Origin of the sequence: Paenibacillus sp. EKM212P (genome assembly GCF_011066115.1) — a bacterium.
Taxonomy (GTDB): Bacteria; Bacillota; Bacilli; order Paenibacillales; family Paenibacillaceae; genus Paenibacillus; species Paenibacillus polymyxa_B.
Genome location: NZ_JAAMNR010000004.1, coordinates 403701 through 461371 on the forward strand (window position 1 = coordinate 403701; position 57671 = coordinate 461371).

58 protein-coding genes and 1 pseudogene (1 of these 59 only partly in view) are annotated in these 57671 nt (G+C 44.6%); 21 read left to right on the forward strand and 38 right to left on the reverse strand.

Annotated elements, in window-relative coordinates; all coding sequences use genetic code 11:
• The 8 genes from narH to G9G54_RS14485 form a co-directional block, all read right to left on the reverse strand.
• Window positions 1-815 carry the 5' portion of a nitrate reductase subunit beta gene (narH, locus tag G9G54_RS14450; protein ID WP_028542275.1) on the reverse strand. It extends 763 nt beyond the left edge of the window, so only the first 815 of its 1578 coding nucleotides appear in the window; it begins with the start codon at window positions 813-815; the stop codon falls past the left edge of the window.
• Window positions 805-4479: a nitrate reductase subunit alpha gene (locus G9G54_RS14455; RefSeq protein WP_165178589.1), complete on the reverse strand. Its 3675-nt coding sequence runs from the start codon at window positions 4477-4479 to the stop codon at window positions 805-807. Before G9G54_RS14455 ends, narH begins: the two co-directional genes overlap by 11 nt.
• A gap of 198 nt (window positions 4480-4677) precedes the next feature.
• Entirely contained in the window at window positions 4678-5355 is a 678-nt protein-coding gene (gene modB, locus G9G54_RS14460) for a molybdate ABC transporter permease subunit (RefSeq protein WP_165178590.1), read from the reverse strand.
• Window positions 5352-6203 carry a molybdate ABC transporter substrate-binding protein gene (gene modA / locus G9G54_RS14465; protein ID WP_165178591.1) on the reverse strand — a complete coding sequence of 284 codons (852 nt, stop codon included), beginning with the start codon at window positions 6201-6203 and terminating at the stop codon, window positions 5352-5354. The genes modB and modA overlap by 4 nt, the downstream gene beginning before the upstream one ends.
• 29 nt (window positions 6204-6232) lie before the next feature.
• On the reverse strand, window positions 6233-6952 hold the full coding sequence (gene ric / locus G9G54_RS14470) for an iron-sulfur cluster repair di-iron protein (RefSeq protein ID WP_165178592.1): 720 nt from the start codon (window positions 6950-6952) through the stop codon (window positions 6233-6235).
• Window positions 6953-7061: 109 nt separating this feature from the next.
• A complete protein-coding gene (hemG, locus tag G9G54_RS14475; RefSeq protein WP_165178593.1) occupies window positions 7062-8483 on the reverse strand; it encodes a protoporphyrinogen oxidase in 1422 nt (473 codons plus the stop codon).
• Complete coding sequence (locus G9G54_RS14480; RefSeq protein WP_165178594.1) at window positions 8467-9582, reverse strand: TIGR04053 family radical SAM/SPASM domain-containing protein; 1116 nt, start codon at window positions 9580-9582, stop codon at window positions 8467-8469. Before G9G54_RS14480 ends, hemG begins: the two co-directional genes overlap by 17 nt.
• Window positions 9583-9596: 14 nt before the next feature.
• Window positions 9597-10385, reverse strand: a complete 789-nt coding sequence (locus G9G54_RS14485; RefSeq protein WP_165178595.1) for a YwiC-like family protein — start codon at window positions 10383-10385, stop codon at window positions 9597-9599.
• Between the two features lie 169 nt (window positions 10386-10554).
• Here G9G54_RS14485 and G9G54_RS14490 point away from each other — a divergent pair, with 169 nt between their 5' ends.
• Complete coding sequence (locus tag G9G54_RS14490) at window positions 10555-10977, forward strand: hemerythrin domain-containing protein (RefSeq protein ID WP_025718091.1); 423 nt, start codon at window positions 10555-10557, stop codon at window positions 10975-10977.
• Between the two features lie 29 nt (window positions 10978-11006).
• Here G9G54_RS14490 and G9G54_RS14495 read toward each other — a convergent pair whose 3' ends face one another.
• The 4 genes from G9G54_RS14495 to G9G54_RS14510 all read right to left on the reverse strand — a co-directional run bounded on the left by G9G54_RS14495 (window position 11007) and on the right by G9G54_RS14510 (window position 14176).
• A complete protein-coding gene (locus G9G54_RS14495; protein ID WP_165178596.1) occupies window positions 11007-11804 on the reverse strand; it encodes a hypothetical protein in 798 nt (265 codons plus the stop codon).
• Between the two features lie 78 nt (window positions 11805-11882).
• Entirely contained in the window at window positions 11883-12350 is a 468-nt protein-coding gene (locus tag G9G54_RS14500) for a hypothetical protein (protein WP_165178597.1), read from the reverse strand.
• 177 nt (window positions 12351-12527) lie between these two features.
• The gene (locus G9G54_RS14505; protein ID WP_165178598.1) at window positions 12528-13229 is read right to left on the reverse strand and encodes a DUF1963 domain-containing protein; all 702 of its coding nucleotides are present in this window, start codon (window positions 13227-13229) and stop codon (window positions 12528-12530) included.
• A 20-nt stretch (window positions 13230-13249) separates the two neighbouring features.
• The gene (locus G9G54_RS14510; protein WP_165178599.1) at window positions 13250-14176 is read right to left on the reverse strand and encodes a cell division protein ZipA C-terminal FtsZ-binding domain-containing protein; all 927 of its coding nucleotides are present in this window, start codon (window positions 14174-14176) and stop codon (window positions 13250-13252) included.
• Between the two features lie 160 nt (window positions 14177-14336).
• On the opposite strand from G9G54_RS14510, the gene G9G54_RS14515 reads away from it, so the two are divergent.
• The 4 genes from G9G54_RS14515 (at window position 14337) to G9G54_RS14530 (ending at window position 17787) form a co-directional block, all read left to right on the forward strand.
• Entirely contained in the window at window positions 14337-15083 is a 747-nt protein-coding gene (locus G9G54_RS14515) for a hypothetical protein (RefSeq protein WP_185156305.1), read from the forward strand.
• Window positions 15084-15353: 270 nt separating this feature from the next.
• Complete coding sequence (locus G9G54_RS14520) at window positions 15354-16439, forward strand: WXG100 family type VII secretion target (RefSeq protein ID WP_165178601.1); 1086 nt, start codon at window positions 15354-15356, stop codon at window positions 16437-16439.
• Between the two features lie 33 nt (window positions 16440-16472).
• A complete protein-coding gene (locus G9G54_RS14525) occupies window positions 16473-17309 on the forward strand; it encodes a hypothetical protein (RefSeq protein WP_165178602.1) in 837 nt (278 codons plus the stop codon).
• The gene (locus tag G9G54_RS14530) at window positions 17302-17787 is read left to right on the forward strand and encodes a DUF5381 family protein (protein ID WP_165178603.1); all 486 of its coding nucleotides are present in this window, start codon (window positions 17302-17304) and stop codon (window positions 17785-17787) included. The genes G9G54_RS14525 and G9G54_RS14530 overlap by 8 nt, the downstream gene beginning before the upstream one ends.
• 18 nt (window positions 17788-17805) lie before the next feature.
• Here the strand turns inward: G9G54_RS14530 and G9G54_RS14535 are convergent, their stop codons facing one another.
• The 3 genes from G9G54_RS14535 to G9G54_RS14545 all read right to left on the reverse strand — a co-directional run bounded on the left by G9G54_RS14535 (window position 17806) and on the right by G9G54_RS14545 (window position 20643).
• Entirely contained in the window at window positions 17806-18516 is a 711-nt protein-coding gene (locus tag G9G54_RS14535; RefSeq protein WP_165178604.1) for a 5'-methylthioadenosine/S-adenosylhomocysteine nucleosidase, read from the reverse strand.
• A gap of 42 nt (window positions 18517-18558) precedes the next feature.
• Entirely contained in the window at window positions 18559-19734 is a 1176-nt protein-coding gene (locus G9G54_RS14540; protein WP_165178605.1) for an aminotransferase class I/II-fold pyridoxal phosphate-dependent enzyme, read from the reverse strand.
• A 69-nt stretch (window positions 19735-19803) separates the two neighbouring features.
• The gene (locus tag G9G54_RS14545; protein ID WP_165178606.1) at window positions 19804-20643 is read right to left on the reverse strand and encodes a MetQ/NlpA family ABC transporter substrate-binding protein; all 840 of its coding nucleotides are present in this window, start codon (window positions 20641-20643) and stop codon (window positions 19804-19806) included.
• 290 nt (window positions 20644-20933) lie between these two features.
• Here G9G54_RS14545 and G9G54_RS14550 point away from each other — a divergent pair, with 290 nt between their 5' ends.
• Window positions 20934-21491 (forward strand): YdhK family protein, encoded by a 558-nt coding sequence (locus tag G9G54_RS14550; protein WP_165178607.1) that lies wholly within the window; start codon window positions 20934-20936, stop codon window positions 21489-21491.
• Window positions 21492-21577: 86 nt separating this feature from the next.
• On the opposite strand, the gene G9G54_RS14555 is transcribed toward G9G54_RS14550, so the two are convergent.
• The 4 genes from G9G54_RS14555 to G9G54_RS14570 are packed head-to-tail and all read right to left on the reverse strand — an operon-like array spanning window position 21578 to window position 23763.
• The gene (locus tag G9G54_RS14555; protein WP_165178608.1) at window positions 21578-21853 is read right to left on the reverse strand and encodes a hypothetical protein; all 276 of its coding nucleotides are present in this window, start codon (window positions 21851-21853) and stop codon (window positions 21578-21580) included.
• A gap of 13 nt (window positions 21854-21866) precedes the next feature.
• Window positions 21867-22352 carry a methylated-DNA--[protein]-cysteine S-methyltransferase gene (locus G9G54_RS14560; protein ID WP_165178609.1) on the reverse strand — a complete coding sequence of 162 codons (486 nt, stop codon included), beginning with the start codon at window positions 22350-22352 and terminating at the stop codon, window positions 21867-21869.
• A 25-nt stretch (window positions 22353-22377) separates the two neighbouring features.
• Window positions 22378-22938: a bifunctional transcriptional activator/DNA repair enzyme AdaA gene (locus G9G54_RS14565; RefSeq protein WP_023989728.1), complete on the reverse strand. Its 561-nt coding sequence runs from the start codon at window positions 22936-22938 to the stop codon at window positions 22378-22380.
• A 42-nt stretch (window positions 22939-22980) separates the two neighbouring features.
• Window positions 22981-23763, reverse strand: coding sequence for an isocitrate lyase/PEP mutase family protein (locus G9G54_RS14570; protein ID WP_165178610.1), 783 nt, complete (start codon window positions 23761-23763; stop codon window positions 22981-22983).
• 266 nt (window positions 23764-24029) lie between these two features.
• On the opposite strand from G9G54_RS14570, the gene G9G54_RS14575 reads away from it, so the two are divergent.
• Window positions 24030-25034 carry a chitosanase gene (locus tag G9G54_RS14575; protein ID WP_238808081.1) on the forward strand — a complete coding sequence of 335 codons (1005 nt, stop codon included), beginning with the start codon at window positions 24030-24032 and terminating at the stop codon, window positions 25032-25034.
• Window positions 25035-25263: 229 nt separating this feature from the next.
• Here G9G54_RS14575 and G9G54_RS14580 read toward each other — a convergent pair whose 3' ends face one another.
• Entirely contained in the window at window positions 25264-25635 is a 372-nt protein-coding gene (locus tag G9G54_RS14580; protein ID WP_061828782.1) for a hypothetical protein, read from the reverse strand.
• Window positions 25636-26080: 445 nt separating this feature from the next.
• Between G9G54_RS14580 and G9G54_RS25690 the strand changes: the two genes are divergently transcribed.
• The gene (locus G9G54_RS25690) at window positions 26081-26347 is read left to right on the forward strand and encodes a hypothetical protein (RefSeq protein ID WP_238808083.1); all 267 of its coding nucleotides are present in this window, start codon (window positions 26081-26083) and stop codon (window positions 26345-26347) included.
• A gap of 1 nt (window position 26348) precedes the next feature.
• Window positions 26349-26522, forward strand: coding sequence for a GNAT family N-acetyltransferase (locus G9G54_RS25695; RefSeq protein WP_238808085.1), 174 nt, complete (start codon window positions 26349-26351; stop codon window positions 26520-26522).
• Between the two features lie 100 nt (window positions 26523-26622).
• Here the strand turns inward: G9G54_RS25695 and G9G54_RS14595 are convergent, their stop codons facing one another.
• The 4 genes from G9G54_RS14595 to G9G54_RS14610 all read right to left on the reverse strand — a co-directional run bounded on the left by G9G54_RS14595 (window position 26623) and on the right by G9G54_RS14610 (window position 29428).
• Window positions 26623-27795, reverse strand: coding sequence for an MFS transporter (locus G9G54_RS14595; RefSeq protein ID WP_069081162.1), 1173 nt, complete (start codon window positions 27793-27795; stop codon window positions 26623-26625).
• Between the two features lie 79 nt (window positions 27796-27874).
• Window positions 27875-28153 carry an ArsR/SmtB family transcription factor gene (locus G9G54_RS14600; RefSeq protein WP_013311367.1) on the reverse strand — a complete coding sequence of 93 codons (279 nt, stop codon included), beginning with the start codon at window positions 28151-28153 and terminating at the stop codon, window positions 27875-27877.
• A 219-nt stretch (window positions 28154-28372) separates the two neighbouring features.
• Entirely contained in the window at window positions 28373-29110 is a 738-nt protein-coding gene (locus G9G54_RS14605; RefSeq protein WP_165178611.1) for an SDR family oxidoreductase, read from the reverse strand.
• A 39-nt stretch (window positions 29111-29149) separates the two neighbouring features.
• Window positions 29150-29428, reverse strand: coding sequence for an Atu4866 domain-containing protein (locus G9G54_RS14610; RefSeq protein WP_013311369.1), 279 nt, complete (start codon window positions 29426-29428; stop codon window positions 29150-29152).
• A gap of 199 nt (window positions 29429-29627) precedes the next feature.
• On the opposite strand from G9G54_RS14610, the gene G9G54_RS14615 reads away from it, so the two are divergent.
• A complete protein-coding gene (locus G9G54_RS14615; protein ID WP_069081184.1) occupies window positions 29628-30557 on the forward strand; it encodes an AraC family transcriptional regulator in 930 nt (309 codons plus the stop codon).
• A 160-nt stretch (window positions 30558-30717) separates the two neighbouring features.
• On the opposite strand, the gene G9G54_RS14620 is transcribed toward G9G54_RS14615, so the two are convergent.
• Together G9G54_RS14620 and G9G54_RS14625 are read right to left on the reverse strand one after the other, a co-directional pair.
• Window positions 30718-31368 carry a hypothetical protein gene (locus G9G54_RS14620; RefSeq protein WP_165178612.1) on the reverse strand — a complete coding sequence of 217 codons (651 nt, stop codon included), beginning with the start codon at window positions 31366-31368 and terminating at the stop codon, window positions 30718-30720.
• A gap of 18 nt (window positions 31369-31386) precedes the next feature.
• Window positions 31387-32424 carry a LacI family DNA-binding transcriptional regulator gene (locus tag G9G54_RS14625; protein ID WP_023989739.1) on the reverse strand — a complete coding sequence of 346 codons (1038 nt, stop codon included), beginning with the start codon at window positions 32422-32424 and terminating at the stop codon, window positions 31387-31389.
• Between the two features lie 340 nt (window positions 32425-32764).
• Between G9G54_RS14625 and G9G54_RS14630 the strand changes: the two genes are divergently transcribed.
• Window positions 32765-33817, forward strand: a complete 1053-nt coding sequence (locus G9G54_RS14630) for a 2,3-butanediol dehydrogenase (RefSeq protein ID WP_028542246.1) — start codon at window positions 32765-32767, stop codon at window positions 33815-33817.
• Between the two features lie 115 nt (window positions 33818-33932).
• Here G9G54_RS14630 and G9G54_RS14635 read toward each other — a convergent pair whose 3' ends face one another.
• Complete coding sequence (locus G9G54_RS14635) at window positions 33933-35927, reverse strand: AraC family transcriptional regulator (RefSeq protein WP_185156301.1); 1995 nt, start codon at window positions 35925-35927, stop codon at window positions 33933-33935.
• A 180-nt stretch (window positions 35928-36107) separates the two neighbouring features.
• On the opposite strand from G9G54_RS14635, the gene G9G54_RS14640 reads away from it, so the two are divergent.
• Window positions 36108-37373 (forward strand): VWA domain-containing protein, encoded by a 1266-nt coding sequence (locus tag G9G54_RS14640; protein WP_165178613.1) that lies wholly within the window; start codon window positions 36108-36110, stop codon window positions 37371-37373.
• Window positions 37374-37408: 35 nt separating this feature from the next.
• On the opposite strand, the gene G9G54_RS25700 is transcribed toward G9G54_RS14640, so the two are convergent.
• Window positions 37409-37546, reverse strand: coding sequence for a hypothetical protein (locus G9G54_RS25700; protein WP_238808087.1), 138 nt, complete (start codon window positions 37544-37546; stop codon window positions 37409-37411).
• Between the two features lie 96 nt (window positions 37547-37642).
• Here G9G54_RS25700 and G9G54_RS14645 point away from each other — a divergent pair, with 96 nt between their 5' ends.
• Together G9G54_RS14645 and G9G54_RS14650 are read left to right on the forward strand one after the other, a co-directional pair.
• Window positions 37643-38986: an amino acid permease gene (locus G9G54_RS14645; RefSeq protein ID WP_028542243.1), complete on the forward strand. Its 1344-nt coding sequence runs from the start codon at window positions 37643-37645 to the stop codon at window positions 38984-38986.
• Between the two features lie 7 nt (window positions 38987-38993).
• On the forward strand, window positions 38994-40139 hold the full coding sequence (locus G9G54_RS14650; RefSeq protein ID WP_165178614.1) for a VanZ family protein: 1146 nt from the start codon (window positions 38994-38996) through the stop codon (window positions 40137-40139).
• 135 nt (window positions 40140-40274) lie between these two features.
• On the opposite strand, the gene G9G54_RS14655 is transcribed toward G9G54_RS14650, so the two are convergent.
• From G9G54_RS14655 to G9G54_RS14690, 8 genes are all read right to left on the reverse strand, one after another.
• Window positions 40275-40928, reverse strand: coding sequence for a nitroreductase family protein (locus G9G54_RS14655; protein ID WP_013311378.1), 654 nt, complete (start codon window positions 40926-40928; stop codon window positions 40275-40277).
• A 51-nt stretch (window positions 40929-40979) separates the two neighbouring features.
• Complete coding sequence (locus G9G54_RS14660; RefSeq protein WP_013311380.1) at window positions 40980-41372, reverse strand: MarR family winged helix-turn-helix transcriptional regulator; 393 nt, start codon at window positions 41370-41372, stop codon at window positions 40980-40982.
• A gap of 287 nt (window positions 41373-41659) precedes the next feature.
• The gene (gene gdhA / locus G9G54_RS14665) at window positions 41660-43036 is read right to left on the reverse strand and encodes an NADP-specific glutamate dehydrogenase (RefSeq protein ID WP_165178615.1); all 1377 of its coding nucleotides are present in this window, start codon (window positions 43034-43036) and stop codon (window positions 41660-41662) included.
• 382 nt (window positions 43037-43418) lie between these two features.
• Complete coding sequence (thrC, locus tag G9G54_RS14670; RefSeq protein WP_165178616.1) at window positions 43419-44810, reverse strand: threonine synthase; 1392 nt, start codon at window positions 44808-44810, stop codon at window positions 43419-43421.
• Window positions 44811-45024: 214 nt separating this feature from the next.
• Window positions 45025-46368, reverse strand: a complete 1344-nt coding sequence (locus tag G9G54_RS14675) for a TldD/PmbA family protein (protein ID WP_165178617.1) — start codon at window positions 46366-46368, stop codon at window positions 45025-45027.
• 3 nt (window positions 46369-46371) lie between these two features.
• A complete protein-coding gene (locus G9G54_RS14680; RefSeq protein ID WP_165178618.1) occupies window positions 46372-47766 on the reverse strand; it encodes a TldD/PmbA family protein in 1395 nt (464 codons plus the stop codon).
• A gap of 402 nt (window positions 47767-48168) precedes the next feature.
• Window positions 48169-48474 (reverse strand): hypothetical protein, encoded by a 306-nt coding sequence (locus G9G54_RS14685; protein WP_238808089.1) that lies wholly within the window; start codon window positions 48472-48474, stop codon window positions 48169-48171.
• A gap of 432 nt (window positions 48475-48906) precedes the next feature.
• On the reverse strand, window positions 48907-49785 hold the full coding sequence (locus G9G54_RS14690) for an AraC family transcriptional regulator (RefSeq protein WP_165178619.1): 879 nt from the start codon (window positions 49783-49785) through the stop codon (window positions 48907-48909).
• A gap of 469 nt (window positions 49786-50254) precedes the next feature.
• Between G9G54_RS14690 and G9G54_RS26235 the strand changes: the two are divergent.
• The 3 genes and pseudogenes from G9G54_RS26235 to G9G54_RS14700 all read left to right on the forward strand — a co-directional run.
• Window positions 50255-52239 (forward strand): annotated as a pseudogene (locus G9G54_RS26235) (contractile injection system protein, VgrG/Pvc8 family); the annotation flags it as partial.
• A 211-nt stretch (window positions 52240-52450) separates the two neighbouring features.
• The gene (locus G9G54_RS26240; RefSeq protein ID WP_446723020.1) at window positions 52451-53344 is read left to right on the forward strand and encodes a restriction endonuclease fold toxin; all 894 of its coding nucleotides are present in this window, start codon (window positions 52451-52453) and stop codon (window positions 53342-53344) included.
• A gap of 14 nt (window positions 53345-53358) precedes the next feature.
• Window positions 53359-53763 carry an Imm7 family immunity protein gene (locus G9G54_RS14700; RefSeq protein ID WP_165178620.1) on the forward strand — a complete coding sequence of 135 codons (405 nt, stop codon included), beginning with the start codon at window positions 53359-53361 and terminating at the stop codon, window positions 53761-53763.
• Between the two features lie 320 nt (window positions 53764-54083).
• On the opposite strand, the gene G9G54_RS25705 is transcribed toward G9G54_RS14700, so the two are convergent.
• Entirely contained in the window at window positions 54084-54341 is a 258-nt protein-coding gene (locus G9G54_RS25705; protein ID WP_238808091.1) for a copper amine oxidase N-terminal domain-containing protein, read from the reverse strand.
• A gap of 248 nt (window positions 54342-54589) precedes the next feature.
• Here G9G54_RS25705 and G9G54_RS14710 point away from each other — a divergent pair, with 248 nt between their 5' ends.
• The 4 genes from G9G54_RS14710 to G9G54_RS14725 all read left to right on the forward strand — a co-directional run bounded on the left by G9G54_RS14710 (window position 54590) and on the right by G9G54_RS14725 (window position 56880).
• Window positions 54590-55111 carry a hypothetical protein gene (locus G9G54_RS14710; protein ID WP_165178354.1) on the forward strand — a complete coding sequence of 174 codons (522 nt, stop codon included), beginning with the start codon at window positions 54590-54592 and terminating at the stop codon, window positions 55109-55111.
• A gap of 355 nt (window positions 55112-55466) precedes the next feature.
• Window positions 55467-55712 (forward strand): hypothetical protein, encoded by a 246-nt coding sequence (locus G9G54_RS14715; protein WP_238808093.1) that lies wholly within the window; start codon window positions 55467-55469, stop codon window positions 55710-55712.
• An 11-nt stretch (window positions 55713-55723) separates the two neighbouring features.
• The gene (locus G9G54_RS14720; RefSeq protein ID WP_238808114.1) at window positions 55724-56242 is read left to right on the forward strand and encodes a hypothetical protein; all 519 of its coding nucleotides are present in this window, start codon (window positions 55724-55726) and stop codon (window positions 56240-56242) included.
• A 278-nt stretch (window positions 56243-56520) separates the two neighbouring features.
• Window positions 56521-56880, forward strand: a complete 360-nt coding sequence (locus tag G9G54_RS14725; RefSeq protein WP_029515604.1) for a putative zinc-binding protein — start codon at window positions 56521-56523, stop codon at window positions 56878-56880.
• Between the two features lie 232 nt (window positions 56881-57112).
• Here the strand turns inward: G9G54_RS14725 and G9G54_RS14730 are convergent, their stop codons facing one another.
• Window positions 57113-57637 carry a VOC family protein gene (locus tag G9G54_RS14730; protein ID WP_165178621.1) on the reverse strand — a complete coding sequence of 175 codons (525 nt, stop codon included), beginning with the start codon at window positions 57635-57637 and terminating at the stop codon, window positions 57113-57115.
• Between the last annotated feature and the right edge of the window lie 34 nt (window positions 57638-57671).

Genomic DNA, 57671 nt, shown 5'->3' on the forward strand with positions numbered 1-57671 from the left:
ATAACGCCGAGGTAGCGAATTCGTCCTGTACATGTCTCGGAGCAGACTGTCGGCAGGCCAGCTTCCACACGTGGGAAACAGAAGGTACATTTTTCCGCTTTGTTCGTCTGCCAGTTAAAGTACACTTTTTTGTATGGGCAGCCCGTCATGCAATACCGCCATCCACGGCAGGCTTCCTGATCCACGAGCACGATTCCGTCCTCGTCCCGTTTGTACATGGCGCCCGAAGGACATGACGCGACACAGCTTGGATTTAGGCAATGTTCGCAAAGCCGTGGGAGATAAACCATGAAAGACTTCTCAAAGTTAAATTTAATCTCTTCTTCGATTTTCTGAATATTTGGATCAAGCGGACCCGTTACATGCGCACCCGCCAGATCATCTTCCCAGTTTGGACCCCATTCCAAATCCATTTTTTCACCCGTTACCGCAGAATGCGCGCGTGCCACAGGTGAATGCTTCTGTTCACCAGCGTTGGTCAGTTGCTCGTAATTGTAAGTCCAGGGCTCATAATAATCTTTCATTTCCGGCATGTCTGGATTGTAAAAAATCTTACCCAGTGCTATCTTGGACAGCTTGTTGCCTGACTTCAGTTCCAGTTTCCCTTTGCGGAGCTGCCAGCCCCCTTTATATAATTCCTGATCTTCCCAGCGCTTCGGATAACCGATACCCGGTTTGGTTTCCACATTGTTAAACCACATATATTCCGCACCTTTGCGGTTCGTCCAGGTTGTTTTACATGTCACGCTGCACGTATGACAGCCAATACACTTATCCAGGTTCATGACCATGGCAATTTGAGCTTTAATCTTCAAGCCAGTTAACCTCCTTCATTTTACGTACCGCAACGTACACATCACGCTGGTTGCCGATCGGACCATAATAGTTGAATCCATAACTAAGCTGAGCATATCCACCGACCATCTGGGTTGGTTTGAGATGAATTCTTGTAGGTGCGTTATGACTACCGCCGCGTGTATCCGTGATTTCGGAGCCTGGCACTTGAATGTGCTTATCCTGAGCATGGTACATGAACATCGTTCCTCTTGGCATCCGGTGGCTGACAACAGTCCGGGCCGTTACGACGCCGTTACGGTTGTATACCTCTACCCAGTCATTGTCGGCAAGATCGTGTGCCTCTGCGTCTTCGTTGTTGATCCACACCGTAGGACCTCCGCGAAACAGTGTAAGCATGTGCTGGTTATCCTGGTAGGTGGAGTGAATATTCCATTTACCGTGCGGTGTCAGATAACGGAGCACGAGTGAATCTTGCCCGCCTTTTATTTCCCGATCGCGAGGGCCGAACACCATTGGCGGCAGCGTCGGTTTGTAGATCGGCAATGATTCTCCAAATTGTTGGAAAATCTCATGATCAATATAGAAATGCTGTCTCCCCGTCAAAGTACGAAACGGAACGAGACGTTCAATATTCGTTGTAAATGGTGAATAGCGGCGTCCCTTCTTGTTCGATCCAGTGAATACTGGTGTCGGTATAACTTCCCGTGGCTGTGCCGTTATACTTTGGAAAGTGATCCTTTCCGCTGCCCGATCGGCCGAGATATCTTTGAGTTCCACACCGTGAAGCTCTTCTGCCTGCTCATAAGCCTTTTGCGACACCCGTCCATTAGTCGCGGATGAAAGGTGAAGAATTGCATTGGCTACTTGGCGAGCTGTCTGGATTTTGGGCAGCCCGTCTTTAATGGATTCATCGTAATAAACTCCGTTCAACTTTTTCATTTCCTCATATTCGTCCGCTACGGAGAAGCTGACGCCATGCGCACCTGCTTTCCCACTAGTCAAATTCGGACCGAGTGAGATAAATTTATCGTGAATTTTAGTATAATCGCGTTCGATGATGCTGAAATTCGGCATGGTTTTACCCGGAGTCGCTTCAATCTCGCCCTTCGTCCAATCCTTTACAAGACCCATCGGCTGTGAAATTTCGCCTATACTATCGTGTGCGAGCGGCGCGGTCACAAGGTCTTTATATATTCCTGGTAGATACTCTTTTGCCATATCCGAAAAGACTTCGGAAAGCTGGCGGTAAATATCCCAGTCCGCGCGGGATTCCCACAGAGGGTTAACAGCCGGATTAAATGGATGCACGAAAGGATGCATGTCTGTTGACGACAAGTCTGTTTTTTCGTACCAGGTTGCCGCCGGAAGCACGATGTCCGCGTACAATGGAGTTGTTGTCATCCGGAAATCAAGTGCAACCATCAAATCAAGCTTTCCTTCTACATCTTCTCTCCAGACGATTTCCTCAGGTTTCTGTTCTTCGTTCGGCCGGGCAAGCAGGGCATCAGATGCTCCGAGTAAATGTTTCATAAAATACTCTTGTCCCTTCGCCGAACTGGAAATCAGGTTTGACCGCCAAACAAAGAGTGAGCGCGGGAAGTTCTCGGCTGCCCCAGGATCTTCTACAGCGAAGCGTGTCTTACGTGATTTAATCTCTTCCACAGAATGATTAATGATGTCCTCGTTGGACTTCTTGCCTAATTGCGCAGCCTCTTCGGCGAACAGTAGACTGTTTTTATTAAACTGTGGATAAGAAGGCAGCCATCCCAGACGCGCTGCGAGCACGTTGTAGTCTGCTGGATGTCTGTAACTGACATCTCCGCCAATCGGTGACTTCAAGGTGTCTGTTCCACTTTCTTCGTAACGCCACTGCTCTGTTGCAAAGTAGAAAAACGATGTAGCATTTTGCTGTCGAGCCGCCCCTTGCCAGTCTTTTGCAAAGGCAATCGTTGACCAGCCTTCGATGGGGCGGAGCTTTTCTTGACCCACATAATGCGCCCAGCCTCCACCGTTTACACCTTGGGAAGCCGTCAACACGACAAGATTCAAGATGGACCGATAGATCGTGTCACTATTGAACCAGTGGTTGATACCCGCACCCATAATAATCATGGAGCGACCTTTAGTATCGATAGCATTTTGGGCAAATTCCCGAGCAATCTGTACCACAACAGACGCCTTCACACCTGTGATCTTCTCCTGCCAGGCAGGGGTATAATGCGAAGCTTCGTCGTAATAATTTTTGGCGTTATGAGGGCTGTCATTGCGTGCGACACCATACTGGCTCATCATCAAATCGTACACAGTTGCTACGTAACGTTCCGAGCCATCTGCCAAGCGTACTTTTTTGGCCGGAATTACACGTTTGAACGTTCCATTACCCGCGTTATCAAAGTAAGGGAATACGATTTCTTCCCATTGCTCGCCATGACCTTCCACAGTGAGCGCGGGCTCAACCTTTGTTCCATCTTCCCGTTCCAGAATCAGGTTCCATTTCTTATCCTGCTCCCAGCGCTGTCCCATCGTACCGTTCGGGACCAGCATTTCCCCCGCCGCTTCGTCATATATGACCGGCTTCCAGTCCGCATGCGGCGAAGCATCCCCCAGGTCACTCGCCCGTAGAAAACGTCCACCTTTCCAGGCTCCCTCGTGTGGATCAAGCAGAATCATAAACGGCATATCCGTATATTGTTTGGCATAGTTAATGAACATCGGTTCTTGGCGCTCTTTGTAAAACTCATCCAAAATAACATGCGTCATAGCCTGGGCTACGGCAGCATCTGTACCCGGATGTGGGGCAAGCCAGTTGTCAGCGAACTTCACATTCTCCGCCAAGTCGGGAGCCACGGATACGACTTTTGTTCCCTTATATCGTACTTCCGTCATAAAATGAGCGTCTGGCGTCCGGGTAAGCGGTACGTTCGATCCCCACATAATCAGGTAACCCGCATTGTACCAATCAGAAGATTCCGGTACATCCGTCTGCTCACCCCAAATTTGAGGAGATGAAGGAGGAAGATCGGCATACCAGTCATAAAAACTCAACATCTGCCCACCCAGTAGCGAAATGAATCGGGCTCCTGAAGCGTAGCTTATCATTGACATCGCCGGGATTGGCGTAAAGCCCGCAATCCGGTCAGGACCGTATTTACGAATGGTATAGATGAGTTGTGCCGAGATCAGACGCAGGACATCGTCCCAAGTGACACGGACATGACCGCCTTTTCCGCGAGCTGATTTGTAGAGCTTGGCTTTCTCTGGATCTTCCACAATGCTTGCCCATGCTTCCACCGGATTGGCATGCTCCTGGATGGCCGCCTGCCAAAGCCGCAACAGCTTACCGCGCATATAGGGATATTTCACGCGTAATGGACTGTATTCATACCAGGAAAATGTAGCCCCCCGCGGGCATCCCCGCGGTTCAAATTCTGGCATATCTACACCGCAGGAAGGATAATCGATCTGTTGATTTTCCCAGGTAATGATGCCGTTTTTGACAAAAACCTTCCAACTACAGGAACCGGTGCAGTTCACTCCGTGAGTCGTCCGAACCACTTTGTCGTGAGACCAACGCTGACGATACACGTTTTCCCATTCTCTATTTTTTTCCTCAAGGATTGACCAATTTCCCGAATAGCTTTCGATCGGTTTAAAAAAGTTGAGGTTGTATTTCTTTTTCATCGATGACCAACACTCCTTTTTAGAAAAAATCATCCCAACGCAAGTTCCAAGGGAAGACTCATTCGCTTACTCTCATTATGTAATTCATTCATCTCTGTTCCCATTAGGGAATGTCCTATAGCGCTACAGGAAATCCCTCGTTCTATGGAAAGATACAAAAAAGCCTCCCTCTACTAAAGGGAAGCTTATATGAAGTAATTAATTGTTCTTTTGGCCTGTTAACAGGAGCATGATAAAAGAAATGAGTATGATAGAGTATGTCCACGCCCAGGCCATAGGAAGATGACCGGCATCCACTGCAATATAAATGGCCGTCGGAATCGTTTGTGTTTTACCCGGAATATTTCCGGCAATCATCAGCGTAGCACCAAATTCGCCCAGACCGCGGGCAAAACCGAGTATAAAGGCAGCTTTAAAAGAAGGGAAAATTAAAGGGAAGGTGATATATCGAAAAACCTGCCATTCACTTGCACCCATCGAACGTCCCGCGTTTTCCAAGTCCCGGTCAACAGAAGACAATCCCATTCTCAGCGTCCGATAGACTAGAGGAAAGGCTACTACCACCGCTGCTATAACCCCTGCCCACCACGAGAATATAATAGGTTCTCCAAACCATTGCTCTACAAAACGTCCGAACCCGCTTTTTCGTCCAAGTAATATGAGCAGTAAAAAACCAACAACCGTCGGTGGGAGTACCAAGGGCAGCATAAGCACGGTTTCAACAACCGTTTTCCCTTTAAATAATCCCAACCGAGACATGGACCATGCCACAAGCAAGCCTAATATGATTACCAGAACGCTGGATAATAGTGCAACCTGCAACGATAATCGGATAGGAGGCCAATATTCATTCCAATCTATATCTTGCATGCTCACTTCGGTATGGTAAATCCAGACTTAGCCATGATATTCAGAGATTCTTGCGATTGTAGGTAGGCATAAAAGTCTTCGGCTTCTTGAATGTGCTTTGTAGCTTTGACAATCCCGATTGGATACTCAACAGGTGAATAGGTTGTAGGATCTACCTCAAAGGCGATTTTTGCCTTTTGTGAAGTCAATGCATCTGTTTTATATACAAATCCGACATCTGCATTCCCAGTTTCCACATATTGCAGCACTTGTCTAACGTCTTTCGCTTGAACCAGCTTGTTCTGTAACGTGTCCCAAAGCTTCGCTTTCGTCAGCGCTTCCTGTGCGTAGTTGCCCGCAGGAACACTTTCAGGAATTCCGATTGCAACTTTCTTCACTTCTTTTTTTGTTAAATCGCTAACACTCGCGATGTTCATCGTCCCGTCTGCAGGGATAACCGCGACCAATTCGTTCGTCAGCCACGTTTTTTGTTTTTTCGTATCTATTAACTGCTGATCAACAAGGGACCTCATGTTTTTGGTCGAAGCGGACAGAAACAAATCCGACGGCGCTCCTTGCTCAATTTGTTTTTCCAGCGCACCAGAGCCGCCGAAGTTAAAATTCAATTTGATGCCTGTATGGGTTGATTCGTATGAATGCTGAATTTCTTTGAGCGCATCCGTTAAACTTGCTGCTGCGGATATGGTAAGCTCAATAGTTTCAGCCGTTTTCGAAGATGTCTGGCTGGAAGATCCGTTCTGACCCGCGCTGCCAACATTTGAATCTAGTTGTTGTTTCGTACCGCATCCTGATAATAATAAAATGATGGAAATAACCAAAACGAAAACAGTGCTACTTTTAATTAATTTATGCATTTGGTTCGGCTCCTCATGTTAGTTCATTATCAATTAACGGGTTTCGCTATTAGCTGTGCCTGTCTCGTACGTTCGATCAGTGTACAATTTTCAAGAAGAATATGATTAAAAATATCTGCTTCCAGGTCTTCTAACCGCTTCAATACGAGTCGGTGCGTACCACAAGCTTCCTGCATTGGCTCAAAGCCGTTTGTGATCAAGCGCATTTCCTTCAGGAATTCCACCACCGTTTGATGTTCGTCTTGAAACTTGGATAAAATTGGATTTAATTCATCTGCTCGTTCCACTGTTGATTCTTGTAAAAATGCTTCAATCATCGGAAACACAAGGTCCTCCTCATTTTGAATATGTTCCGATAATTCCTGTTTAAGCAAGGTGAACAGTTCATTAACTCGCTTGAGATGCGAATAACGTTCACCGTGAACCCGCGTTAGTTTGGTTACATACGGCGTTAAGGCCGATAGTTCTTCCCGAAGCTTCGTATGATACTCATTTTGAATATAGGCGATTAGTTCTTTTGGTTCGAGTGAAGGAGGTTGCATTTGCTTATGCTGTGCCTGCTTTTCTTCCACTTCATGTATCTGCGTCAGCAGCTCACCAGCGTGGAGGCCTCGATTGGCTGCTGCTTCACGGAGCGATATTTTCCCTCCACAGCAGAAATCAATCCTCAGTTTGCGGAACAAATCTCCCGTTTTGGGTACTGCTTTCACAATGTCCGCCACCCATGTTTCTTCCGTTAACTGGCTCATCTTCCATTCCTCCATCTTACTTCGATTTTATGCTTAACTTTCATTCTACGTCTCCCTTAAAGCTGAACCAATCAGGGGGTTCCCTCTTTCACTAGTGGAAAGAGCCTGATTATAAAAAATCAGAAAGCAACTGTTCAGCCGCTTCTTTCCCTTGAGCGATGCAATCTGGAATTCCAACGCCCCCATAGCCAGCACCGCATAGAAAAACACCCGGTAAATCCTGTGCGAAGTCCTGTCTCATCTTCGCCATATGCTCTTTGTGTCCAATCGGATATTGCGGCATCGATCGATCACACCTACTGACTTCGGCGAATTCCGGTTCCGCTTCCAGGCCCATTAAATCTTTCAAGTCTTTGCGCGCGGCATCCACAAGTTGATTGTCTGTCATCTGAATCCACTCCTGTGCGCCTGCATGTCCGATATAGGTCCGTAAAAGCGTATATCCTTCAGGAGCAGTATGGCTCCACTTCGTCGAAGACCAAGTACATGCCGTAATCTTTTTGCCTTCTTTGCGAGGGACTAGAAATCCCGTTCCCTCAAAAGCAAAATTAAGATCTGTGTTTTTATAAGCAAGAGCAATATTGGCTACGGAAACATAGTGAATCTTGTGTAACCAGCTAGCGCTTGCAACGCCGGAAAATAATGTAGCCGCTTCAAAAGCTGGAACAGCGCAGATCACCGCATCCGCATCTATTTTTTGTCCGTGTTCTAAAATGACCTGATAACCGCTTTCCTTCCTTACTTCAACTACACCTTGCCCCATAACAAAACGTACGGTATCCAGCCTTTCCTTTAGCCGCTCCACGATCGTAGATAATCCTAGCCGATAAGAAAGAAACATACTTTTCTTAGCGATATCCGGCAGTTTGTCTTGTACTGCTGGCTTTTTCCCCGCCCCTTTAGACATACCCTTAATCAAACTTCCATGCTTTTGTTCCATTAGTTTAAATTGAGGGAAAGTTGACATAAGGCTCAGAGAATGAGTATCCCCAGCGTAAATTCCAGACAGCAGAGGTTCTGTAATCTGGTCCAGAACTTCTTTGCCAAGACGCCGTTTGATAAAATCACCTAGAGATTCGTCCGCATCACCTTTCTTCGCCGGAATGATTAAATCCAGGGCTGCCCGTGCTTTTCCCAGTGGAGAAATAAGTCCTGTCCGAATGAAAGGAGTCAGCTTTGTTGGGATGCCCAGAATGAAGCCCATCGGCATCGTATGAAGTTTGCCCTTATGCAAAATGCAAGCAGATTTGGCTTTCGGGTTTGTCGATACCAGCTCTGCTTCCAGCCCCAACTCCATGGTCAAATCCAATATTGCCGTCTTTCTGGCCAAGAAAGCATCCGGTCCTTTTTCGATCATAAAATCGTTTTGGCGAACGGTTTGCAGCTTTCCTCCCAGACGTTCACTTTTCTCCACCAGTGTAATCTCCACTTCAAGCTGCCGATCCTCAGCCAGCTTTTTCACATAAAAGGCAGCACTTAAACCACTTATTCCTCCACCGAGAATAACGACTTTTTTAGAACTTTTTTTCATGAAAACACTTTTCCTCTCCAACCCCGGGTATATAAGCGCAATAAGGGTCACTCTCCAAATAGTCTCCTGTTATTGCAAAAGCCCTTGCTCTGGAGCCCCCACAGATGGCCTTGAATTCACAGACTCCACATTTACCTTTAAGTAGGGACTTATCTCTAAGATTCATCATGATCGGAGAGTTGCGATAAATATCTGCCAGGCTATCGTTTCGTACATTCCCGCACATAAGAGGCAGAAAACCGCTCGGGTATACTTCGCCGATATGACTAATAAAAACAAATCCATCTCCATCATTTACGCCTTTAGGAGCACGTCCTAAAACATCTGCCCTCTTTTGTCCGTCTGCTACACTGCTCTCACCTGCTTTGTGCTTTTGCTGCAGTACGACCCTCCGGTAGTGGGGAGCTTCTGTAGCCTTCACACCGTACGGCATCTGTTGCTGTATTTGATACAACCATTTCATTACGGCTTCATGCTCATCAGGAGTAATCATATCTTTCTCCATGCCACGTCCGGTTGGAACAAGGAAAAATAAACTCCATAACACGGCCTGCATTTCCTTTACCCTTTCTGCAATTCGCTCCAGATCATGGAGGTTGTACCGGGACACCGTAGTGTTCACTTGAATAGGGATATTCAGCTCCTTTAAATAACCAATTCCTCGCATGGTTGTATCGTAAGAACCCACCGTACCCCGAAAATGATCGTGAATGTCTGCACATGAACCGTCCAGACTAAAAGCCCACCGCGATAACCCAACTTGCTTTGCTTTTTCTACCGCTGCTCGTGTCACTTTAGGTGTGGCACTGGGGGTCATTGAAACCGACAGATTTTTCTCTTCAATTGCATATCGAGCCAGTTCAAATAGATCAGGACGCATCAAAGGATCTCCGCCTGTGAACACAACCAACGGATGATTCATTTCAGCGATTTGATCTATCAGCTTCTTACCTTCTTCTAGTGTCAGCTGGCGAGGATCAGGTTTGTACTGAGCTTCCGCTCTACAGTGAAGACACTTTAAAGCACAAGCTCGTGTAACCTCCCAGATGACTATAAACGGATCAGTATGATAATCACGCGGCGTTTTCAAAGATATCATTGATGTCTCTCCTTTTAGAAGTATAAAAACAATACAAAAACATAGAGCATCATTGAAAATCCAATTTCCGCCATGCCAACTTGTTTTGCCTTTAATCCGAGTTTAGGAAGCCATATGGCCCGCATCAAAAAAATCAAAAAAGGAACAAACAGAGGTAACTTTAAGCAAGTAGCAAACAACAAAATCACCAAATGATAGATGACGGAAGCATAATGGTAACGTATATTTTTTCTTTCACGAATGATCGTTTTGACATACAAAGCAGTTCCGATAAAGTAAAGCACCAAAAGTAAGAATAGCTCTGTTGCTACTCTCCAATCCTCTCCTCCCCCCATATAAATAACGGGGTATATAAAAGAACAAAAGAGTAGAATTGCAACAATGTCATTAAGTAAAGCACGTTCATTTTTCGTTTTTGCAAAATAAATATTAGCCATAAAAAAGAGCAATAGAAGAGCTCCATACCAGATCAAGGCAGTCTCAAACCATATCAGTGAAATTAACAAAGGAAGTAATATCACTCCGTATACAACGGCGGGTTTGCGGTATCTTTCACTGCTGCCTGTTTTGATCCATTGGAGGACAGGAAAACTGAATAAGTAGATAAAAAACCAGCACACAAATAGGGGGATATGAATGAGTTCCCCTCGAGAAGCAGCTAAACCGAATAAAAATGGAAGAATGAGCATGGCCCAGGCTCCATGTTGATTGGGTATGTATCTGCTCATCCCCTTCAAACCCTTGATCCTTTTTTCACAATCTTTTTTATGTCTGTTATTTCGGTTAATCGATTCATCATCCATTCCCCCAAGATTGAGTTTTATCTTCTAACTTCATTCTAAGTATTATATGAAATTGAACCAATTAGGGAGTTCCCTTTTCCTTAGGGGGGAAAATCCTAACCGGAAAAATAACGCTATTTTCTTATGCTATACTGTACTAAAAAAGGGTACAAAGAAAGGATGAACTGTTATGGGAGGACCTTCTTTACGTCAACTGCATGCTCATCATGCCATTCATCAAGGCGGGCTATCTGGCGCTCTAGATAAGACGAGAGAAGTAGAGGAATTACTCGAAGCAAAAGAATTCAAGGTGGCGCGCCAGGCTGCCGACCACTTGATCGAATATTGGGAAACCCGCATTCTTAGCCATGCTGATGCAGAAGAGGAAGGATTCTATCAGGAAATGGTCGAGAAAAAACCGGAACTGCAGGAGGCTGTTGTCAAACTTACACGGGATCATGATCTGCTCCGAATCATTGTAAAAGAGCTCAAAGCCATGATCCGTGAAGAAGGGCTTACGCCTGAAGTTCTTCAGCAGTTCCACGCGCTTCTGGTTGTCAATGCCATCCATAGTCGGGAAGAAGAACGTTTGTTGTTTGAGGAACCGTCATGATCAAGATGTGACATAACGATTCACTTTCTCTATAAAAACGTACCGAAGAAATAGTCCAACGCCTCCTGTGAGTATCCGTCATCTCCTTGCCAAGCTGCTACGGAATAAAAATCATGATTGCCGTGCTGTCGTTTACGAGGCGTGTCCTGTGGAACCAGCAGTCCGGCATATCCCCACACCTCCATGACTGCATCACGCTCGTTTTTGCTGGATGGAAACACATCCTTCCAGCGCTTTTCCAATTGACGTGCACTGCTTTGAGCATCACAGTTCTGAACAGCTTCGAGCATGTTATGAAGTATAGTCAGATCCTCATCGGAAATCTGAACAGCCTCTTCTTGACTGAACAATTCAAGGTCCATCCAGCAATACAGAAGGTGGTTCAGACGAATACCGCCCCATTTGATTCGTTCAAAATTCAGTACATTCAAATCTTCATTGACATATTCCTTATCAGACATCAATTTATTAAAATTACAATCCCCACAGCTACTGTAATTGGGCAAGACGACAGGCCGCTCCCCATAGGTGTGCAAAGGAAGCCCTGCGGTTAATGCCCAGCTCGATAAGGCGCTTCGTAAATGAACCTTTTTCGTGGAAAGACTGTGCAAAAACGCTGCTGCCACTCGCTCTTTTGTAGCCTTTTGCTGGTGCAGCTCATGCAGCCTGTTTATAATCTCGTTATGTGTAATCGTGATCGGATCGAACATCAAGCCCTTACTTTTGGCATATTCAAAATCCTCACCCGAAAAAGATCCCCGCTCCTGCTTCCAGCCGCTAGAGGACCAGAATGTGTTCATCAGTATTTTTTTCGCCTTTTTATCCACAACACATCTCCCTTACTCATTCAACACCCTCACCTCCAGCACAAAGCGCAGGGTTGTCGTGTATTTTATGTAAGATCACTATTCATCTTTATACTTAAAAGCAATGGCCGTATTTCCCGACCGGGGGTCAAAATAAGAAGAGATTTTCCCCCAGTTCAGTTCATATTCCATATAGGGGTAAGGCTTTGTTTGACGATAGCTTGGCTTTACGGACAAATGTTGCTGTAACAAACGATCATGCTCCCTTTGTCGCTTTCTCTCTCCTTCCTCAGACCAATTATCCCACGAAGTTGGAAATTCATCTCCCTGGAGCGAAATCTCCACGACAATTAGGTTTGTATCCTTAAAGCATACGGACACAAAAAAATGCCGACACAGCAAAGAAACCTGATCGAAATGATACCAGATGTAGTCATTCCCTAGCTCTCTTACAGAATGAAAATATTTCGAATACCAAGTGGTCTCTAACAACTGATCTTCCGTTAAAGATGAGTAGATCGCACGCTCACCATCGATCTGAATGATTCCCGATTCCCAGTCATTCATTGCTGTCACTCCTTCAGCTATTATGCCAATCTCCTACAGTTACTCTCTGTCCTCATTTGTCCACATGATTGAAAATGGCCTGCCAGGCCCGATCTAGCACGATGATTTGCTTGTGAAAATCATTTTCCACCTGCTCTACAAAACGATCGGTTCCAGACTGCTCTCTAAATGAGCCTATTAGTAAAAATCAAAGTACCCCCGCCAGACTCCTTCATTCTGATGCTTGGCAAAATAAAAGCTGCCTCCATCTACAATATTCAATTGGGCTTTGGCATCTGAGGCAATCTGAAACACAAATTCATAGCCCTCGCCAAAGTCGATGCCTGGTTGAATAAAGCTGGGATAGCCACCGATTTTGTGAACCGCATATATTTCCTCTACGATGTCCTCAAAATAGTCGGGTTCCTCCTCGTCCATCTGGTTGAGAACATCGCCGTATTCCTCAGGGATATTTTCACCGTCCCAGACCGGATAATCATTCTCTTTAAGTTCGGGGAACAGCGGAAATGCTTTGATTTGCATAAATGCCGGACCAAAATCTTTTTCAACCAAATCCTCTACCGACGTATACTCACGAATACACATATATCCTTCCATGTCCTCATGATCTAGTACATCGGGAGACAGGAAGACCGTCAACAGCTTGACACTGCGCATAGCTTCAGGGACAAAGGGCAAGGCAGGCAAATACAATTGCATGATCGGAGCCATAACATTCCCCTGTACATCAATGGGTTGTTCCTCCGTTGGCAAAGCCACTGTAACTCTACCAATCCAGCTCTGTTCAAGGGATTCCGACGGTCTGCGACCCCCTGTATGAAAAATCGTAGCTTTACGTTTTAGAATCGTTCTTAGCTTCTCAATAGAGTTGCTGGACAACGAAATCACTCCTTTCTAATCTAAAATAGAAACAGAACAACATCCTCGCCTGCTTTAAATCCAAACTCTCTTAATCGATCCTCCATCTCTTGAATCTGATGTAGATAATCTTCCGGCATAGCTGACAGACCCTGTTCATTCACTAATGTCCCGCCAAGTCTGGCGCGCGCATATTCGGCACTTTTCCACATTGCCTCAAACACAGTTTGCGGCTGCACGGTCCGTACCCCATCCATACTGAAAATCAAATCTGCAAAGCGATCCTCCGCGAGTGTACTCAACCCAAAAAAGCCAGGCTCGGTTCCCGTATGTACGCTAAATAGTTCATCATAGCCTCCCTGACCGTGATGGTGTGCATGGAAAATATCCATATCTCCCCACTCCATTCCGAGGCTCAGCATGACATCCCAGATATCCGCTCCACGGTAAGATTGGCCTTGATCCGCTACTAGCCTAAGCATGACAGCGTGTTCCCTTTCACCTTCCTGATCTGTAAATGCTTTAAGTTTTTCCGCTTTTGCACGTGCATGGGCAGCATCCTCCCGAGGAAGCACATGAACAGTGCCCTTCTCCTGAAAACACGCTGGCAGTGTGTTCATAAAGTCTGCAACCTTGGCTTCATCTAAACGAACCTGCATCTCTACATTATCGAATATATCCATACAAATACAGATTTTATCAAAATGGCATTCACCTGCCGGTCTGCGCCCCACACTAGTCCACATCTGCAAATCATGGACATGCCCATACACGATATATCCTTTGAGCAATTGCAAAATATCCTCATCTGACAACGTAAAACCACTGAATTCCACATCAATCAGCCAATAAATATTAGCATCAGGCTCCACTTGATGGATTCCTTTTATGGTCTTCACAGGCTCATATTCCAACTTCACGGCAAGGATGCTAGATACATCCTCACTCCCATGTTCAGGTAAATTCATGAATCTCTCTCCTAACTAGCTGTTTTCACTTTACAGTTTCCTATAATTCTCAATATATATTAAACTATAAATCACCAAGCACAAAATAGTATAAAAACGGTGCTGGGTTGTTGAACATAACTTTTTAGAATTTCAAAGCTTCGAAAGGGGAGAACTCATGATACAAAAACTTTGGCAAAAAGGGAAAGCTCTGTCTCTGCCTATTATGGTGTCCGCATCGCTGATATCTGGAGCGCTGTCTGTAAGTACACCTGCGGCGAATGCGGCTGCAACCAAGGAATTGCTTCAGCTATCTGGTCAGACGACTTACTATGGAGAGGTTGAGAATGGGCAGCCCAACGGACGTGGTACGATCAAATGGAGCGAATATAAGCAGTATTCGGGTGATTTTGTGAATGGCAAGCGTTCAGGTACTGGAAAATATATAAATCAATACACGGATGCAGATGGACAAAATCATAAAATCGTATACAACGGCACATGGAACAATGACACGATGAGCGGCAAGGGTACGCAGACCGAAAAAGTGACACAAATGGACGGAACCGTACGTTCGAACGAGATTCAAGTAGGTACTTTTCAGAACAATGGATTACAGAACGGCTACCAAGTGATCCACGCTGTGGCCGATCCAGACTTCAGCTTCACTTATAAAAATGGAAAAGAAGTGTTAAATATCTTGCACAGTAATCAAGATCTGGTCCAAAGGTGGCAAAAAGGAGAGCTCTTCTCCGTAAATTATAAAAATGGCTCTGTCCAAAAGGAATACTCCATGTTCCCTGAAGAGACTGCTACCAAAGAACGTCAAAGACAAGCGTCCATCAAGTATTTCAAAGGAATTACCGCCAAGGTCACTCCTCACTTGCAGCAGTTTGAAAAGCTGTCCAAGCAGATTCCGCTAAAATAATTAATACGACGCGAAACATGCATTAGCTCTACGCAAGAAGGCCTCTCTTTCTAATGGAAAGCTCCATTTGAAAAGAGGGGTTTTTTTCGTTTTCGTTATGAATAACTTATAAGAACTTCGGATCATAACACTCCTACTTTTCTCCCTTATGAATCCTCAGGAACTCATACAAATGACTTATTTTTCACTAAAATCCCCTCCTTTTTTTGCTAACCCCCACTAGATTCACTAAAATATAAGTAATTATTTTAATCATCCGAGGTGGACATCATGGCTAAAATTATGGTCCCTCCTGAGAAACTAGAAGCGGTTTCCAGGCAGTTCGCACAGGCACGTGAGCTGGGGGCACAAATTTGCGGACAACTGTCACAGCATATTCAGATGTTGGAAAATAGCTGGGCAGGAACAACACAGCAGCGCTTTTATCAGGATTTTCATAAAGCGCGTGGACAAATGGATGCTTTCACTCAAACTGTCGGTTCTGTCAGCACAGAGTTGCGTTCCATTGCAGTAAAATTCATGGAAACAGATACCCAAGCAGACTCGGGTATTAATAAAGGAGATCACAGCGGACAGATCGGCAACAGTGAAGGGGCAACTTCCGGGAAAAAAGGACCCGATCCAGCAGATATAGCCATTAACAGCATTTCAGAAGCCAATAAATGGCGCGGGCAACTGGGATTTGCCGGAACAGCTATCTATAGCGGTCTGGCTTCCACACTTGTGCTCACCAAAACAGTAGAATTCAAGAAAAGTCTGAAGAATCCCACTCGAGCAGTTATACATAATGCGGCATGGGTGAAAGGCAAGGGTAACAATGCTTTTATGCGTAATTTAGGCAAAAACCTAAACCGCCAATTCGCCAAACCCGGTATTGTGATGAAGGGGTTAAAGGGCTTTGATCGATTAGCTGGAAAGCTTCAAATGGGTAAGCTCGGCCTCGGATTCAATAAAGCCAACAGCTTTCCTCAGTGGACACGGAACGTCATCGCCGGGGTGGAAAAAGGCCGATATGGCATAGCTACCCGCCAAATTCCCGGCATGATTGCCAAAAAGCTGTACCCTATTAATGCCACCATGAATATTGTGGGCGAGGGTATCAGTCTGGCTGGAAAATGGAAAAGCGGGAAGCTTACCGGAACGGATGTGGCTGTATCCGCTTCTAACGTAGCGATTAAAACCGCCGCAACTTATGGCGGTGCTGTCGCTTTGGGAGCCGTAGGCGGCGCTATCGGTGGTCCGGTCGGTGCAGCCGTCGGTGCTTATGTCGGCGGTACGGTGGGAAGCTGGGCAGGTGGAAAAGTCGCCAAATTCGCCGAAAAAGGGATACGTTGGGCCAGCAAACTATTTAAATGACATATACCTAACAGATGGAGAAGGAGCCTGACTATGGATAAACAAACGGTAATTTTAACGCTTGAGGAACTAGGCTTTGCCTTGACCGCACTGGGCGCAGAAGATATGGCTTCTGGTCTGCTCCAATCTTATTACGGGGAACTAACCGAAGATCGCTGGGAACTGCTTTTTCATGCTGCAACGCATAGCCTGATATCCAAGGGTCTGATGGAACAACGGGATGACGAGCAACAACAGCTCGAATTTGATGAGTTCATTGTTGAAATGCTAGCTCATCTGGTACAAAGTCGTCAGATGCTACGTGGCTACAAGGAGCAACAGGATAAGCAAAATACATTAACGATACACCATGGAAATGAACGTTTTCTGTATCATTTCTCCAGTCACAATGAACTTCATTTCTTTCGCTGGTCTTCCCCAGAAGACTGGCATCATGACATTGATCAATTGTTCGGCCTGCTTGCTTCGAACTTCAATGCGCACAGCCGATACGTCGATCTGACCGAAGAACAGTGGAATGAGTTAACCTCATCCAACTTCAGTATGCAGCAAATGACAACGTGGAAGCTTCATGAGTCGGCCCAACAAATGATACAAGACTGGCGAGAGGATTTTGATCGTAATCAGTGTAGCCTTGATAATTTGAGCCAGATGATATACGCGGATACAGATGAAGATGGACCTTCCGTTACAAATCTGCTATTTGTTCTTAAAGGAATGAATGATGTGTGGATTGTAAGAAATACAGAACTGGATATGCAGGCCATCCCATGTCTGCGTATTGAAAGTGTAACCGAAGCTGACTGGAGAGAACGGATAACATATTTCATTCAGGAGTTTGTACGCGACGAGGCGGTATTCCGTGGATAAAATTGTATATCGAAGATCTTTGGCATTTTGGAAGGCCATGGGCAGCTTGATGTTTGTGCTGATTTGTCTGTTTTTGCTGCTGCTCATTTTTATCGACGAAGATATCTCAGCTCTCCAAATCTTCTTCTTTATTACGTCCGCCATTGTCGGACTTCCTTTTTTCGGTAGCTATCTTGTGGTTTGTTTGAGCAGAACGCTTCGTAAGGATACCTACCTGTTCATCTTTGACGAACACAGCATTTCCGATGGTATTCGAACTGTCCCGTGGGCTGCAATCACTAAAGTCGAATTCGAAGGGGCCTCCATCCGCAAATGGCTGCGCCCTCGCTTTCCTGCCTTTATTTTTCATCTGAATGACCGCAGCACCTGGGAAGTCAGCACCGATTATGTGTTGAACGATATGGAGCTGAACAAAGCAGGGAAACAACTTCGAACTCTCATTAACCAGCATGGCAAGCCAAAGAAAAAACGTTCCTGAATAGTGCCATTGAATATATCAAAGCTTGTCTCTATCATATGCAGCTACAAGAGCCACAACCACTGCTGCCGAGTTGGCCGCAGCCAAATCAAGATTGGAGTCAAAAGAATCCGCCGCTTCTACACCGGCAAGATCAGACAAAGAACGGACAGCCAAAAATGGAACACCAAACTGGTACGCAGTCTGAACGACCGCGGCCCCTTCCATATCCGTCACTTTCGCTTCAGGAAACTGGCTACGGATAAAATGGGCGCGCTCAGCCTGGGAGATAAAAGAGTCTGCCGTCGTAATCAAACCGTTGACGATCTGCCCCTCAATCCTGGTCTCCGCCAGCGCTTCTGTCGCAAAAGCAAGCAGCGCTGGATCGACAGGATAACTTGCCGGCATCTGTGGCACCTGTCCGTAGGTATAGCCGAACGCCGTTCCGTCCACATCGCTGTAAGTCAGCTCGGTCGCCACTACGACATCGCCAACATGCAGCGCTGGATCGAGCCCACCCGCAGATCCGGTATTAATGACAAGCTCCGGGCTATATCGCTCAATCAACAGCGCCGTAGTCGAGGCTGCGTTCGCTTTGCCAATTCCTGATTGCAGCAGAATAACTTCCTTGCCCTCAAGCTGGCCCGTATAAAAAATCCCGTTCGCAATCTGGGTCATCTTTATCCCTTCGATCTGCGCTTTCAAATCTGCTATTTCTTCCTCCATAGCTCCGATAATCGCTATACTCAAAGTTCTTTTCCCGCTCCCTCCATGAATGCCTTGTATTCCAGCTTATACTTGAAAAACACCCGTTGCTGCGATGCGCTGCACCGCCTCCAGCAGCCTTTCCTCACTGTTTACCAGACTGACCCGCACATGAGAAGCTCCTGCACGACCAAAGCCTTCTCCAGGAGCGACCGCAACATGCGCCTCGTCCAATAAAAAGTCTGCAAAGGAAGCAGATGTATACCCTTCTGGCACCTTGAACCAGGCAAAAAAAGACCCTTGGGGAGCAGCTACATCCCAGCCAATACCCCGTAACGCTGCAATCAGAACATCACGGCGCCGCTCATATAACGCCGCGAGCTCCCGTACCGGTTCCTGCGTGCCCAGCAATGCCACAGCTCCCGCATCCTGTACCGCTCCAAAAACAGTGCTGTAGGCATGCGTATGATAATGCTTGAGCGCACCAATGATGGACGAATTTCCCACTGCAAATCCGAAGCGCCATCCAGCCATGTTATACGTTTTGGAAGCCGTATACGTCTCGACGCCATACTCCTTGCCGCCGGGGATTTGCAATAAACTAATCGGCTTATATCCGTCAAATCCAAGAGCACCGTAAGCAAAATCATTCATAACCGGAAACTGGTACCGAGCGGCATAATTCAGCGTCTTTGTCAGGAAATCTGCAGTAGCTACTGCTCCAGTCGGATTGTTCGGATAATTAATCATGAGTAATTTGACCTGCTCTGCAATTTCTTCCGGCACGGTTGTATAATCAGGCAAGAAGCCATGCTTCTCATCAAGCGGAATCGTATGAATATGAGCTCTTGCCAGCGCAGCAGCGGAATAATATTGGGGATATGCCGGATCGGTGGTCAATAACCAATCACCTGGATTCAATAGCGCCTGGGGAATCCCCATTACGCCTATGGCTGAGCCGTTGAATATGGCAATCTCTCGGTCAGGATCCAGTTCCACGTGATACTCCCGTTTATAGAACGCGGCGACAGCCTCCAGCGTACTTTTTTTTCCATGAAAAGGCGGATAACCCTGATTGATCGGTTGATCGACCGCTTCCTTCAAAGTGCTGATGATATGCGCCGGTGTCGGCTGATCCGGGTTGCCGGCTGCCAAATTGATTACATCTATTCCCTTACTTTTATACAGATTCACCTTGTCATCCATTGCGCTAAAATAGTTGTCAGGCAGAGCCTTGACGAGATCAGAGGATGAAAAAATCACGTTCATCTCCACCTTCTATCCATAAGATACAGGCTGACAACGTCAGCCCGCAGAAGATAATACCCCATATTATTTGAAATAGCTTGGCAGCTTGTAGCCTTCATAATCAGGATTCGATTGGATGTACTTTTGGAATTCATCTGAATGATATCCTTCAATAATGTCTTTGACGAAGGGCTTATCCTTGTTCTTGCTGTCCACAGCGACCACGTTCGTGAACGGATCTGTCATATTTTCAAGCTTTAATGCCGAGGTCAGCTTTATTCCATTCGATACAGCAAAGTTCCCTTGTATAGCCGCAAAATCAACATCCTCCAGTGCACGTGGCCCCTGTGCCGGGTCGGTAGCAACAAATTGCAGATGATGCGGATTAGAGGTGATATCGTTCACCGAGGTTTGCAATGGATTGATATTGTCCTTTAACGTAATCCAGCCTACTTCCTTCAAAATATTCAGCGCACGCAGCATATTGACTGGCTCGTTGGGCAGGTTGATTTGGGCTCCCTCACTGATTTCGTCAAGGCTGGTATGCTTGCTGGAGTACAATCCCATTGGAGGAGTCGGGACCTGCACAGCACCAATCAGATCAATATTCTCCCGCTTATTCATAGAATCCAGGTAGAGCGAATGCTGGAACACATTGGCATCAATATCCCCCTTAGCCACGGCTACATTGGGCTGAACACCGTCTGTAAACTCTTTATATGTAATCGTATATCCTTTCTTCTCCAAATATGGAGCCACACCATTCTTAAACTGATCGCTATATGGACCGGGATTAAAGCTGATATGCAGTGTTTTCTTTTCTTCACCCGCAGCGTTGCCCGACGTATTCTTGCTGCCGCAGCCTGAAATAAAAAGCACGACTGCTCCCAGCAGCAATATAAATGAAATCCATGGTTTCTTCATTTTGATGTCTCCCCCTGCTCCTTGATATCATCTACTTTTGGTGAGTTAGAATGTTTACAATCGCTCAAAATACCAAGTAACTTGATGCGTTTTATAGATATTACAATGATTTTTTATTCACTGTCAACAACATTTAATTACGCATCTTCTGCATAGCAAAAAAGAGGGCATAACAGGAGATCCCCTTGAAAGCAAAACACTTCACACGTTTGTCATATACTTCCGTTTTAAATATACCCCTTAGGGGTATATTTAAAATAAGTAATTAAAACCCTAAAGGAGCTGTAAATATGAGAATGCAATGGGCTTTGCTCGCTGGTACAATTATGATTATTTTGAGTGGGTGCGGAAACAGTAACACGCCGAACCAGGAGCACACAACAAACAGCAGTCAACAGCACGACACATCGGATATGAACCATTCCACTTCCAGTGAGCTTCCTACCGGACTAAAAGAAGCGGAAAATCCAGCCTTCAAAGTTGGTAGCCAAGCGACTATTCGAGCTGACCATATGGCAGGCATGAATGGGGCCACTGCCACGATTGTTGGTGCTTATACGACTACTGCTTATACGGTCTCATATACTCCAACCACTGGAGAAGAAAAAGTGAATAATCATAAGTGGGTTATTCATGAAGAGATTAAAGATGCAGGCAGCGAGCCCTATGCACCGGGAACGGAGGTTATCCTTACAGCAGATCATATGAAAGGGATGGATGGGGCTAAGGCTACCATTGACTCCGCAGAACCAACGACCGTATATATGGTAGATTATACGCCGACTACAGGAGGAGAGCCTGTCAAAAATCATAAATGGGTGACGGAGAGTGAGCTTTCAGCCCATTAGAACTCTTACAACACAGGCGCTTATGATAGCAAAGGGGAGCCTGACATCGGCTCCCTTTATACGGCTTTATTTGAGTTTGGACAAACCTACTTCGCTAAAATGAAGTTCATGCCATCTGATTCTTCACTTTTTAAATAATCCGACGGTGTTTCGTGGCCAAGTGCGGGGACTTTTCGATCCATCCAAGTCAGCAAATACTCCCCCATATCGGGCAGCAGCACCATCTGAATCTCCTTTGGAATTTTACTTTCGGCCACTTTTACTCTTATAGCCGGATCTACCTGATCATATCGCTCCTGATAGAGCTGAACCATGTTGGCCCAGCTCCCCAGCTTAAACTCTTTCAAATATATGTCTCTCATCTATGAGCCCTCCTTAGGGCCTCAGACAACGCTTCTCATGCTGGAGCAACCATTCTTTTCTCCATAGCCCTCCTGCATAGCCCGTTAGTTTCTGATTGGAACCGATAATTCGGTGACATGGAATCACAAGGCTCAGCTTATTTTTTCCATTAGCACTGCCTACGGCTCGGATCGCTTTTTCATTTCCAATAGCAAGAGCAATATCTTTATAGGCTGTCGTTTTACCGTACCCCACGGACACCAGAGCATTCCATACTTTTTGCTGAAAATCCGTACCTTCAAAGGCATAAGGAAACGTAAACTCAAAGCGCTCACCTTTAAAATACTCGTCAAGCTGGGTAGCGCATTCTGCTAATACTTGGATTGGAACCTTTTCTATAGCCCTCGTTAAGAGCTCATTCCGATTAGAGAACATAATAGAATAGACAGCCTCATTTGTGCCCTGTATCTCTATCTCTCCAATCGGCGATACATACTTCAATACGTAAAGTTCACTCATAAAAGGATACGCCCTCCTTCCTTTTCTATTCCTTACTCAACTTTCTATACTCACTAGGAGAACAATGGTTCAAGCTGCGAAACGCCTTATAGAAATGGGAGGGACTTTGGAATCCCGTCTCATAGCAAATCTCAAGATTCGTAAGATTTGTACTTTTAAGAAGATAGGCTGCCTTATCTACTCTTATTTTTTCCAAATACGTACGCGGGGTTTCGGCGGTTTCCTGTTTAAAGATCCGATCCAAGTAAAAGGAGCTTATTCCAATATGGTCCGCAATATCCTGCAATACAAGTTTTTCCTTGTAATGATTGACCAAGAAGGTTACTACATTCTGCACAAGTCTGATATACGGCGAATGGTCTGTATGGGGCTGGCATCTTTTGCAAGCACGAAAACCCGCCTTTTCCACTTTGTCCAAATCAAAGTAAAACTCCACATTTATTTTTTTCGGCTTTTTGGATCGACAGGAAGGTCGGCAGTATATGCGGGTTGTTTTCACAGCGGTAAAAAACAACCCGTCATACTTACGATCACACGCTATAATTTTCTCCCACATTTCTTCAAAAGAAAGACTAAGGTTAGCCATGATCGAATGCTCTGTCCTTTCTATAGTTCATATTCATCTAGTTCAGGATTTTGCAAAATCCTCATATAAATGTGATGTATCTTGAAGCTCTATCAACTGTTCGGCATTCTTTTGCAAAGCAACTATTATCTTATCAGAAAATGCATTTCCAAAGCTAAACCGTTTAACACCTAACTGCTGAAGCTGGTGGACATTCGTCAGACCCGGCAGGGATAAAACATTAAGCGGAGCATGTACATGAAACACAACTTCCCTGATCTCTTCATCACTCTTTAATCCTGGAACAAAAATTCCGCTCGCACCACTATCCACATACGCTTTGGCCCGCTCTATGGTCTCTGAAAGTGGGGCATCCATCTGCAAATATGTATCCGTTCTTGCGTTTATAAAAAACTTTTGAAACCCACGCGCATCCAATGCTGTTCTTATTTTGGACAACAGGTTACTGTGCAGGCCTACTTCTCGAAGTCCCTTTTGCGTTTTCAAAGAATCCTCAATATTAATCCCTACAACTCCCACATTGGCTACCCTTAAAACATGCTCAACAATCGTTGCCGTATCCTCCCCATATCCTGCTTCAATATCTGCCGACACTGGAATTTGAACATGCTCAGCAATCGTCCGAATAACGCTTACATGCTGGTCAAAATCAATAAGCTCTCCATCTGAGAATCCAAGCGTATTGGCAATTCCCCAGCTCGTCGTACCTATCGCCTTAAAGCCTGCCTTCTCCAGAGCCACCGCAGATAGCATATCCCAGGCGTTCCCTAAAAATAAAAGTTCCTCTGATGTGTGAAGTGCATGAAACTGATGAATTTTGTTCATAAATATAGCCTCCTGATATGTGATGTATCTCATTTTATCAAGAGACTATCTTTGTTTCGTCCTCATTCTTGCACTTATGGTCTGTAGGAATCTAGGAACAACTAGGTCCATTTATTCACATATAAATCATAATTTTTGAAAAAAACGGTTATTTAAGCTCTATTCAATCCTATGCTTCTTATCTATACTCTTGCTAAATCAATTCGAGTTAGATGCAAATCTACGCTTTTAGTCCTTCACAATTACATTATTATAGGAGGAGTTATATGTATAAAACAAAGTTCCTTATGATCTTGCTAAGCTTTACTGTAGTCGCTTCTTTCTCCAGCTTGTCCGGCCCTTCACCTAGCAAGGCTTTTGCTGAAGAGAATGCAACTCCGGTACAGAAAACGATCGATTTAAATGAGGGCTTCGACCATTCAAATGAAGCTAGTATAGAGCCAATATCCCTTACCAGCGAAGAAGCTACTAGCCAAGCAACGGTTACAGCTATTGATCATGATGCTAATTTCTCACCTTCAACACTTCAGTTCCTGAAGGCTAATACAGGACTTGACGGTGAGCAATGGGATAATATTATGAAGCTAGTGAACAAACCAGAGCAAGATTCTTTGAAATGGACTGAATTCTATGGCTATGCTGAAGATATCGGCGATAATCGCGGATACACAATCGGTATCTTTGGAGCAACAACAGGCGGTTCAAATGATACAGGACCCGATGGTCCGGACTTATTCAAAGCTTTTGATGCTGCTAGTGGAGCTAGCAACCCTTCCATTGCAGGTGGATTAACACGTGCTGGCCTGAAGGGGAAAATGAGTGGTTCAATTCTAAAACTCAGCGATAGCGATAGTGTAATCAAGAAGAAGATCAACGCTCTCCAAAACAATGAAGCTTGGAGAGAAGCCATGTGGCGTACGTTCTATGACACCTATATCGAATATAGTGTACAGCAAGCACAGAAACGCGGATTTAATACTGCTCTGACGATTGGATCATTTGTCGACACAGCACTCAATCAAGGCGCTACTGGTGATTCAGGTAGTCTTGAAGGAATCCTCTCACGCTCAGGCAGTAGTACGAATGAGAAGAAGTTCATGACTAGCTTCTATGCTAAGCGTACATTGGTTGTCGATACCAATGATTATAACCAACCTCCCAATGGTAAGAATCGTGTGAAGCAATGGAGCTCTCTCTTAGCTTCTGGCGAAACAGATCTTAAGAACGCAGATGCAGCTGTGATCAAAGCAACGAATTGGGAACTGAAGTAAATATAATATACGTCATTAGGAGGGCATATCGTATGTCCTCCTTTATCTATTTTTCATGAACATTGAGTTGGCGATGACTGCTAACAACATCCCATTCTCCCATACAGTTCCTCTCATCATTCGAGTATGTAGGTCGCGTGTACAAATAGAGAGACTGTCCCAGAAGCCCGAAAGTTGCAAGCTCCTGAAACAGTCTTGTAAAATGGTTTATGAAGTCGAAATAAGGCTGTTAGATGATTCGATAGCCAGATGGCAGTCTACCGCTACTGCGGATATTACGGATTTGCTGCAACGTCAAACGTTGATTGGTAGAGATAATAGATTCCACATCATTCCCGCGAATCAGATCATCCAGGTCGGCGATGTTGCGATTGCCTCTAAACACACGGAAGTTACCTCTAAACCGCGTGCCAGTAAAGAGTACAAGTGTAGCATTGCTGCTGGTAGAAAAGAAACGCAGACTTTCGATGCCGTCGAGAATGTTATCGGTATTACGAATGCCTAGGTTTCCTCTGAATACTCTCCTGGAACCCCGAAAATTTTCTTCGTTGTAGACTGTAAGACGTGGATACGTTTGAGATACATATGCTTTGTTGTCCATGTTGTAATTCCTCCTTTCAACTTTATCTTATGCTTCACCATCCGAATGGCGCGGGCCTCGCAGCATCCATCTAAAAATAGTTATGTGATTGAATAGAGCAGACGCAGACTTGAAAAAGGAACATATGTTCTGTATAATCTAGCTTAGCAATTTGGAAAATCCTGAACTAACGGAGATGCGGACATGGACGATAAATTTATTGAGGAACTACGTGAAATTAGCAGAAACGACAAGCGAAGATCCGAATTTCTTATTAAGGGTATGAAGGAAACACTTCAGGAACGAAAAGAAAAAAACTTTATCGAAAGATGGATTTGGCGACAAAAAAATAAGAAGCTTATAGCGCGGAAGTTTAAATCCTAGTAGATATAACAACTGAATCTTCATAGCTTCATAGCACTCACTTTACAAGTGCTTAGGTCACAGCTCATTAGGAGGCGGAGTCATGATTGAGCTACTAGTCCCAAACGACGATATATTAAATCAAAATCAATTTTTGGCTGATGAAGTTCGATACAATTTGATCCATCGAATTTGTGAGTCAGAAGAGTCAACATGCCTCAAAACGTCCGATAAAAATATGATCTTTGCTCAATCACCCGGACATAAGGCTTGGCTATGGATCTCACAACAAATCACAGATGATTATAAATTGACCTATATAGAAGAACTCTTACGTTATTTAAAAGGAACCACCCTATACCCCGCCTAATTTGCGAAAGAAAGGTTTTGCCAGCGCAATGGTATCCGAGCTATGTTCCATTTTGGAAAATGAGCATTTAGTACCCATGCTATATGCAGATTTAAAAAATTCGGTTTCCAATCAAGTTTATAAAAATATCGGCTTTGAGGAAGGCGGCAAAATCACTGATATTGCGTTTGAATAAGCCTTCCAACTGCAAGAGAGCATGTTATTGCTCATTCAAATCAAAGAAGGCCGCAATGTCACCTTCATCACTGGGCCTCCTCTTCACTTATCTATACACTTTACTCCGTAACACCCACTTGTGTTTGAACTGAGGATCTTCGTGTAAGTAAATACGTAGCCACAATAGCGATACCAACCCCTGCTGCTCCAAACCAGGTGATGGAAGACAGCGAAACCTGACCAACAACTACACCGCCAATTCCGGCTCCGGCTGCCATAGCAAGCTGCATTGTAGATTGATTGAGACTCAGCATCACACCGGAAGATTCAGGCACAAGTGTGACCAGATTATATTGTTGAGTAGGTCCAGTTGTCCAGGCTGCGAACGACCAAAGGATCAATAAAGCAAATACTGCGATCAGGGAATGAGCGGCAAAAGGAAGCAAGAGTAAGGAAATACCGTGCAACACCATACCCCCTAATAATGTAAAGGGTATACCCTTTTTATCCGCACTGTACCCACCAATTTTTGACCCGATTAGACTGGCAATTCCGAAGGCGAGCAATACTGAGCTTAGCATATCCTCTCCTACACCTGATACATTCAGCAAATACGGTGAGATGTAAGTATACGCGAGTGAATAACCACCTAGCCAAAAGAAGGTAATGCCTAATCCCAAAGCAACTTCAGGCTTTTTCAGAAGAGCAAACTGTTGTAGTAAGGGGACAGGTCGATCTCCTTTTAAGCGGGGAATTGTCATAGATATAACAATTAGGGCAATAATCCCTGTCAACGCGATGCCGAGAAATACGGTTTTCCAGCCATATGCAGAAGATATCATTCTCCCAAGCGGCACCCCGATAATCAGCGAGGCTGTAAAACCCATAGTAACCGTAGCAATAGAACTGGCCTGCTTGCCGGCTGGGGCAATTTTCGCAGCAATGCTCAGTGCTGTAACCACGACCATCCCCGCCCCGAGGGCCATAAGAATACGTGCGGCGATAAACATTCCAAAACCCGGCAGAACAAAGGAGAGGACATTGGCTACTGCAAATAATCCGAGGGAACTCAAGAGCAGCTTGCGTCTGTCCCATTTAGCGGTTACTGCCATCAGAATCGGCGTGCCAATCGCGTAAGCAAGGGAAAAGACTGTAATCAGCTGGCCCGCTGCGGACACCGTAATCCCCATGGTTGTTGCAATCTGATCCAAAACGCCTGAGATAATGTATTCGGATGTGCCTACCAAAAAACTAACAATTGCCAAAATATACACTTTCCACGTGCTCTGCATTTTTAAATAACGCCTCTTTTCTTTTGATATTTTTATATTTTTATATTTTTACAAATATCGAAATTAAGACTAAAAAAATTTATGTTATTAGGAACGGGGCATATTTCTGCGCTGCTTCCACATCCAAGCTGTAATAAATAAACGTCCCCTCTTTACGGTATGTGAGCAGCCCCGACTCTGCCATTTGCTTCAGATGGTGCGATAGTGTTGAAATAGCTACACTGTTCAGCTTCTCGCCCAGCACAGAGCAGCATTGGTCACTTTCCTCTTTTAGCAGAAGTGCTATTTTGAGACGAGTCGGTTCTCCAAGTGCTTTATATATTTTTACAGCCTGCTGCATCTCTGTTGTATCTTTCACCTTGTTCGGCTCCCTTCTGTTCAGTCTTAATTTCGATGTTTGTCGAAATAAAATTATCACAAACATTTGTAAAAGTAAACCCGTTTATTATAAAGGTACAGCTATTTTACACTCTGTGGTGTGAATAATGTTCTTTCTCATCCGATAAATCCCCCCCATCCATAAAGGATGGAGGGAAAAATGACTGAGTAGAGAGGGGGAATCTTGGACGCCATGGCGTTAATTCGGGCTTGCCGTGGGTCTGACAATAATTTCATTAACATCTACATCCGCTGGCTGCTCCATGGCATACAGAATGGAACGGGCAATGGCATCAGGCGAAATCGAAATACGACGGTACTCTTTCATTCCTTGCCGGGCCTCTTCATCTGAAATACTGTCAGCAAGCTCAGATTCGGTTACTCCTGGCGATACCAGCGTCACACGAATATCTCCCCCCACCTCCATACGCAACCCTTCAGAAATTGCCCGAACCGCATACTTCGTTGCGCAATACACCGCTGCAGTTGGGGTTACACTATACGCGCCAATAGAGGCGATATTGATAAACTGACCAAATCCTTGCTTTTTCATAATCGGAAGCCCTGCCGCAATCCCATGCAGAACGCCCCGTATATTTACATCAATCATGCGATCCCATTCCTCTACCTTCAGGGCTTCTAATTTTGAAAGAGGCATCACTCCCGCATTGTTCAAAATGACATCCACACGCCCAAATGTTTTTTCCGCGTACTTAATGAACGCTTCCATCTGGTCCCTCTTAGTCACATCCAGTTGCTGATAATCAGCCGATCCACCTTTAGAACGAATCTCAGATGTCAGAGCCTCTAGTCGCTCTGTCCGTCTGGCCCCTAATATTACATGAGCCCCATGGTGAGCAAGTAAACGGGCAGTAGCTTCACCGATCCCACTGCTTGCCCCCGTAATAGCTACGACTTTCCCTTTAATATCCAACATTCTTATTCCTCCTCTAGTTAAAAATATCACTGAAACAGATTACTTTTTTACTTCCCTGTAAAAAACCATCCCTGCATGATACAAAACACCATTTTTGAATACACCATCTGCCGTAAATCCGGTGTCGTCCACATATTCGATATAGTCATCTTCTAAGATATAGCTGCCTGTATAGGCACTTTGTCTCTGACCCCGTGCTTCATCATAACGGCCATTAGGCAAGAGTTCGTGACGGATATTTCCGTCTTCAGTTACCCACATCCCTATATAGGGATGCTGCGAAGCGTGTACACTTTTTTCCGCTTTGTTACTCTCCATGACTCCCACTCCTTTGCACTTCTATTTTTTTCTCAATTGCTCATTAGGTGTTGTATCTGCATCTTATTATGAGAGGAATGTCCATCAGCCCGGTAGAAGAATCAGAGCAAATTATTGCCTAATCCTCCAAAGCCCCTTAATATGTAATAAACTACTGAAAATGAAAACGGGCTACGTTGCAAAGAAGGGATGTGTCATGATGGGGGCAACCAAAATAGAAGGTTCTACCATGGAAAAACAAGCCGAGTTGGCAAGGCTTATAGAACGATTTTCAAATCAGGACGGAGTTCTCACTACAGCCATACCTTCGCTTCATTTCGTCCGAAGTTCAAATACAACCGTACCGATACATCAAGTCCATGAACCTGCTTTATGTATTGTGGCACAAGGCAGAAAAGTCGTGATGCTCGCAGAGGAAAGTTACCATTACGGCACATCCGATTACCTTGTTGTGTCGGTGGATTTGCCGATTTCCGGGCAGGTCATTCAAGCGTCAGCAGAAGCTCCTTATTTGTGCCTCCGGCTCAATTTTGATCCGCATCAGGTTCTGGACCTGATCAAGGAATCTGCTTTTCCCACAAGCCCAATGCCTGATTCCAGACGAGGCTTGTATGTAAGCCAAACTAACTCTCTACTGCTGGATGCCGTGGTAAGGCTAGTGCATCTTTTGGAAAACCCGCAAGATGTTCCGGTGCTGGCTCCATTAGTCATTCGTGAGATACTGTATAGGATTTTACAGGGGAATCAGGGGGAATCCTTAAAACAACTGGTCATGACCGGCAGCCATTCCAACCGGATCGCAGAAGTCATAAAGCGGATTAAGCAGGATTATGATAAGCCGTTACGTATTGAGGAATTGTCCAAACTAGCGAATATGAGTCCTTCGTCACTACATCGTCATTTTAAAGAGGTTACGGCTATGAGCCCAATGCAATATCAAAAACAATTACGTCTACAAGAGTCCCGCCGCCTGTTGTTATCTGAATCAGCGGATGCGGCAGATGTCGGTTTTCAGGTAGGTTACGAGAGTCCCTCACAATTCAGCCGCGAATACGCCCGCTTGTTCGGCCTGCCTCCAATTAGTGATATTAAACGCTTGCGCTCAGATCAGGATCACCAGACCACTTGAACCCATTGTTAGATGAACATCTGAAACCAATGGTTCTACTAACGTTTATCCAAATCATAAATGCCAGGATGTAAAAAACAGCACAAAACAGCCGCTCCTCCGGTAGAGACGCGGCTGCTCAATATATTCCTCTATGCATGTGGTCATCACTATTTGAGCATCAATACGGATTATCCAGCTTGACGAACAAGGCTCGGATGACATCCTTCTCTGCCGTAGTAAGCTTTTGTCCTGCCTGCCATTGTTGAATCTCTTTCTTGACTTCTTTGGGTTCTCTAGAGCTGAGAGCATACCCGATGCTTCCTATACCTTGTGTGCGGTTGGTTTTGTCCATATTTGCCAATGCTCGAGTCATCGCAGTTCTATCTCTTGTAAACAAATCTCCCATAAGACCAGCATAGCTTTCGCTTAAAGCTCCATCCAATCCGTCAGAAGCCTGAATCAGATTTGCAAAGCTTTCCGATGGAATAAAAGCGCGCTGCCTATACAGATATTCGATAATTTCCAGGCTTTGATGTTCTTTGATTTCGTTTATCTTTCCCCATTGGATTCCTGCTAAATGGTCCGTCATATGACGGACTTTTGCTTCATCACTGAGGGATGAATCTTTATAAAAGGACAGCACTAGCTCCTCTTTACTTTGCTGGGTGTGCTGCGTATTGGCTACAGTTTGCTTGGACTCCCCATTGTTTGCCCTGGACGGCGCCGCAGTTTCAGCATCCTGTCCCACTGGATGGGGAGTGCACCCTATGGTTACAGCCAGCAATAGTGCAGTACAAGCTACAGAAACGAACCCATTACCTTTTAACATGAATCCACTCACACCCTACTACTCATCACGCCCTACCGTAGGCTTACGGATCACAGAGACGCTCGATTCCCTCACGATCAGGCGAGGCTCGAATTGAACACGCTCATAGTCCCCAGGTGTCTGTTCCTGAATCCGCTTGAGCAGCAGCTCCGCAGCCAACCGTGCCACCTCTTCTCCCATGATGGAAACTGAGCTGATCTGAGGGGTCGTTACCATAGCCCACAGATTGTTATCAATACCGACTACAGCAACCTCATCTGGCACTTTTACACCCAAATCCTTAAATCGATTGACGATCCCTATCGCCACCATATCGTTAACCGCATAAATAGCGTCCGGCATATGTTTCAAGCTGTAAAAATAATCGGCTGCACGCAGCCCTGTCTCAAAGGAGAAATCATCGCCAAAATAAACGAGTGAAGGGTCCACATGCTGCAGAGACTGCTCATAAGCGAAGTATCTTTCCTCGATTTTGTCCTTCGCAGCGCCTGCATAGGCAATTCTTGTTCTGCCGATTTTAAGCAAATGCTCCATCACAAGTCTTCCCTCTTGCCGGGCCAGACTGACGATATCCGCTTTGACATCTTCGCCCAGCTTCTTGCCATAGTTAATAATGGACACGGGAACGCTGGCTTTGTTAATCAGATCTACCAACATTTTGGGATACGCCAGCGGCATAATGATGAGCCCGTCGACATGCAGCTTCTTGACCTCACGAACTGTTTCAAGCTCCATTCTGGCATTCCCGGCGGTATTGATTTGCACGACCCGGTAACCATGCTGCTTGGCAGCCTGCTCTACGGACCAAGCGATCTCCGGAATAATCGCGTTACGAATGTCTGGCACGGCCAGTGCGATTTGTCGTGTCTGACGAACTTTCAAGCTCTGAGCCGAGGTGTTGGGCGTAAACCCCATCTCTTCAATCACTTGCAAAATCAAGGCTTTCGTTCTCGGGCTGATGCCCTCACTATCGTTAATAGCTCTGGAGACAGTCGCAATACCGACTCCTGCCCGCTTGGCTACATCCTCAATGGTTACTTTCTTTTGATCTGTCACGCCCAAAATCCTTTCAAGAACGGAATCGTTTTCTGACTTTCTAAAATAAAGTCTTAATGCTGATATTATACCACAGAATGAGTGTCTAAAATTTAAAGTCGTTTTCTTCTTGTCTTTGCTTCACCTAAAAAATTCGCAAAATCTCTTTGTATAAAAGTAATGAGCCAAATATAGCACTGTAGTCACAAGTGATTATATTCACAAAAAAATCAAGTGCTTTTTGCATTAAATTGGTTTGACAATGTGTAAAAATTGTGACATATTATTTTTCGGAAACGTTTCCTAATTCATTCACTTTTATAGAGGCAATGATCATATATTCGTCAAGGAGATGACAGACATGCAAGCATTGAGATGGCATGGAGTAAAAGACTTACGATTGGAAAACATTGAGCAGCCCGCTGCTCTGGCAGGAAAAGTAAAAATCAAAGTAGAATGGTGTGGCATTTGCGGAAGTGATCTTCACGAATATGTAGCAGGACCGATCTTCATTCCCCAAGATGCTCAGCATCCATTGACTGGCGAAAAAGCGCCGATCGTAATGGGACATGAATTCTCTGGACAAGTCGTCGAAATCGGTGAAGGTGTAACCAAGATTCAGGTTGGCGACCGTGTAGTTGTAGAACCGGTTTTTGCATGTGGAGAATGTGATGCATGTAAACAAGGGAAATATAATCTTTGCGATAAAATGGGCTTCCTCGGTCTGGCAGGCGGCGGTGGTGGATTTTCTGAATATGTCGCAGCTGACGAGCACATGGTTCACAAAATTCCAGAAAGCGTATCTTTCGAGCAAGGCGCATTGGTAGAGCCTTCGGCCGTTGCTTTATATGCTGTTCGTCAAAGCCAACTGAAAGTCGGCGACAAAGCTGTAGTATTTGGCGCTGGTCCTATCGGATTGCTGGTTATTGAAGCGTTGAAAGCTTCGGGCGCATCTGAGATTTATGCAGTAGAGCTTTCCGAGGAGCGTAAAGCTAAAGCTGAAGAGCTGGGTGCTATCGTGATTGATCCTAAAACTTATGATGTGGTGGAAGAACTGCACAAACGGACCAACGGCGGCGTAGATGTAGCCTATGAAGTCACTGGAGTACCTCCTGTGCTGACTCAAGCTATTGAATCTACTAAAATTAGTGGACAAATTATGATCGTCAGCATTTTTGAAAAAGAAGCTCCGATCAAGCCTAACAATATCGTTATGAAGGAACGCAATCTGACTGGTATTATCGGCTACCGTGATGTATTCCCAGCTGTTATCAGCCTGATGGAAAAAGGTTATTTCCCTGCCGACAAGCTGGTTACCAAACGCATTAAACTCGAAGAAGTGATTGAGCAAGGTTTTGAAGGTCTCCTGAAAGAGAAAAATCAGGTTAAAATCCTGGTATCTCCGCAAGCCTAATATCGAAAACAAACCAGATGTCTGCTCTATGCAGACATCTTTTTATAAAAAAACGCTCTCCTTCCTGCGACATGCTGTCGTCAAGATGAGTAGCGTTTTTTGATTACCATTTGGATTACTGAGTTACATTTTTCAAAACATCGTCGATCATTTGACTGTTTGCAATTGTACCTGTATACAACCAGCTAGAATCCTTACCAAAATCGTATACATGGCCTTCTTTAACGGCTGGAATTCCCGCCCATACAGGATCTTTTACAATATCTTCTTTACTTACGTTTTTGCTGTTCACGATAAAGATATAATCCGCATCCAGCTCGGCCAGCTTCTCCAGCGATAAATTACTCCAGTTCGCCTTAGCCGTTTTGGAAATCTCCTGTACGACTTGTGGAATCTTGAATCCCAAATCCTTATACAATACATCACCGCTGGATAGATTCTGGTTTACGACATACACATTTTTATCCGTTACCCACAATGCCGCTGCAGTTTTTTGTCCTACCGTCTGACTCAGCTTGGCTTTAGCCTCTGCTGCTTTTTTGTCGTAGTTGCTCAATGCCTGCTTCGCTTCACTGCTCTTATTCAGCACCTCACCCACGGTCAGCAGCTCTTGACGCCAATCATTGTTCATATTAGTGCCTACCACGTAGGTTGGAGCAATTTTAGAGTATTGATTATATTTGTCGCCTTCCACCATGCTCGCACTGTCCATAATGATCAAATCAGGCTTGAAGTTCAGAACCGCCTCAAACGGAAGATCTGAAGCAATGGTAGGAACGTCCTTCAGTTCTTTTTGCAGGTAACCTTGAACTGAATTTTTGCCTACCGACCATTGGGCTACGGGTTTAACACCTAGGGCCACTAGATGATCCTCCAGATAAGAAGCGATCACACGCTGAGGCTGAGCAGGAACCTTCACCTCATGCCCAAGTGCATCCTTCAGCACCCTTTCCTGTGATGTTGGTTCCGCTGATGTATTATTGTTCCCTTGGGAAGCGCCATCGGTTGCCGCAGGACTGGATGTGCCTGAGCACGCGCTGAGCAGCAGGGTAAAACTAAGCAATAAAATAAATGCCATGGAATGCTTTGCGTTTCTATTCATTCGTAAAATCCCTTCATCATGATTTTGATAATGATTATTATCCTCAATAACAGTATGCAGGGCGCCACTTATCGAATCAATGGAACATTCGGACATGCTTAATGGATTATCCAGACTGGTATCTCTCACAAAAGCAGATGAATATAGGCTGTCCCGGTAATGAACCGGGGATACACCCGTATATTTTTTGAATGCCCGGCTAAAGAAATAGACATCCGGGTACCCCACACTGACAGCGATATCCTGTAAAGTAGCATCCGTCTTCCGCAAAAGCTCCTTAGCCTTGTCCATTCGCAGTTGAATTAAGTACATAATCGGGCTACAATCCGTTTGTTTTTTAAATAACCGAGTCAGATGTCTCGGACTGCATTCCAACAATCCGGCCAAACGTTCGAGCGTTATGGACTCCGCGTAATGATCCTGCATAAATCGAATCGCCTGTGTCACGATATCCCGCGCAGAAGTTCGAGCCTTCGGTTCTTGCAATTGCCGCATACATTCATATGCAAAATCATAGAACCGACCCTGAGCCTGAATCTTGGATAGCGCCTCATGATCCTGCCATGCGTACTCCAGTAGTTGCAGCTTTTGGTACAGTATAACCGGATAAGGCGGTACAAAACCATGGGCTATCGAAGGATGATTATACATCGTGTGTCCCGATAGAGAAGTCGCTTTATATAGTACAAGGATATATTCTATCCCGCATTGCGAGGGTTTCATATTCAGTTCAAAGCCTTTGCTGCCATGCAGTACGTACCCTGAATGTGGCGTATCCTTCCAATCACCATCCAAACGCACGCTACCCTGCAATACAAATACAAAAGCCTGCGCTGGAAGACGATACGGTTGAAGCAACGCTTCTGGCTCCAGTCGAATATGCCGGACATCCATGACACGAATCGACGAATGGAGCCATAGGGACTGTAGTTTGTTTAACTCATCAGCTTCATGTCCCTTGCTCATCCCGATATAGGAACCTGCCTGCTTTTGCCGATCCTGCTTCACGTATCAAAGCCTCCGCTTCATAAATATCATACTTTTTTTCCAAACCAACCTCATTATATATCATCTTTTACTGCGTCTACCATGAGACAAATATTCCTGCGCGAAACAAGGTGAATATACCATTTCCATGGTACAATTTGTATAAAAATAAGATTTAAAATACATAGGGGGTTTGACAGCATGAGCGGTCCCAATATTGTATTGAGTACAGGAGCTAATGCACCATTCGGTAAGGAAGATACAGTGCGGGTCACCATTACATGGAAGCATGCACCTGCCGAACTGGATGTTAGCTGTTTTATGGTAGGAGCAGACGGAAAGGTTTCCTCAGATGACTATTTCGTTTTTTACAATCAACCCGCTGACCCGCACGGCCATGTACGGTTACAGCGTCCAAATGACAGAACCACTGAGTTTACTGTAGCGCTCCAGGAACTGGAACGAACCGGGGTGGAAAAATGTGTGTTTGCGGCCACACTGGACGGCCCAGGTACTTTTGCCGATGTGGTCGGCTGCTCAGTTACTGCTCAAGGCAAGCAATCCCATATCACCTACAGCATCACCGAAGCCACCAGTGAGACATCGCTTGTACTGGCAGAAGTGTATCGTCATACGTCTGGCTTTAAGCTTCGCGCAGTTGGACGCGGTTTCAACGGAGGACTAAAGCCGCTTGCCGAGGCTCACGGTGTCACCGTAGAGGAGACGGAATCGCCAGCAGCACCGTCAGCGGATACAGCCAGCGTGAAGAAGCCTTCTCCTGTGAATGGAAGAATTAATCTGCTTAAACAGAAGGTACAAATTTCACTCCAAAAGAAGCAGATAGACCGTGAAAAAGCACGAGTAGCGGTTGTATTCGATGCTTCTGTTTCTATGTTCAAATTGTACACGGGTGGGACGGTGCAAAAAGCCTGCGAACGTGTGTTGGCTGTAGCCGCCTGTATGGATGACAATGGTGAAATGGATGTATGGTTTTTTGCAGACAAAGCCAAGCGTGCTCCAAGCGTCACAGAGAGGAATTTCGAGAATTACATTCATAGGAATTATGCTGAGCCTAGTGAAGATAGTGAGCTGGGGTGGGGCAATAACGAGCCGGAAGTCATGAAGGATATCATACTTAAATACACAAAGGAAGATCCCAACGATATAATCCCGACCTACATTATCTTTTTCAGTGATGGAGGTATTTATGAACAGAAAAAAATAGAACAGCTGCTGATTAAAAGCTCAAGCACTCCGATTTTCTGGCAATTTGTAGGTCTTGGTAAAGCCGATTACGGAATCCTTCGAAAGTTGGATAAGATGCGCGGCCGCGTAGTGGATAATGCAGATTTCTTTGCCTTGGATGACATTGACTCCGTGACAGACGCAGAATTGTACGACCGTCTGCTGAATGAGTTTCCTGGTTGGCTCAAGCAAGTGCGGGCTAAAGGAATATTGCGGAGCTAATCCTTCACCGCAATGCGATACTCCTACATGATCACTTAAATATCCACCGAGCAGAGCAATAGAGGCAGAATGACCGCAGATAGAGCAATCATCAGCGCCAGCATTCTGCCTCTGTTTTCTTCAGTTTGTCCTTTATCGATTTCAATCTCCCTACCAGATCCTATTTCTTTCATTTCCTAATTGGATATTTTCATGTAGTATAAGTCTAATTGAAGTAACCCTGTTTGGGCTATGCTGAAGCTATACACTATATGAAGGAGGATTTCATATTGAAATCAAATGAAGCAACTTTGCACAAAAAGCTGCTCCCACGGCATATTACCTTTATGGCTATGGGTGGAGTCATCGGAACGGGAATTTTTAAAGGAAGTACCGAAACGATTAGCTTGGCGGGACCTGGAGTTATTTTATCCTATGTCTTCGCGGGACTCCTGCTCTTGGTCGTTATGGGCGCAATTGCCGAGATGGCTACCGTCTACCCCAACATGAATATGAAGGATTTTATTCGCAAAGCTTTTGGAGAACGACTGTCCTTTATTATCGGCTGGTTGTATTGCTTCATGTGGCTGGCCGTCTGTATCATTGAGGTCATTGCTGCGGGAAGCTTCCTGCAATATTGGTTGCCAGATGTTCCTCTATGGGTACTCAGTTTAGTGAGTGCGGCTTTCATTATTGTCGTCAACATGCTGAGTGTCGGCGGATTTGGGGAGCTGGAATTTTGGCTTGCGGGTATTAAGATTGCCATGATTATTATCTTCATTGCCTTGGGGGGCTGTATACTGTTCGGGATTATTCCCACTGAAACTCCACCTTATCTAAGCAACTACGCGCAGCACGGCGGATTTCTACCTAATGGCTGGTTAGCTATCTTTTCAGCGCTGCTGGTCGTTACCTTTTCATACGGAGGGTCCGAGCTGATTGGACTGACGTTGACGGAGACAGAAAATCCGGAAAAGGTACTACCTAGAGTGGTTAAAAGCTTTATTCTTCGCGTTGTTTTGTTCTATACGTTGCCCATTCTCATCATTTGTGGCTTGATTCCCTGGAACCAACTGGATGCGAATACCAGCCCGTTTGTACAGGTACTGTCTTCTGTAGGGCTTCAAGGCTCGGCTCATGTTATGAACTTTATTCTGATCACTGCTGTACTGTCTGCCGCCAATTCGGGAATTTACGGGGCTACACGTATGCTGCATTCGCTGGCTATCAATGGAGAAGGTCCCAAATCACTCGCCCGCTTATCTTCAAACGGGGTTCCGGTAAATAGTCTCAAATTGTGCGCTGTAGTCCTGATTGTCGGTTCCATGGTTGCTTATGTCGCTCAGGACGGGCTGTTCCGTATTTTGATGGCTGTACCTGGCTTCGTCGTGTTGCTCGTCTGGAGCTGTATTTGTCTGTCCCAATTGAAATTGCGCAAATCTTATCCAGTGGAGCCTACTTTCAAGATATGGGGATTCCCTTATGTAACGGCGGTTACAGTGGGATGCCTATGGGTCATTGCGTTCCTATTCTTGCTTGACCCGCAAAATCGCATTAGCATTAGCGTATGCGTGGCTTTCATGGCATTTCTGGTCATCTGGTCTTTGGTGAAGTTCCGGAGAAAGCAGGCGTAAGCAGCACATGATTCAATCTTACCTGTTTCCTGTTTCATATGCCTTTCTTGCGTTTCCTTTTGCTGCGTTATTGTTTACACTGCCTTTCCTAATCGTGCAATATCGAAGGCATGGCTATATTCACAAGGCTAGAGCATGGCTGCTTTACTTGATGCTTTTATACTTGATGAACGTCTTCTTTCTGGTCATACTCCCGCTTCCGGCATCGCGTCATAATGCTGCATTAGCCGGGGGAGCGTTGCAGTTGATGCCCTTGCAGTTCGTTCATGACATTATAAGAGAAACATCCATCTCACCCGCCCATCCCTCCAGCTATGTTCATTTGCTGAAGGAGCGCGCTTTTCTGCAAGTCGTTTTTAACGTTGTGATGACCGTGCCTTTCGGTATGTTCTTACGTTATTATTTCCGTGCACGATGGGGATGGTGTCTGATTCTGTCCTTTATCCTCTCCCTCTTCTTTGAGGTGACGCAGCTGACAGGACTGTATGGATTTTTTGACCATGCGTATCGCGTGTTCGATGTGGACGATCTATTGGCTAATACCTTGGGCGGTATGCTAGGCTTTCTATTAGGCGAATGGTTTTCACGCTTCCTGCCCCGCTTGGAACATCTGGACAAGCATGTGGACATGGCAACGAAGCGAGTGTCCTATACCCGACGGGGCGTAGCCTTTTTCGTGGATTCTATCATATGGATCGGGCTGCTCGGCATCATGGAGTCTCTGCATGTTCCTGCTGCTTTCTGGGTTTCCAGTGGGGTCTACTTTATGGTGGTCCCTTACTTAACGAATGGACGAACTCCAGGGAAATGGCTGGTGCGTATTCATCTTATAGGGACAGGACAACGGATTTCCCTGTGGGGGCTCATCAAGCGTTACAGTCTCTTGTATTGGTTGTATTTTGGACTTAATTACGTACTGGGTGGACCCGTGCTGTGGTCTCAAGTCTCTCCATGGGTAAGTGTTCTGATCAGCCTTTTGTTGTTGGTGATGAATGGATGGTTTTTTTTCATACGTCTAATCAAGAAAGCCCCGTTATTTTATGAGGAGCTTAGCCATACTTCGCACCAAATTATATGGCCCAAGCATTATCATCATCCTCAGAATGACACCGCTGATTCGGCAGAGACGTCGGGAGAAAATACCGTGACATGATAACCGAAAGACTGACAACGTGATAAGCAACCGCGATCTACGTTGCATCCAAGCAAATAAAAAACAGGCGAAGCAAAGGAATTTCCTTTGTCCGCCTGTTTTTTTATGTTGTGTATAGATGTTAGTTCGTTTTCCTTATTTCCACTGTGCAATTTGATCAATGGGCAATCGTGTGGACGGATGACCATCGTTGATACCTTTACCCATGGAAATGAGCATAACAGGGACATAACGATCTTTGTCCAGACCAAAGGCTTCAGCAATTTGATCCTTTTCAAAACCGCCAATAGCGTTAGTATCATAACCATGAGCGCGCGCTACCAGCATAAGCTGCATGGATACCAAACCACCGTCAATCAGGACCGTTTCTTTGTTCACAACTGGATCAAGCGCTGCAAAATGGGCTGCTACTTTTTCCTGTTGCATTTCTTTGATGTCTTTTGGCATATAACCCAGTTCTACAGCTTCTCCAAAAATTTGTTCGAAATTATCAAAGTTGTTCAAATCTCCAAACACAGCGATCACTGCCGAAGATGTTTCTACTTGACGTTGGTTGAAACGGGCCAATGGTGCCAGTGTGGCTTTACCTTCAGGGCTGTCAATGACGAGGAAACGCCAAGGTTGCAGGTTAATGGAAGATGGTGCGCGTGTAGCTTCCGTCAAAATCTCTGTCATTTCCTCGCGGCTGATCTTCACGGACGGATCGTATACTTTTACAGAACGGCGTCCCAGGGCGATTTCTTTAAAATCATTCGTTTTTACAGTACTGGATGTGTTCGTATTATTCATTCCAATCTCTCCTTATCCCTCTGTGGGTATAGTAATGTTAAAAAAATGTTGTCAGTCCATATCGGATATATGACTATTCATCACTTGCAGCATATCAGCTAGTTGGTGCCGTTGGGTCTCGTCGAAGCTCTGTAGCAGCTGAGCTACAAACTGCGAGCGCTCCTGCTTAAAGATGACAATGCGTGCACGCCCATAATCGGTCAGGCTTACCAAGGTAACCCTGTTGTCCTCTGGCTTCGTGCGTCGTGTGACCATTTCTGTCGCTTCCAGTTGTTTCAAATGGCGCGTTACGGCTGCAGCATCAATGCCAACCTCTTTTTGCAGCAGAGTTTGACTAATCTCCTGTACTTGATACAACTTGCACAATAGCTGCAATCTGGATGCACTGACTCCTGCACAACGCTCAAACTTGGAGCTAATCTGCTTGTTCAGCAACAACAGCATGTCAAAAATATACTCAGGCTCGGATGGTGTCTGGGTGATATCAATCTCTCCTCCCTTAAGCATATCGCTGGGCTTCATGATCCGACCTTTGATCTATCAATTATTGATCTATCAAGTAATATACATCCTCTTTAAAAATAAATCAAGTCCCTGAGAAAAATAAAGTGCTCTTTGCAAATAAAAGCTGAGCGGCTCACACAGAGCCACTCAGCTTTTGTTTTCATTAGCTTACTTATTCAATCATCAATCATCATGTAATAGGAGATAAGGGTTGGTATACCGTTAAGTTAAATAATCCCGTGGGACAGCATTGCGTCAGCCACACGCACAAATCCTGCGATATTGGCTCCGACAACCAGATTGCCCGGCACGCCGTATTCCTCAGCCGCCTTCACGCTGTTAGCATAGATATTTTTCATAATATCATGCAGCTTGGCATCCACTTCCTCAAAGGTCCATGACAGGCGCATGCTGTTCTGCGACATTTCAAGCGCCGAGACCGCTACTCCGCCTGCATTGGCAGCCTTGGCTGGCCCGAACAGAACTCCATTGCCCAAAAACACTTCAATGGCCTGTAGCGAGGATGGCATATTGGCACCTTCGCCTACAGCTTTTACGCCATTGCTTACCAGCAGCTGGGCTGCTTGCTCGTCAATTTCATTCTGTGTGGCACATGGCAGTGCGATGTCGCATTGGATCGACCAGATCCCCGAACAGCCTTCTGTATAGATTGCGCCTGGACGCTCTTGAGTATACTCGCTAATCCGCAGACGATTCACTTCTTTCAGCTGCTTTACCAGCTGCAGATCGATACCGTCTGGATCATAGATGTAGCCATTCGAGTCACTACATGCCACGACTGTAGCACCGAGCTGCTGTGCTTTTTCAATCGCATAAATAGATACGTTCCCCGAGCCGGACACGACGACGCGTTTTCCTTCAAAAGACGATCCCTGAGCCTGCAACATCTCGTTTACAAAATATACACAACCGTAGCCAGTCGCTTCTGTACGTGTGAGACTACCTCCGTAATGAATCCCTTTACCCGTCAGGACGCCACCTTCATGTCCTCCGCGAATCCGCTTGTACTGCCCGAACATGTATCCGATCTCACGTCCGCCTACACCAATATCCCCTGCCGGAACGTCGGCATCTGGACCAATATATTTATACAACTCAGTCATGAAGCTTTGTGTAAAACGCATCACTTCGTTATCTGATTTCCCTTTGGGATCAAAATCCGAGCCGCCTTTACCCCCACCGATGGGAAGACCCGTCAATGCATTTTTGAAAACTTGCTCAAAACCCAAAAATTTGACGATTCCCAGATATACAGACGGATGGAAGCGAAGTCCACCTTTATAAGGCCCTATCGCACTGTTAAACTGTACGCGGAAGCCGCGGTTGACCTGTACAACCCCTGCATCATCCACCCAAGGTACACGGAAGGTAATGACTCGCTCCGGCTCCACTAGCCGTTCCAGAAGCCCCTGCTGCATATACTTAGGGTGCTTAGCCAATACCGGAATTAGCGAATCCAATATTTCCTTGACGGCCTGATGGAATTCATTCTCATGAGGATTGCGCGCGATAACCTTCTCAAAAACGGACTGCACATATTCGGCTGCTGCTTGTTGACTCTGCTCTGGACGGATCATGGTCATTTTTTTAATACACCCCTTTTATAATTAGCCCCTCTGTTAAATGACGGAACGACGTTATTCTGCACCTTCGAGAGTGGAACTTTATGTATTCATAAAATTTAGTTAACTATACATGATTTTTTATAATAATACATCTAATTCGCCTATAAAAAATTTTTGTATCCTTCATCAAATAACTCTATGAACCTCTCATTGCCTGTTAGTTTATTAAAGCTAAATCCCTTGATTCACGGGCTTTTTTCACGGTTTCTAAGGCCCTAACACCTTACTCCACATGGCATTATAATGTGAACAAATTGAAACTAAAACATACAGCACATCTGGAAAATATGGAAATAAAAAAGAGACTAGCGCGCAGGGCGTAGCCTCTTTCCCCATTCTTTTACACATAAAAGGCTTCAAGCTGACGCACAATTTCTGCTTCGTCATGCTCTACCACCTGCTGATGCTGTGATTGGGAGAACAATTGTTCAATTTGCGCTGGGAACTCCTGCTTGATGTCCACCAGACGGATGGCTTCATCAAATTTGGCCGGATGCGCTGTCGCAAAGGTCACACATACTTCATCCGCGCCATTATACGCCTCATACGCGGCAATACCACATGCCGTATGGGGATCGAGCAAATAATCGTATTCGGCCTTGTATTTCTTGATTAGCTCCAGACACTGCTCATTCGAAGCGCCGAGCGCTTCAAAATCCTGCTGTACCCGCTTCAAATCCTCTGCACTGATCACAATCCGTCCCTCAGTTTTGAGGTTATTCATGTATTCAGATACCTTGGCCGCATCCTCCCCGAGGAAGTAATACAGGTATCTTTCGAAATTGCTCGCCACCTGAATGTCCATCGAAGGACTGTATGTGCTTTTAAAGTCGCCTGGCTTGTATTCGCCTGTCTTCACAAAGCGCTCCAAAATATTATTTTCATTGGTGGCAATGATCAGCTTATAGATCGGCAAGCCCATTTTTTTCGCAAGAAAGCCGGAAAAAATATTGCCGAAGTTGCCAGATGGCACACTGATATTGATTTTTTTCGTACCCGCTGACTCCTGCGCCCGGAAATAAGCATAAAAGTAATATACGGTTTGCGCCAAAATACGCACAAAGTTAATCGAGTTAATCGCCCGCAAATGATGTTTAGCTTTGAAATCGAGATCGGCAAACAGGTCCTTAATGACTTTTTGACAATCGTCAAAGTTCCCTTTTACGGATAGATTCAGTACATTTTCATCGTCAACCGTCGTCATTTGCAGCTCTTGTACCTTGCTCACCTTTTGGTGTGGGTGCAAAATACAGATTTTAATGCCTTCCTTGCCACGCACGCCCTGAATAGCTGCTGCCCCGGTATCGCCTGAGGTTGCACCCAAAATGTGAATGATCTCATTCTGCTTTTTGGACACATAGGAATAAAACTCACCCATAAATTGCAGCGCCACATCCTTGAACGCGAACGTAGGCCCGTGGAACAGCTCCAAAATAGACAGGGAATCGTTGATCTTCTTCACTGGCGTAACTTCCGGGTGACGGAAGCTCGCGTAACTGCGCTCCACCAGCTGCTCCAAATCTTCACGAGGAATCTCATCATTGATATACAGCGCAAAAACTTCCAGCAGCAGCTCTCTGTAGCTCAATGTAGCCCATTGCTCTAACGTAGCTGCCGACACGGTCGGAATCTGCTCAGGTACCATCAGACCTCCATCGTCAGCTAACCCCATGAGCACGGTATCAATAAATCCCTTGGCTTCTACTCGACCTCTAGTGCTTATATATCTCATATACATCCCCCAATAAAAATTCAATTCGAACCTTTTTTCGAATATATTATTGTCTATAATACCCTGTCGCGGTGCTGTAACCAAGCCTTTTTTTCATATTTCAAAGACTTTCTCCTACTTTACCATACCTCGATGCATCAGGCATCTGTCATCGCTAAGCAATTTAAACGTCAGGAACAGCCCGTGAGTCTGAAAAAAGAGGCCGCTCCAATCATTAGGAACCTGAAATCGAGAGTGCAGCCAGCTTGAGCGAAGGCGATGTGCAGCTTCCCGTAAAACGTAAATCGTTGCCAACTTCCTCTACCTGCTGCAGCACATCAAAGAAGTTGCCCGATACGGTGATCTGATTGACTGCTCTGACCACTTGCCCCTGCTCAATCCAATATCCCAGACAAGCCAGCGAAAAATTACCGGACGCCGTATTCGTACCCGCATGCAGCCCTTGCAGCTCGACGATCATCAGCCCGCGATCCGTCTCGCGAATCATGTCCTCCAACGTAGACGTGCCTGGTTCCACATATAGATTATGATACGACACACCGATTTTACCGTTATAGCTTCCCTTGGAAGCATTAGAGGTACTTTCAACCCCAGCCTTGCGGGCCGTCTTACGGTTATGGAAATACGTCCGTAGTTCCCCGTCCTTGATGATCTCATTACGATGCGTCGCACTGCCTTCGGCATCAAACGTACTGCCTGCCGGAACGTTCTCCATCAGCGGATCATCAATCAGCGTAATACGCTCACTTGCCACCTTTTGCCCTAGTTTCCCAGCTAATCGCGAAAAGCCTTTATCCACCGATTCCGCTGAAAATACCGACGTATACGCAGCCAGCAATTGCGCTGCTGCATCATGACGGAAAATGACCGGATAGTTATCCGATTGGATCGTGTGCGCACCCAGCTTGGAAACAGCCTCTTTTACGGCTTTACGCGCCACATCCACAATATCGATCTCCTCCACGCTCCGCAGGGAATAATCATGCCAGCCCCCGGTAACGATCTCGTCATGGTCTGCTGCAATCACATACACATAAGCGGTCGCTAGGCTTTTGCGACGATGGCAGTGTAACCCTTTGGTATTCACAATCAGGACTTCATTTTCACGAATGCTGACCGAGCAATGCCGAGCCATCACAATCCTTGGATCTGCGGCAAGCGCTGTGCGCTCCATTTCTAGCGCCGCTTCAATAAGAATCTCAGGAGCGGTGTCGGCCAACGCTGAGGCATAGGCAGACTGCTCAGGATAACTCTCAGAGCCTGCGAACAGCTCATCCTGTTCCTCACTCTCCAATATATCCGCATTGCTGCGTGCTTCATCCAATAAAAAGTCGATCACGTCGGGTTCCAGCTTCTCCGTAGAGGCATAACCCATTTTCCCGTTAATGACGCCCCGGAAGGAAAGCCCACCGTTCTCCACGATGGTATATTGGTCAATTTCTCCCTTCAGTACCTTCACCGAGGTAGAACGTCCATTGACATAGTAGATTTCCATATCCGCATAGCCGATTTCCCGACCTTTTGTGAACAACGCTTCCTGAAATTGCTGAATATTCATCGCCTATTCTCCCTTCCGTCCGCCGACGGTCATCTCGGACACGCGAATTGTCGGCTGTCCGCAGTTGACCGGAAGACTTCCGCTGACCGAGCCGCACATCCCCTGACCATGATCCAGATTGTTGCCGACCATATCAATATTTTGTAGGGTTTCAATCCCTTTACCAATCAACGTTGCGCCTTTAACCGGCTCAGCAATTTTGCCGTTGCGAATCATGTATGCCTCTTCAACCGCAAAATTAAACTCGCTGGTCGAGGTGTTCACCGAACCGCCACCCAGCGATTTGGCATAGATCCCGTACTCCGTATTTGCAATGATCTCTTCACGCGTAGAATCCCCGTTCGCAATAAACGTATTATTCATACGGGATGCAGGCGCGAATTTATAGGATTGTCTACGTCCCGACCCTGTCGCAGGTACACCCATCTGGCGCGAGCCCATGCGGTCGATCAGATATCCTTTTAAAATGCCGTTCTCAATTAATACATTGCGCTGTGTCGGCGCTCCTTCATCATCGATATTGAGCGAGCCCCACGCGTTCTGAATCGTTCCATCATCTATAGCCGTGACAAGCGGTGAAGCCACCTGCTGCCCGATCTTATTCGCAAACACGGAGGTTCCATGAGCCACCGCCGTAGATTCCAGCCCGTGTCCACATGCTTCGTGAAAAAGAACGCCGCCGAAGCCATTCTCAATCACTACGGGTAATCTGCCGCTAGGTGCATATCCCGCTTTGACCATTGTGGTCGCAATACGAGCGGCGTGTCTCGCATTCTCTTCGATATTCAGGTTCTCCAGAAATTCAGTCCCTGCATATGCGCCCGGCCCGCGAAAGCCAGATTGTCTATGCTCCCCATCAGTCGCAATCGCGCTTATTCTCATGCGTGTATACGTACGGGTATCCTCCACCAGCAGCCCATTGCTATTGGCGATCAAGACGTTCTGGATCGAGTTGCTAATCCCAACAGAGGTTTGCGTGATGGAAGGATCGTATTCGCTTGCCGCCTCATGCGCCCGTCTCATCATGTCAATCTTGGCGCGTTTCTGTGAACCATCAGGAATGATCGCAATCGGATGTTGGTTAGGGATGGCATGGGGATGGAGTGTAATGGTGTGTGTACCTGGTACTCCACCTCCGCGAATGGCCTTGGCAGCCGATTTGGCCAGTCGGATCAGGCTCTGTTCGCTCATATCACTGGTGTAGGCATACACCGAGAAATGCTCCTTCATGATCCGAATGCCAATCCCAAAATCCCGGCCTGATAATGCCGTATCCACGACTCCCCCGGTCATGCCCAGTTGTCCATTGGTGCGGTCCTCGACGAACACCTCTGCAAAATCCCCGCCCGTCTCCAGCGCGGCTTGCAGCATATCCTGAATCTGTGTTGGATGTATCATCACGTTCCTCCTCGTTTTTGCCATGTTTCTTATTGTACGGTTATTCGTTCAAGATAATATGCGGGTTCATATTTATTTCCCATAACTTTACTATACATGATGTTGGGAGTGGGTGTAACTATCTGGGTGGCAAGTGGTTTGGAGGAGGTGAAGATTTATGCGCGGGGATGGAGGGATTGAAATGAGAAAACCCGATTAGACCGTGAAGGGTCATGTCGGGTTATTGAGAAAATTGATTACTGGTTGGGTTGAGCAAGTACGTGCATATGAGGCCGCTACGTAGACGGATCATTCTTCCGGTCGCTGTTGCCCCCAGATTTTTTTGATTATAGTTTAACGGTAAAAATCCGGGTTCAAAGGCGAACACTCCGCTTCTTCAGAACGATTCCGTCCCCTCCGCTGCTAAGCTTGGGTTTGCTTTATTTTGTTCGCCAAAATACTTTTTTTCAAACGAACTTTAAACAATTCCCTGCGAAGGTCCAGTTCCATGATATGAAGATGGTCGGCCGCTTCTTTGACGGTTTCCATGTGAAGTACGCTTGCCTTTTGAGAAATAATAGCCAGCGCATCCCAAATGAGCTTTGTGCATGTTTTAAGTCTCTCTATGTGTTCGTCTTCTTGCTGCACCAAGTTCTCGTATTCTTCAGCAGTATTTTCAGATGAGTTTGTATGTTCCATGCTCTTTAGTATCTTAGGTTGGGTATCCAAGTTACCATCTCCTTTTTATTCAAAGTGTAGCAAAGGATGATAACGGATGTGGTACGTGGATACGTAGCAATGAGAGAATAATAGATAAGATTATTAGAACAATTTAGTATGCAAGATAAAATAAGACTCTTTGACATTCCAAGATAAGGATTATTTCAAACTTAGAAGCTATAAAAGTACAACTAAATGAATAAATATTATTTCAATACCTTAAACCTCGCACTGTTCTTCAGTCTGTCGCTACATTATATTTTCAATTACATAAGTATCATTTCTATTCAAAATCATTAGTCCCGTAAAATAAATTATTTGATCTTTCTCGCCAAATGGCTGTACCTTAAAAGAAATACCTTCTTCACAAAATAAGCTTCACTTATAATAATTGAAAAAAGAGCTGTCGAAACAGCTCATGATACTTCATAATCACACGCTTTATGTTACTTTTTTTGAAATGGGGATCCATATTTCACTTTTGAAAGTCGGTGAGGTTATATCTTTACTCTCATTCCATAGGATTTCCGGGCCTTCTATTTGTTCATAGTTTGAGGATGGGAACCATTCGGAATAAATACGTCCCCACACATCTTGTAGCGCATCAGGAAATGATCCGATTGCTTCGAATACTGCCCACGTTGAGGCAGCAACTTTAAGTTGTGTTAGGTTATCCGGACACTCCTTTGTTGTTGCAACGCCAATATAGTGATCAAGCTCCCCTTTTTCCTCCATTCTACCTTCAGAAAAGTTCGTGGACGCACTAAGCAACCCCATAGGCTCGACATTAGAAATTCTTTTAAGATTATTGATCGTTTCACCATCTAAACTTTCCCACATCGCAGCAATCTCTGGATTGACTCCGTTGAAAATAATGGGAACTCTTTTTTGGATACCAACGATGCAAAATGCCCCTTTTTCTTCAATTCGATAGTTCATTTCACTTCCCCCTTTAATTGATAACTGGAAGGTCATTCGTGGATAAGCTTTAAGTGAACGGCCATTAATTCTGGCTTCAGACGGCGTTAATCCATGTAAATTTTGAAAAGCTCTTGTAAAAGAATCTGGTGAATTGTACCCGTATTTAATCGCGATATCAATAACCTTTACATTGCTATCTTTAAGCTCAAATGCTGCAAGAGTGAGGCGTCTGCGGCGGATGTATTCTGATAACGTAACACCTGCAAGAAAAGAAAACATCTTTTTAAAATGAAATTCAGAGCAGTAAGCCAACCTTGCTACCTCTTTAAAGTCAATTTCGTTAGTCAGGTTTTCTTCAATATACTTGATTGCTTCATTCATGCTCTTAAGCAAATCCACTATATGACCTCCTTCATCAATAGAATAACAGTAGTTGAATGTATCCATCCGACAATTCCTGCACAATTATGTAGGGTCTCTTCTTCTTCATAAGTTTAGTACACAAACTTATATAACATAACTAATTAAGTGAGAATATCTTTAATAATCAATGCCCTTTCAATAAAAGATCCACCTCACCGTATTTATTGTAATTAATATATGTTCCATCAATAAAGATTTTCATTATTCGGTATAACCAATGGGTTATTCTGTAAACTAAATCTCTCTTTCAACCGATAAATACATATGCTGGGTTGTTACTTAAATATCACCTCTCGTTCCTTTATAACGTACAAACCTTGTAATACATATCTATCTTGACTGACAGATACACCCATCTGCTGGCTTCTATAATCAGAAGCAATTGCAAAATGACGTGCTTCACTTGGAAATACCCATCACATATAGAAAGGAGTTATGAACTCACTTGAGCGTATTATTAGATGGGATTGGATATGAAAGCCTACGCTTTTATGGTCCCTTTCAGCCACTACACATTGAACAACTTCAAATAACACGCGCCATTAACGATCATGCCTATTTACATATCAGTGGGTTACTCTCCGAAGAACAAGGAGGCTGCATGCATCAGACAGGATATGGAGCAAGAGCCAATTGTGATTCGTCCGTTGAATGATCAGGGACAATCGCTGAGAAGATTATTCCATGGGATTGTTACGTGTATGTCCGTACACTGTGTGCGAGGCGTGTATACATTTGAACTGGAAGCAGCTTCCCATTCGTACCAGATGGATATTAAGCGTAAAAGGCGCTCCTATCAAGATATTCACCGCATCTATGATGATCTGGTCACAGCACTGGTTCGAAAATATAAGTACGGAGATGCCATTGATACGGTAAGCAATTATGCCAAACTAGAGACATTTGTTTTACAATATGATGAGACCGATTGGGCGTTTTTAAAACGCCTCGCTTCTCGCTTTGGTTCCGTACTTGTGCCAGAGGTAACCGCAGCCTCGCCCAAGGTTTTCTTCGGGATGCCAGAAGGCAAGCAGCATAAGGTAGAGCGGGATGTATTTTATCGAGTACGGAAAACGTTTCATGAGTTGGATGCGGAAAAGCCCGGAGAACGTGCTGGCTCGTATGTCACCTATATGATCGAAAGCCTGCAATTTTATGCACTAGGCGACCTCATCACGTTACCCATTGGACAAGGCAAAGAACTGGTAGTGGTTCGAGCCGTGACCACACTAACAGATGGCTTGCTGCGCACCCGTTACGATCTTCAAGCCGAACAGGATATCCGCTATGCTCGGTATGAAAACGATCAGGCCACCGGGATTTCGCTGACAGGAACGGTGCTGAAGGTACAACAGGATTTCGTACAGCTTCAACTGGACATCGACCCGAAGCAAGATCCTGCCAAAGCCTGCTGGTTTCCGGTAGCCACCCGTTATGTCGCCGAAGAACATAGTGGCTGGTACGATATGCCTGAAATCGGGGAACAGGTGGAATTGTATCTGCCTACCCACCGCGAACAAGATGCCTATGTAACGGATTCACTGCGACAACAACGCCACACCAATGGACAGCCGAATGTGAAGGTATGGCAACATGTACAAGGTAGCGGCGTAGAAATGTCTGAGCATGAGCTGACCCTATCCACCTCCGGTGAATTTTCCATTACACTGCATGAAAGTAGCGGCATTACCATCGACAGTCCGGAGAATGTGCAGATTCAGGGTGGTCATGTGAAGCTGGGTGCAGGCGAGGAACTATCACTCGAAGCTGGCACGGCGCTATACTTAAAAGGTGGAGCCAGCAGCATGGTACTGGATGGTGAGACGGATACCAAAGCTCCAGTGATTTATCAGGAAGGTACGGTGAAAGCTCCTGTTTTCGTGGCTGACCTCCCTCCTGTTCCAGAACCGCCATTGATGAGCATCAAAGCGTACGAGGCGGCGCAAGTTCCATCAGCAGCTAAGACATCATCAAGCAGCACTCCTACCGCCAAAGTAACAAGTCCGGCTGCACTTCAACAGGCCAACTCTTTGTTGGGTACGGTGTCCAAGCTATTAGGCTCCATTCCAGTGATGGGAAAAGTGGCTGGTGTTGTTGCGGGAGCTTTAGGTGGGCCTGCGACGGGTCTCATTCTGAAAGCAACCGCAATGATCCCCGTTCGGAGCAAAGGAACAAGTCACGCTGGAGGTAGTGCTCCTAAAGGTGGTTTGCATCCACTGAAGCATCTGGCTAGTTTAGCACTCCAAGGGCTAATAAGCCAATACGAGCATGAGCGGGCTAAGGAAGCCTACTATAGCAAGTGGATTTTAGGGAAAGTATTTACGAGTGCACGTCATATAGCGCATTCTGGTGGCCCATTAGAACTGGTTCAAAACCTGCTGAAAGAGTCAAATGCCATAGCTCAAGCGTATCAGCAAGTTCCTAAAAACATTCAGAAGAAATGGCTCCGAGATTATGAGGAAAAACAACGCCTTCAAGCAGCACAAACGCAGAAACATGAGAATCCAAAACTGGCATTATGGAGAGAAAGAAAAACTAGTGAATATACTTCATATTGGAATCAAACTAATTAACAGCCAACTGGTGGCAGGATGAAAATAAGCTAAAACAAGCAGAGCAAGCACTGCGTACTGAAATTACAATGCAGCGCAAACTATCACTGTATGATATTAAAGATCCTAATAAATTGGCCGCCATCCAGCGTATCGTCAATGCAAAAAGAACACACGTATGGGATGAAGGAACTCTCAATGCCATTGAAGATGGTTTGGTAGCGATGGGTGTGGACTCTACAAATGCTATTGAGTTGGACAAAGAGAAAATGGATGCACTCATTACTCGATACAATCAAGGCTTTATTGGACAAAAATCTGGAGATTACATGGAAAGGACAGGCTTAAGCGATTTAGTCGAAGAAACGACTTATGGGATTGTAGCAGCCCGTATCGGTATGGGGAGTGCGGGAAGTTCTCCTGCTAGGTCCAGCCAGCCACCTATTGCAGAGAATCCGCCTGCAAAACCCAATCCAAAAGGTGGTCCAGGTGTAAACAGGCCCATTGATGAGTTCAATGATTCGGCGATTTATAATGGGGCAAATTCAAGTAGACCTAAGGAGTCACCTAAACTACCAAATTCGAGCAAGCCCGCTGAGGGAACGTCAAAAACCGGGACTTCTAATAATGGGCAATACTCAGGGAAATTGGTAAAGGTTCCTAAAGAGGATGAAGCAGCTGATATGTTGGCAGAAAAACTAAGTGGAGAATCCAGAGTTAAATTTAGTAATGACCCTAAGGGACGTGAGTTTGATACGGTAAGCGACCAGTACATTGCTCAAACCAAACCACCGTTGAACAGTTTAGATAAGCAATTTAGAAAACAAGCGAAGGCTACGATCGAAGCCGCAATTGAAACGAACAGAAAAGCATATTTTCACTTTGAAGGTAAGCCTGATGACAGAGTGCTAAGACAACTTAAAGAATATGCCGAAAGATATGGTGTAGAAATAATTATTGATACTAAGCCCCTAATACCATGAGAGGATGAGTAGAAATGTTTGAGTATCACGGGTGGGTAACCATCAGAGAAAGTTCCTCATTTGAAGATGATGATGAAAAATTATCGTTAATTATTCAAGATATACAAAACTTTTTGAATGAATTGGATTGGTCTTCTGGTGTTCTGGATTTAAGAGCTGTAAATGGAGATTATCAACTCTGGATAGCAGGTCTTAACAATCATAAACCTACTGCTAAACATAATCCAATAGAAGTATTAAAAAAGGTAGGGGAGTTTGCCCCAGGTTCATATGGAGTTTTATATATAAGGGATAGCGATGATATGAAGTTATTTAATGAATTTAGGGTTCATGCGTTAATTCGAGGTGAACTGACTGAACACACGGACCCCTTCTTGTCTCCATTCATACCTAAAGTAGAAGATGACTATGAGGATTGAAATGTTTTAAAACAGAACGACAGATTTCCCCCAGACAGTAAAACTAATCACTATAGCCAACAAACGCAACATAAAAAACGAAAAATTGATAAAATCTCAAAGGCTTATTCCAACTTGATCCAGTAGTAGGAATAAGCTTTTGTAATTTCGAATGATAAAAGCAAAAAACCGCTCAATGGGTGGGTTTCAGTATAGAAACGTGAGGAGTTTTCCCCTTTTCCAAACTTTTTTGCTATGCATTAATTACTATTACTCCTCAAGCCTTACGAACCAAGATTTGAAGAGTAATTGGTTTGTTACTCATTCCAAGCAATCAAGCATTATTTCTTAATGTCAACATGTAATATTCCATTGATCGTAGTTGTATTTACTATAACTCCCAGAACTTCCGAAACAAATCTAAGAGGAACCATAACCCGATTTGGATATTCCGGCATAAGCGGAGCATTCCGCATTATCTTTTCTTCATCGTTCACGTATGCAACTTTGCTACCCAAGGTTAATCGTATAATTGTACCATTCTTCGATTTAATTGTAACTTCTTGTGTAGGTCTGTTCCATGTGACAGACTCTCCCAAGTCCTCAGATATAATTTAATAGGGGCATATACGGTGTTTGTGGATTTCTCTCTAAGTGGATGTTAATGCGCTGTTATCTACAAAAACTTCAACATTATAACTAAATTTAGATCCCGCATGCGCGCTCTCAACTGAGACAGAAGAAACGAGAACAAAGATAACAGCTAAGGGCAAAATTATATGTTTAACATGGTTTATTACCTCTTCTCTATTTATCAACTAGCCCTCATTGAGGAGCTAAAACACCGATGCACCCTTATTCAATATTACTAACAGCGCTCAACATGCCTTATGTGGTGATAATGATACCTTATTTTCCGCCAACTATTCGGCATCCGAATTTCTATTACACCATTTCAGCAGGTACTGGACGGAAATTCACAAACGGCGATAAGTCTGTGTTCTATCATCCAGAAGCAGGGATGCATGAAGGGTCAGACATTGGATTATCAAGTGGTCAGACAGGCAAAGTCAAGGTAAGGGGATCTGATTATAAACCATTACCCGGCGGTAAGGCTACATTATTCAAAAATAAAAGGGGGTTGTTGTGTGTGGAGAAAATATCCATAGAAAAACTCATGGAGCTATACGTAAATACGATTGATAAGTGTGGAACATATCTGCTAAGCGAGGATGATATGGTAATTGGGTACAATATCTTTGAAGAGTTTGATACAGGGGTAATTTCATTTTTACACGCTGATATCTTACAAAAACTTAATCATGCAGGACTAATTAGTGATGAGATGGTGTATAAAGTTCTATTTTAAGAAACTTAGTTCTAGAATTACAGCAAGGCGATAATTGGAATGTTAATGCAGTTAGAAATTCACCTGATTGGAGGAATGTACTTGAACTAGCTGATGAAATCAAGGGTTGCTTGGGCGGCTGCTTAAAAAGCCCTACCCAGTACCGAATGATTCCATCATTCAACCAATAACACATACAACCCATGTAATATCCGTATAAAGATTTCTACATTTTGATTGTATACACATCAAATGCTTTAATTTCATAACCTAAATAATGCTTTTCAGTTATATTGAACAGGGTGACTAGAGGCCGATAATATTATTATGGAATGAATAAAGGTATACAAGTGGAGATGAAAAGAACGCAAGATTATTGGGAAGCAAAGACAAAGCAGGATTACTGCCAAAAGATTCTCTTAATGAGTATGCAGTGGGAAATTGCGCAGAAGTAGATGCAGTGAATCAAGCACTGAATCAAAAGGCTAATGTGAATGATATATATACTATTAAAACAACTCCACACGAATTTGGAGCAGCAAAAATAGCTTGCGAAAACTGCACATTTACTTTTAAAGGAAATAGTGCTGACGCACTAACCGGATGGTATAAAGGAGACTAACGATTTTGAACATGGAAAAATTTAGGCATATTTCAATGAGAGGTAGAGTTGCATATGGTATTAGCTGCTTTGAGAACGCTATTATAGCCTTGAAATATGACATTAATGATTGGAAGATCGTTTTGAATTATTTATGGGAATTTACTAATATACAATACTTGGATGATTGGAATGATATAGTCGTCGAATTAATTCCTGAGAATTTAACAGAATTCAAAACATACGAGGAGGAAGAGTTTGAGAAGCTGAGTAAAGATGAATTCATATATTTGTATAACTTATATCAAAATATTGATGGATCAGTCGATGCCTTAGTGCGAGGTATTTATGACCTTGGTATCAGTCATACGTACACTTTGATCGAAGGATACGGCGAAAGCAGTTTGAAATCTTTGGAGAGAGTTATAAAGCTCATGATAGATTACAATTTTCCATTGCCAAGTATCGACCCATTTCTAAAATTTTCTATAGAAGAAAATAGAGGATGGGGTGACAAGTTTGATGGTACAAAATTCTCTAAAATCCTTTAACATAAAGAATGATTAGTTTAAGTGTACCTAAACATTATAATTTTAAAAGCTTATTCCAACTTAAATCTATGAGTAGGGATAAGCTTTTTTCTAAAGATCTGGATGATTTATATACACACAGTTAGCCCTATAGCAGATTCTACAAAAATATTGTCGTGATCACAATCACGGTTTAGACTGTAAATTTAAGTTAAAATACAAACAATTTTAAATTTATTTCATCTAAAATCAAAGGCACTATGATGGATCACAAAGAAAAAACAAGGAAGTGTACAAAGATGAAAAGAACAGATTTACCTCTTGTCTATTCTTGTTCTGGATGTTCCTCCGCAGCACAAACCGCTAACATGATCGCTATACAAATGGATCGAGAAAAAGTCGCTGAAATGTCCTGCATTGCTGGTGTTGGTGGTGATGTCAAACCACTTGTCAGAACAGCAAAATCGGGACGTGACATTATTGCAATTGACGGCTGTCCCTTGTCCTGTTGCAAGAGTTGCTTAGCAAGGCATGAAGTTCAAGCCAAACACCATTTCCTGCTGTCTGACTTTGACGTACCCAAGATAATAGGAGAAGATCCTAACCCCGATCATTATAGGAATGCTTATACACAAATCTTAGAACAAATTGGACAATAATTCTTAATCAAAATGAAGGTGTGTATCGAAGGATGGCTTACCTTTTTTTTAATTCCTTCAAGGTATTGGAACAGCATACAGTAAAAGTATATCTGGCTCTTATTATGTAACAATATCGTAAATTAGTTTTTACTGGTGGCTCCTAACACTTCTTTAAGGGCCACCAGAATTTCTATTACATCATTTCAGCAAACTGTCACTTTTAATAATTTCACCAAAAAAATGATTGCATTTATTCTCCACTAAAGCTTTTCGCCCATTCAGCAACCCTACGACTGCTTTCTTCTTCTGACAAATCCTCGATCCTGGTCATAATAGACCATCTCACTCCACAAGGATCCAATATACTTCCGAATCGATCACCTGAAACAAAGTTTGTAACTGGTTCCCTTACTTTCGCTCCTCTTGTTACCGCATTTTCAATAACCTGATCAACATTCATGACGTAAATTCCGAAAGAATAACACGCATTGCCTTCATCTGGCGGCAAGACCAATTGATATGTCGGATTCGCTGCTCCCAGCTGCAAAAAACCATTTCCAAAATCTAATTCAGCATGAACAATGATTTTATTGCCATTCTCATCAGGATATTCAGTAATATCCTTAACCCTTGCATTGAAAACTGTTTTATAAAACTCTATTGCTTCTGAAGGATTCTTCACCGTAATAAAAGGGGTAATAGATGTAAAACCGTTGGGTATCCCCTTCTTTGTATATTTACCTGACACTCCTGTATATTCTCTGCTTTCAGTCATTTTTGACTCCTCCTTTAAATGATCGTAACAGTTC

Excerpts from the sequence above, each read along its gene's own strand:
- G9G54_RS14455 (WP_165178589.1), bottom strand. The coding sequence starts at position 4,479 with ATGAAAAAGAAATACAACCTCAACTTTTTTAAACCGATCGAAAGCTAT.
- modA (WP_165178591.1), bottom strand. The coding sequence starts at position 6,203 with ATGCATAAATTAATTAAAAGTAGCACTGTTTTCGTTTTGGTTATTTCC.
- ric (WP_165178592.1), bottom strand. The coding sequence starts at position 6,952 with ATGAGCCAGTTAACGGAAGAAACATGGGTGGCGGACATTGTGAAAGCA.
- hemG (WP_165178593.1), bottom strand. The coding sequence starts at position 8,483 with ATGAAAAAAAGTTCTAAAAAAGTCGTTATTCTCGGTGGAGGAATAAGT.
- G9G54_RS14480 (WP_165178594.1), bottom strand. The coding sequence starts at position 9,582 with ATGATATCTTTGAAAACGCCGCGTGATTATCATACTGATCCGTTTATA.
- G9G54_RS14485 (WP_165178595.1), bottom strand. The coding sequence starts at position 10,385 with ATGGATGATGAATCGATTAACCGAAATAACAGACATAAAAAAGATTGT.
- G9G54_RS14490 (WP_025718091.1), top strand. The coding sequence starts at position 10,555 with ATGGGAGGACCTTCTTTACGTCAACTGCATGCTCATCATGCCATTCAT.
- G9G54_RS14500 (WP_165178597.1), bottom strand. The coding sequence starts at position 12,350 with ATGAATGACTGGGAATCGGGAATCATTCAGATCGATGGTGAGCGTGCG.
- G9G54_RS14510 (WP_165178599.1), bottom strand. The coding sequence starts at position 14,176 with ATGAATTTACCTGAACATGGGAGTGAGGATGTATCTAGCATCCTTGCC.
- G9G54_RS14520 (WP_165178601.1), top strand. The coding sequence starts at position 15,354 with ATGGCTAAAATTATGGTCCCTCCTGAGAAACTAGAAGCGGTTTCCAGG.
- G9G54_RS14525 (WP_165178602.1), top strand. The coding sequence starts at position 16,473 with ATGGATAAACAAACGGTAATTTTAACGCTTGAGGAACTAGGCTTTGCC.
- G9G54_RS14545 (WP_165178606.1), bottom strand. The coding sequence starts at position 20,643 with ATGAAGAAACCATGGATTTCATTTATATTGCTGCTGGGAGCAGTCGTG.
- G9G54_RS14550 (WP_165178607.1), top strand. The coding sequence starts at position 20,934 with ATGAGAATGCAATGGGCTTTGCTCGCTGGTACAATTATGATTATTTTG.
- G9G54_RS14555 (WP_165178608.1), bottom strand. The coding sequence starts at position 21,853 with ATGAGAGACATATATTTGAAAGAGTTTAAGCTGGGGAGCTGGGCCAAC.
- G9G54_RS14560 (WP_165178609.1), bottom strand. The coding sequence starts at position 22,352 with ATGAGTGAACTTTACGTATTGAAGTATGTATCGCCGATTGGAGAGATA.
- G9G54_RS14565 (WP_023989728.1), bottom strand. The coding sequence starts at position 22,938 with ATGGCTAACCTTAGTCTTTCTTTTGAAGAAATGTGGGAGAAAATTATA.
- G9G54_RS14570 (WP_165178610.1), bottom strand. The coding sequence starts at position 23,763 with ATGAACAAAATTCATCAGTTTCATGCACTTCACACATCAGAGGAACTT.
- G9G54_RS14575 (WP_238808081.1), top strand. The coding sequence starts at position 24,030 with ATGTATAAAACAAAGTTCCTTATGATCTTGCTAAGCTTTACTGTAGTC.
- G9G54_RS14580 (WP_061828782.1), bottom strand. The coding sequence starts at position 25,635 with ATGGACAACAAAGCATATGTATCTCAAACGTATCCACGTCTTACAGTC.
- G9G54_RS25690 (WP_238808083.1), top strand. The coding sequence starts at position 26,081 with ATGATTGAGCTACTAGTCCCAAACGACGATATATTAAATCAAAATCAA.
- G9G54_RS14595 (WP_069081162.1), bottom strand. The coding sequence starts at position 27,795 with ATGCAGAGCACGTGGAAAGTGTATATTTTGGCAATTGTTAGTTTTTTG.
- G9G54_RS14605 (WP_165178611.1), bottom strand. The coding sequence starts at position 29,110 with ATGTTGGATATTAAAGGGAAAGTCGTAGCTATTACGGGGGCAAGCAGT.
- G9G54_RS14610 (WP_013311369.1), bottom strand. The coding sequence starts at position 29,428 with ATGGAGAGTAACAAAGCGGAAAAAAGTGTACACGCTTCGCAGCATCCC.
- G9G54_RS14615 (WP_069081184.1), top strand. The coding sequence starts at position 29,628 with ATGGGGGCAACCAAAATAGAAGGTTCTACCATGGAAAAACAAGCCGAG.
- G9G54_RS14620 (WP_165178612.1), bottom strand. The coding sequence starts at position 31,368 with ATGTTAAAAGGTAATGGGTTCGTTTCTGTAGCTTGTACTGCACTATTG.
- G9G54_RS14630 (WP_028542246.1), top strand. The coding sequence starts at position 32,765 with ATGCAAGCATTGAGATGGCATGGAGTAAAAGACTTACGATTGGAAAAC.
- G9G54_RS14640 (WP_165178613.1), top strand. The coding sequence starts at position 36,108 with ATGAGCGGTCCCAATATTGTATTGAGTACAGGAGCTAATGCACCATTC.
- G9G54_RS25700 (WP_238808087.1), bottom strand. The coding sequence starts at position 37,546 with ATGAAAGAAATAGGATCTGGTAGGGAGATTGAAATCGATAAAGGACAA.
- G9G54_RS14650 (WP_165178614.1), top strand. The coding sequence starts at position 38,994 with ATGATTCAATCTTACCTGTTTCCTGTTTCATATGCCTTTCTTGCGTTT.
- G9G54_RS14655 (WP_013311378.1), bottom strand. The coding sequence starts at position 40,928 with ATGAATAATACGAACACATCCAGTACTGTAAAAACGAATGATTTTAAA.
- G9G54_RS14660 (WP_013311380.1), bottom strand. The coding sequence starts at position 41,372 with ATGCTGTTGTTGCTGAACAAGCAGATTAGCTCCAAGTTTGAGCGTTGT.
- gdhA (WP_165178615.1), bottom strand. The coding sequence starts at position 43,036 with ATGACCATGATCCGTCCAGAGCAGAGTCAACAAGCAGCAGCCGAATAT.
- thrC (WP_165178616.1), bottom strand. The coding sequence starts at position 44,810 with ATGAGATATATAAGCACTAGAGGTCGAGTAGAAGCCAAGGGATTTATT.
- G9G54_RS14675 (WP_165178617.1), bottom strand. The coding sequence starts at position 46,368 with ATGAATATTCAGCAATTTCAGGAAGCGTTGTTCACAAAAGGTCGGGAA.
- G9G54_RS14680 (WP_165178618.1), bottom strand. The coding sequence starts at position 47,766 with ATGATACATCCAACACAGATTCAGGATATGCTGCAAGCCGCGCTGGAG.
- G9G54_RS26240 (WP_446723020.1), top strand. The coding sequence starts at position 52,451 with ATGCAGCGCAAACTATCACTGTATGATATTAAAGATCCTAATAAATTG.
- G9G54_RS14700 (WP_165178620.1), top strand. The coding sequence starts at position 53,359 with ATGTTTGAGTATCACGGGTGGGTAACCATCAGAGAAAGTTCCTCATTT.
- G9G54_RS14710 (WP_165178354.1), top strand. The coding sequence starts at position 54,590 with ATGCACCCTTATTCAATATTACTAACAGCGCTCAACATGCCTTATGTG.
- G9G54_RS14720 (WP_238808114.1), top strand. The coding sequence starts at position 55,724 with ATGGAAAAATTTAGGCATATTTCAATGAGAGGTAGAGTTGCATATGGT.
- G9G54_RS14725 (WP_029515604.1), top strand. The coding sequence starts at position 56,521 with ATGAAAAGAACAGATTTACCTCTTGTCTATTCTTGTTCTGGATGTTCC.
- G9G54_RS14730 (WP_165178621.1), bottom strand. The coding sequence starts at position 57,637 with ATGACTGAAAGCAGAGAATATACAGGAGTGTCAGGTAAATATACAAAG.